At 62.8% G+C, this 40,996-nt stretch carries 32 protein-coding genes and 2 pseudogenes (1 of these 34 cut by a window edge); 23 read left to right on the top strand and 11 right to left on the bottom strand.

Going from position 1 to position 40,996, the window contains the following annotated elements:
- Positions 1-105 precede the first annotated feature (105 nt).
- The 4 genes from ABE456_RS08200 to ABE456_RS08185 all read right to left on the bottom strand — a co-directional run bounded on the left by ABE456_RS08200 (position 106) and on the right by ABE456_RS08185 (position 6,841).
- Positions 106-2,508: a TonB-dependent receptor gene (locus ABE456_RS08200; RefSeq protein WP_346643474.1), complete on the bottom strand. Its 2,403-nt coding sequence runs from the start codon at positions 2,506-2,508 to the stop codon at positions 106-108.
- Positions 2,509-2,727: 219 nt separating this feature from the next.
- Positions 2,728-3,693, bottom strand: coding sequence for a FecR domain-containing protein (locus tag ABE456_RS08195; RefSeq protein ID WP_346643473.1), 966 nt, complete (start codon positions 3,691-3,693; stop codon positions 2,728-2,730).
- Positions 3,693-4,199, bottom strand: a complete 507-nt coding sequence (locus tag ABE456_RS08190; protein WP_346643472.1) for a sigma-70 family RNA polymerase sigma factor — start codon at positions 4,197-4,199, stop codon at positions 3,693-3,695. The genes ABE456_RS08195 and ABE456_RS08190 overlap by 1 nt, the downstream gene beginning before the upstream one ends.
- A gap of 125 nt (positions 4,200-4,324) precedes the next feature.
- Positions 4,325-6,841, bottom strand: a complete 2,517-nt coding sequence (locus ABE456_RS08185) for an excinuclease ABC subunit UvrA (RefSeq protein ID WP_346643471.1) — start codon at positions 6,839-6,841, stop codon at positions 4,325-4,327.
- 161 nt (positions 6,842-7,002) lie between these two features.
- Here ABE456_RS08185 and ABE456_RS08180 point away from each other — a divergent pair, with 161 nt between their 5' ends.
- From ABE456_RS08180 to ABE456_RS08155, 6 genes and pseudogenes are all read left to right on the top strand, one after another.
- Positions 7,003-7,815 (top strand): RHS repeat-associated core domain-containing protein, encoded by an 813-nt coding sequence (locus tag ABE456_RS08180; RefSeq protein WP_346643470.1) that lies wholly within the window; start codon positions 7,003-7,005, stop codon positions 7,813-7,815.
- A 181-nt stretch (positions 7,816-7,996) separates the two neighbouring features.
- Positions 7,997-9,172, top strand: coding sequence for a M20 aminoacylase family protein (locus tag ABE456_RS08175; protein WP_346643469.1), 1,176 nt, complete (start codon positions 7,997-7,999; stop codon positions 9,170-9,172).
- Positions 9,173-9,253: 81 nt separating this feature from the next.
- Complete coding sequence (locus tag ABE456_RS08170) at positions 9,254-10,564, top strand: citrate-proton symporter (RefSeq protein ID WP_346643468.1); 1,311 nt, start codon at positions 9,254-9,256, stop codon at positions 10,562-10,564.
- A complete protein-coding gene (locus ABE456_RS08165) occupies positions 10,561-12,018 on the top strand; it encodes an amidase (protein ID WP_346643467.1) in 1,458 nt (485 codons plus the stop codon). The genes ABE456_RS08170 and ABE456_RS08165 overlap by 4 nt, the downstream gene beginning before the upstream one ends.
- 65 nt (positions 12,019-12,083) lie before the next feature.
- The gene (locus ABE456_RS08160; RefSeq protein WP_346643466.1) at positions 12,084-12,857 is read left to right on the top strand and encodes a helix-turn-helix domain-containing protein; all 774 of its coding nucleotides are present in this window, start codon (positions 12,084-12,086) and stop codon (positions 12,855-12,857) included.
- Between the two features lie 47 nt (positions 12,858-12,904).
- A pseudogene (locus tag ABE456_RS08155) lies at positions 12,905-13,166 on the top strand (energy transducer TonB); the annotation flags it as partial.
- Positions 13,167-13,202: 36 nt separating this feature from the next.
- Here ABE456_RS08155 and ABE456_RS08150 read toward each other — a convergent pair.
- On the bottom strand, positions 13,203-14,114 hold the full coding sequence (locus ABE456_RS08150; RefSeq protein ID WP_346643465.1) for a LysR substrate-binding domain-containing protein: 912 nt from the start codon (positions 14,112-14,114) through the stop codon (positions 13,203-13,205).
- Between the two features lie 51 nt (positions 14,115-14,165).
- On the bottom strand, positions 14,166-14,822 hold the full coding sequence (locus ABE456_RS08145) for an HAD family phosphatase (RefSeq protein WP_346643464.1): 657 nt from the start codon (positions 14,820-14,822) through the stop codon (positions 14,166-14,168).
- Between the two features lie 92 nt (positions 14,823-14,914).
- On the opposite strand from ABE456_RS08145, the gene lexA reads away from it, so the two are divergent.
- The 4 genes from lexA to ABE456_RS08125 are packed head-to-tail and all read left to right on the top strand — an operon-like array spanning position 14,915 to position 20,654.
- The gene (gene lexA, locus ABE456_RS08140; RefSeq protein WP_346643463.1) at positions 14,915-15,532 is read left to right on the top strand and encodes a transcriptional repressor LexA; all 618 of its coding nucleotides are present in this window, start codon (positions 14,915-14,917) and stop codon (positions 15,530-15,532) included.
- Entirely contained in the window at positions 15,532-16,152 is a 621-nt protein-coding gene (imuA, locus tag ABE456_RS08135) for a translesion DNA synthesis-associated protein ImuA (protein ID WP_346643462.1), read from the top strand. The genes lexA and imuA overlap by 1 nt, the downstream gene beginning before the upstream one ends.
- Positions 16,153-16,158: 6 nt before the next feature.
- On the top strand, positions 16,159-17,577 hold the full coding sequence (locus ABE456_RS08130) for a DNA polymerase Y family protein (RefSeq protein ID WP_346643461.1): 1,419 nt from the start codon (positions 16,159-16,161) through the stop codon (positions 17,575-17,577).
- Positions 17,574-20,654, top strand: a complete 3,081-nt coding sequence (locus ABE456_RS08125) for an error-prone DNA polymerase (RefSeq protein WP_346643460.1) — start codon at positions 17,574-17,576, stop codon at positions 20,652-20,654. The genes ABE456_RS08130 and ABE456_RS08125 overlap by 4 nt, the downstream gene beginning before the upstream one ends.
- Positions 20,655-20,751: 97 nt before the next feature.
- On the opposite strand, the gene ABE456_RS08120 is transcribed toward ABE456_RS08125, so the two are convergent.
- Positions 20,752-21,573: an aldo/keto reductase gene (locus tag ABE456_RS08120; RefSeq protein WP_346643459.1), complete on the bottom strand. Its 822-nt coding sequence runs from the start codon at positions 21,571-21,573 to the stop codon at positions 20,752-20,754.
- Positions 21,561-22,466 carry a LysR family transcriptional regulator gene (locus ABE456_RS08115; RefSeq protein WP_346643458.1) on the bottom strand — a complete coding sequence of 302 codons (906 nt, stop codon included), beginning with the start codon at positions 22,464-22,466 and terminating at the stop codon, positions 21,561-21,563. Before ABE456_RS08115 ends, ABE456_RS08120 begins: the two co-directional genes overlap by 13 nt.
- A gap of 140 nt (positions 22,467-22,606) precedes the next feature.
- Between ABE456_RS08115 and ABE456_RS08110 the strand changes: the two genes are divergently transcribed.
- The 9 genes and pseudogenes from ABE456_RS08110 to ABE456_RS08070 all read left to right on the top strand — a co-directional run bounded on the left by ABE456_RS08110 (position 22,607) and on the right by ABE456_RS08070 (position 31,051).
- Positions 22,607-23,305, top strand: a complete 699-nt coding sequence (locus ABE456_RS08110) for a CoA transferase subunit A (RefSeq protein WP_004374230.1) — start codon at positions 22,607-22,609, stop codon at positions 23,303-23,305.
- 35 nt (positions 23,306-23,340) lie between these two features.
- Entirely contained in the window at positions 23,341-23,997 is a 657-nt protein-coding gene (locus ABE456_RS08105; protein ID WP_004576290.1) for a CoA transferase subunit B, read from the top strand.
- 151 nt (positions 23,998-24,148) lie between these two features.
- Positions 24,149-25,568: pseudogene (locus ABE456_RS08100) on the top strand (TIGR00366 family protein).
- 141 nt (positions 25,569-25,709) lie between these two features.
- Positions 25,710-26,252: an XRE family transcriptional regulator gene (locus ABE456_RS08095; RefSeq protein ID WP_346643457.1), complete on the top strand. Its 543-nt coding sequence runs from the start codon at positions 25,710-25,712 to the stop codon at positions 26,250-26,252.
- Between the two features lie 259 nt (positions 26,253-26,511).
- Complete coding sequence (locus ABE456_RS08090; RefSeq protein WP_346643456.1) at positions 26,512-26,688, top strand: hypothetical protein; 177 nt, start codon at positions 26,512-26,514, stop codon at positions 26,686-26,688.
- Between the two features lie 265 nt (positions 26,689-26,953).
- A complete protein-coding gene (locus ABE456_RS08085; protein WP_346643455.1) occupies positions 26,954-27,511 on the top strand; it encodes a polysaccharide biosynthesis/export family protein in 558 nt (185 codons plus the stop codon).
- Positions 27,512-27,535: 24 nt separating this feature from the next.
- On the top strand, positions 27,536-28,651 hold the full coding sequence (locus ABE456_RS08080) for a hypothetical protein (RefSeq protein ID WP_346643454.1): 1,116 nt from the start codon (positions 27,536-27,538) through the stop codon (positions 28,649-28,651).
- Positions 28,652-28,670: 19 nt separating this feature from the next.
- The gene (locus ABE456_RS08075) at positions 28,671-30,233 is read left to right on the top strand and encodes a Wzz/FepE/Etk N-terminal domain-containing protein (protein ID WP_346643453.1); all 1,563 of its coding nucleotides are present in this window, start codon (positions 28,671-28,673) and stop codon (positions 30,231-30,233) included.
- Between the two features lie 11 nt (positions 30,234-30,244).
- On the top strand, positions 30,245-31,051 hold the full coding sequence (locus ABE456_RS08070) for a CpsD/CapB family tyrosine-protein kinase (RefSeq protein WP_346643452.1): 807 nt from the start codon (positions 30,245-30,247) through the stop codon (positions 31,049-31,051).
- Between the two features lie 123 nt (positions 31,052-31,174).
- Here ABE456_RS08070 and galE read toward each other — a convergent pair whose 3' ends face one another.
- From galE to ABE456_RS08055, 3 genes are all read right to left on the bottom strand, one after another.
- Positions 31,175-32,149 (bottom strand): UDP-glucose 4-epimerase GalE, encoded by a 975-nt coding sequence (gene galE / locus ABE456_RS08065; RefSeq protein ID WP_346643451.1) that lies wholly within the window; start codon positions 32,147-32,149, stop codon positions 31,175-31,177.
- Positions 32,150-32,246: 97 nt separating this feature from the next.
- On the bottom strand, positions 32,247-34,847 hold the full coding sequence (locus tag ABE456_RS08060) for a glycosyl hydrolase family 5 (RefSeq protein WP_346643450.1): 2,601 nt from the start codon (positions 34,845-34,847) through the stop codon (positions 32,247-32,249).
- Between the two features lie 5 nt (positions 34,848-34,852).
- Positions 34,853-36,379 carry an O-antigen ligase family protein gene (locus ABE456_RS08055; protein WP_346643449.1) on the bottom strand — a complete coding sequence of 509 codons (1,527 nt, stop codon included), beginning with the start codon at positions 36,377-36,379 and terminating at the stop codon, positions 34,853-34,855.
- A gap of 95 nt (positions 36,380-36,474) precedes the next feature.
- Here ABE456_RS08055 and ABE456_RS08050 point away from each other — a divergent pair, with 95 nt between their 5' ends.
- From ABE456_RS08050 to ABE456_RS08035, 4 genes are all read left to right on the top strand, one after another.
- Positions 36,475-37,851 carry an oligosaccharide flippase family protein gene (locus ABE456_RS08050; protein WP_346643448.1) on the top strand — a complete coding sequence of 459 codons (1,377 nt, stop codon included), beginning with the start codon at positions 36,475-36,477 and terminating at the stop codon, positions 37,849-37,851.
- Positions 37,852-38,087: 236 nt separating this feature from the next.
- Positions 38,088-39,554: a GMC family oxidoreductase gene (locus tag ABE456_RS08045; protein ID WP_346643447.1), complete on the top strand. Its 1,467-nt coding sequence runs from the start codon at positions 38,088-38,090 to the stop codon at positions 39,552-39,554.
- A gap of 107 nt (positions 39,555-39,661) precedes the next feature.
- On the top strand, positions 39,662-40,618 hold the full coding sequence (locus tag ABE456_RS08040; RefSeq protein ID WP_346643446.1) for a glycosyltransferase family 2 protein: 957 nt from the start codon (positions 39,662-39,664) through the stop codon (positions 40,616-40,618).
- Between the two features lie 8 nt (positions 40,619-40,626).
- On the top strand, positions 40,627-40,996 hold the 5' portion of the coding sequence (locus tag ABE456_RS08035) for a serine acetyltransferase (protein WP_346643445.1). The gene runs 155 nt beyond the window's last position; 370 of the gene's 525 nt are visible here — the first part of the coding sequence; the start codon lies at positions 40,627-40,629; the stop codon falls past the right edge of the window.

Genomic DNA, 40,996 nt, shown 5'->3' with positions numbered 1-40,996 from the left:
CTCCCACAGGGATCGCACTACACCTGAAGTCAGTGCTTTACCTGTGGGAGCGGGCAAGCCCGCGACGAGGCCAGTACAGGTTATGTATTGGGTCGGCACCCAGGCTCAGAAGTTGACGCTGGCCGACAACCGCAGTACCCGCGGTGTACCTTGGGTCAGGTAATTGTTCGAGGTCGATGCCGATGCCCAGTACGCCTTGTTCGCCACGTTCTCGACATTGGCCCGCAACGTCACCTGTTTGTCATCGACCTTGAAGCGGTAGCGCCCGCCCAGGTCGACCCGGGTCCAGGCCGGGATGCTCAGGCTGTTGGCCGCATTCACATACTGGCCTCCGGTGCGAAGCACCCTGGCACTGAGCGCAGCGCCTTGAATGCCGGGCACGTCCCAGTCGGCACCCAAATTGTACTGGAAGCGTGGTACGCCTGCGGCGCGGTTGCCGTCGTTGCTGCCATAGGCGGTGTGCTTCTGCTCGGTATGCATGAACACAGCACCGGTGAGCAAGCGCAGGCCGTCCACTGGCTCACCGAACAGGTTCAGCTCCACGCCTTTGTTGACCTGCTCGCCGTCCATGCTGAAGGTGTCCAGCGCTGCCCCAGGTGCGCGGTAGGTGACGCTGTTGGGCTGCTCGATGCGGTATACGCCCAAGGTGGCGCCGAAGCTGTTCCAGTCCAGCTTTACCCCGGCCTCTATCTGTTTGCTGCGCTTGGGCGGGAACACTTCGTTGGCGTTGCTGACGCTGGCCGGTGCAGTCGGGCCTTGAGCCAGGCCTTCGATGCGGTTGGCGTAGAACGACACATGCTCCCAGGGTTTGACCACCAATCCGTAAACCGGTGTGGTGATCGACTCATCGTAGGGCGTGTTGCGCACGCCCGAGGCAGTCGCCCAGCTGTCAACGCTGATCGACTGCCGGCGCACACCCACGGTCAGCAGCACACGGCCATCGAAAAAGCCCAGGGTGTCGGACAACGCTACGCTCTTGTTGCGGTTCTTGCCGACAATACGCGGGTCGTGCAGGTCGCTGCCGAAATAGGTATCGGTCGGGCGCGGCACCTTGACCGGGTTGTACAGATTGCTGGCATAGCGCTTGCTGGCGGCCAGCGCCTCGTAAGCCGAGCGCTGTTCGCCCCACATGCCCGACAGGCCGAAATTGAAACGGTGGCTGACCGGGCCGGTGCTGAAGCGGCCATTGAGCCCGGCGACTGCACTCTTGTTGTCCTCGTCGTGGGGCGAGTAGAGGAAGCCGCCACGCGCGGTGCCGTTCTCGTCGCTGACGTACAGCGAAGCGTATTCGCCGTTTTCGCGGGTGTGCTTGGCGCCGGCGCCGGCATACAGCATCCAGTCTTCGTTGAGGTCATACTCGGCATTGACCATGCCATAGGTGTCTTCGAGCTGCGACCAGGTCCAGTCCTGTGCGTAGTTGTCACGCGCCGACGGGGCATGGGGCACCTTGGTGCCGGTGGGGTAGATCACCGCACGGCCCTGGTTGATGCGCTCTTTCTGGTAACCCAGGTCGGTGGACAGGCGCAGGCGTTCGCCACGGTAGTCCAGGGCCACGGCAACCAGGGTTGAATGCTGGGCTTCGTCGTCGACGCCGGTGCCGCCGTCATGCTGGGCCAGGTTGATGCGTGCGCCGAAACGGTTGTCTTCACCAAAGCGCTTGCCCAGGTCCAGGTGGCCGCCGATGTTGTCCCCGGTGGCATAGTCGAGGGTGACATGCCGTGTAGGGGTGTCTTCGGCGCGCTTGGGCACCAGGTTGATCGCACCACCAATACCGCTGCCCTGGGGCGCGACACCATTTAGAAAGGCGCTGGAACCCTTGAACACTTCGACCCGCTCAAGGGCCTCGGTAGTCACGATCTGCCGCGGCAGCACCCCGTACAGCCCGTTGTAGCTGATGTCATCGGTGTTCAGCGGCAAGCCACGGATGGTGAACACCTGCGAGAAGTTGCCAAAGCCGGCCGACTGGCGCACCGAGGCGTCGTTGAGCAGCACGTCGCCCAGGGTACGGGCCTGCTGGTCAGCGATGGTCTTGGCGGTGTAGCTGGTAACGCTGAACGGCACGTTGCTGATGGCCTGGTCGCCAAGTACGCCCAGGCGGGCGCTGCGGGCTACCTGGCCGCCTGGCCAAGTGTCGCTGCTGGCTGCCAGGTCGCTGTTGATGGTGGTTGCACCCAGTTCCATGGCATTGCCCAGATCGACAGCCGGCGCCAGGGTGTAGCCGCCGCTGTCGGTGCTGATCAGGCTGAAACCGCTGCCCGCCAGCAGACGGGCGAAGCCTTCCGGCACGCTGTAGTTGCCTTCCAGGCCCTGGCTTTGCACGCCCTTGAGTAATGCCGGGTCAAAGGACAGTGGTACCCCGGCGCTGGCGGCGAAACGTGCCAGCACGTCGGCCAGCGGGCCGGCGGCCAAGTGATAGCTGCGCGGGGTAGCGTCGGCTGCCATCGCTATGGGAGCCAGGGCGGCCATGGCGATGGCAAGGCTAAGGGCCTTGAGGGGCAAGCGGGGCATTGTGCGAGGGTCCTGTAGGTGCAGAAAATGAAGGTTCTGCACTCATCACCGGACGACGCAGGAAAAGGTATCACTCGGGCTGAATATCGAGCCTGTGGGAGAGCGAGACGCGGTCTCTGTGGGAGCGGGCGTGCCCGCGAAGAATTCAACGCGGTGGCTGGCACCGGCTGCGCCGGTGTTCGCGGGCTCGCCCGCTCCCACAGGTTCTGTGTTCGGCTTTCACGCCAGGGGTTCTACGGTCACCCAGTAGCGGGTCAGCCCATGTATCGCCACCGGCAGGGTGTCGCCCAGCAACCGCAGGCTGGCATCGGTGTCGGCCAGCGGGAAGGCGCCCGACACCTTCAGCTCGCGCACCGCCGGGTGGCAGCGCAGTACGCCAGGCCGGTAGCGGCCCAGTTCGTGCAGCAGGTCGGCCAGGCGCATGTCGCGGGCCAGCAGCATGCCGTGCTCCCAGGCCAGGTCGCCAGTTTCCAGCGCCGAGGTGGGCAGTACCCGGTCGGCATCGAAAGCGCCGCGCTCGCCGGCCTTGAGCACCAGGCCGCTGGCGGCGTGCAGGGGGCGGGTATCGACTGCCCCTGCAAGCACGGCCACCCGGGTCTTTGGGCCATCGATACGCACACTGAAGCGCGTGCCCAGGGCAATTGCCTGGCCATGCAGGGTACGCACCAGCAGTGGCCGCGCCGGGCTGGCAGGGTCTTTGGCGCTGGTGACCAGGATTTCGCCCGCCAGCAGGTCGATGCGGCGCTGCTGGGCGTTGAAGGTGATGTCGATGGCCGTGTTGGTGTTCAGCAGTACCTGGCTGCCGTCGGCCAGCGTCAACGGGCGTTGTTCGCCAACCGCCGTGTGCGCATCGGCAGTCCATTGCTGCCACGGCGTTTCGCGCCAGGCCAGCCAGGCGGCAGGTGCAGCCAGTAGCCACAACCCCAGGCGATGCAGGGCCTGGCGGCGGCTGACTGCACCATTGCGGCTAAGGCGTCGCAAGGTTTCCCCGGTAACCGGCGTGGGCAGGCGGCGGAAGTCGCCAAGGATGGCCTCGGCACGCTGCCAGGCCTGGGCGTGCTGGGCGCTGCGCTGGCACCAGGCCTGCACCGCATGGTGGTCGTCTTCGGTGGCTGTGCCCGATTGCAGCTGCACCAGCCAGTCGGCTGCCTCGCCGAGAATCAGCGGGTCGATAGGCTGCGCCATCAGTCGATGCTCAGGCAGGCGAGGAAAGCCGCGCGCATGTCGCGCTTGATGGTGATCAGCGAAACCTGCAGTTGCTCGGCGATTTGCGCGTAGGTCAGGCCATCCAGTTGCGACAGCAGGAACACCTGGCGCACTCGGGCCGGCATGTCGCGCAGCATGGCGTCGATGCGGTAGAGGGTTTCGAGGATCAGCCAGCGCGTTTCCGGCGAGGGCACCTCGGGTTGCGGCAGGTGAGCGATGGCCTCCAGATAGGCCCGTTCCACGTCGTGGCGGCGCCAGCGATCGACCACCAAGCCCTTGGCAATGTGGGTGAGCAAGGCGCGGGGCTCACTGCCGAAGTAGCTGTTGCCCTGGCGGCTGAGCAAGCGCACGAAGGTGTCATGGGCCAGGTCGGCGGCATCGCAGGCGTTGCCCAGCTTGCGCCCCAGCCAGCCCTGCAGCCAGCTGTGGTGGTCGGTGTACAGCGTCTGGACTTGCAGGTTGAGGGTGGGGTCGGCGGGCGGCATGGACGGGCGCGAGGTTCCGGGCGAAGGGTGCAATTAAGAATTGATCGCATTCTATGCGCGGGCCTGTGGACCTTGCAATGCACATGCCTTGTGTTTTCCGAATTGGCCTCATCGCGGTATAGGCGCTACAAGGCCTTGGCCAGGAATTCCGCTGTGCGGCTTTGCCCACACCCAGCCACCACCTGTGGCGTACCACTGACCACCACCTTACCCCCGGCATCCCCAGCCCCCGGCCCGATGTCGATCACCCAGTCACTCTGTGCCACCACTCGCATGTCATGTTCAACCACCACAACACTGTGCCCGCCCTCGACCAGGCGGTTGAGCTGCACCAGCAGCCGGTCGATGTCCTGCGGGTGCAGGCCGTTGGTAGGTTCGTCCAGCACATACAGCGTCGCCCCGCGGGCCATGCGCTGCAGTTCGGTGGCCAGCTTGATGCGCTGCGCTTCGCCACCGGACAACTCGGTGGCCGGCTGGCCCAGGCGCAGGTAACCCAGGCCGATATCCTGCAGCACTTGCAGGCAACGCCGCGCCGGTGGCTGTTGGGCAAATACCGCCAAGGCCTGGTCGACGGTCAGCTGCAGCACTTGGGCGATGTTCATGCCTTGCCAGCTGACGGCCAGGGTTTCGAGGTTGTAGCGGGCGCCATGGCAGGTCGGGCAGGGCGCGTACACGCTGGGCATGAACAGCAACTCGACGCTGACGAAACCTTCGCCCTCGCAGTTGGCGCAGCGGCCCTTGGCGACGTTGAAGGAAAAACGCCCGGCATCGAAACCCTGCACCTTGGCTTGCTCGGTAGCGGCGAACAGCTTGCGCACGTGGTCGAACAAGCCAGTGTAGGTGGCCAGGTTGGAGCGGGGCGTGCGGCCAATCGGCTTCTGGTCGACCTGCACCAGGCGCTTGATGCTGCCAAGGCCGGCGCTCACCTGGCCGCCGCTGGCCTGTTCGGGTTCGTCTTCCAGGCTCTGCTCATTGGTTTCGTTGCGCTGCTCGGCATGGCCCAGGTGCGCACCCACCAGCTCCAGCAGGGCCTGGCTGACCAGGCTCGACTTGCCCGAGCCGGAAATACCGGTGACAGCGGTAAAACAGCCCAGCGGGAATTCGGCATTGAGGTTGTTCAGGTTGTTGCGGCTGACCCCTTCAAGCTTGAGCCAGTCGCGGGCCTGGCGGGGTACGCGACTGGCCTGGCCCAGCGTGCTGAACAGGTAGGCACGGGTACACGATTGTTCGACCTTGGCCAGGCCTGCTGGCGGCCCACTGTAAAGAATGGTGCCCCCGTGTTCACCGGCAGCTGGCCCCACATCCACCAGCCAGTCGGCGCGGCGCATGGTGTCCAGGTCGTGCTCTACCACATACACCGAGTTACCCGCGTGCTTCAGCCGCTGTAGCGCTTCGAACAGCGCTTCGCTGTCGGCCGGGTGCAGGCCGGCGGAAGGCTCGTCGAGCACGTAGATCACGCCAAACAGCTGCGAATTCAGCTGGGTGGCCAGGCGCAGGCGTTGCAGTTCACCGGAGGACAGCGTTGGCGTGCTGCGCTCCAGTGCCAGGTAACCAAGGCCGAGGTCGAGCAGGGTGTCGATGCGTTCGAGTAACTCGTTGGCGATGCGCTGGGCGGCCAGGCGCTTTTCCAGGGTCAGGTCGTCCTGCTGTTGCGCCAGGTACTCCGCTGCCGCTACCTTGCGGAACACCTCGGCCAGCGCCTGCAATGGCAGCTGCGACAACTCGGCGATATCCAGGCCGGCGAAGGTCACCGCCAGTGCCTCGCGCTTCAGGCGTTTGCCCTGGCACAGCGGGCAAGGGCTGGGGCGCATGTACTGGGCCACGCGTTTGCGCATCTGGGCGCTCTGCGAGTGCATGAAGGTATGCAGCACGTAGCGCCGGGCGCCCATGAACGTGCCCTGGTAGCTGGGCTCCTGCTTGCGCTTGAGTGCGGCGCGGGTTTGCGCCGGGGTCAGGCCGGCATACACAGGTGCCGTGGGTGTTTCCTCGGTGAACAGGATCCATTCGCGCTGCGCCTGGGGCAGGTCGCGCCAGGGAATGTCTACGTCATAACCCAGCGTCACCAGGATGTCGCGCTGGTTCTGCCCCTGCCAGGCCATCGGCCAGGCCGCCACCGCGCGCTCGCGGATGGTCAGCGAAGGGTCGGGGACCATGGTCGCTTCGGTCACTTCATAGACCCGCCCCATGCCATGGCACTCAGGGCAAGCCCCCTGAGGCGTGTTTGGCGAAAAGTCCTCGGCGTACAGCATCGCTTGCCCGACCGGGTAGTGGCCGGCACGCGAGTAGAGCATGCGGATCGAACTGGACAAGGTGGTCACGCTGCCCACCGAGGAACGTGCACTCGGCGTGCCGCGTTGCTGCTGTAGCGCCACCGCCGGTGGCAGGCCCTCGATAGTATCCACGTCCGGTACGCCCACCTGGTCGATCAGGCGCCGGGCATAGGGCGCCACCGACTCGAAATAGCGGCGCTGGGCTTCGGCGTACACCGTAGAGAAGGCCAGCGAGGACTTGCCCGAGCCGGACACGCCGGTGAATACCACCAAGGCATCCCGGGGGATATCAACGTCGATGTTCTTCAGGTTGTGTTCGCGGGCACCCCGTACACGGACGAAGCCGCCTGGGGTGGTTGGGCGTGAGGGCATGACGCAGTCCTTGGCTGTAGCTGAACAGTGCGCCCAAGGTAACAGTAATTGCTGCGCCCGTGCGTGGGCAATGTTTCCGGCCAGCAGTTTGGAGAGTTATTTGAAGCATGTTGATGGCGTTAGGGTGAATGGGCGAGCACAATTAACAGGAAATGGGATACATGCAAAATTCATTATTACTGGCCATTGATCAACACGCTTCAGCGTGCACGGATAACAACTTTCCGCAGCGTGCATATGCACCTTATGGTTATCACGTGAACCAGGGTCACCCTGTGCTGGCCTATGCCGGAGAGGCCGCTGCGGTACTTGCGCACTGTTATCTACTGGGTAACGGCAAGCGTGCGTATGACACCATGCGGATGCGCTTTCACAGCCCGGATATATTCAGCCCCTTCGGTCGGGGAGGGCTTAATGCCTATGCCTATTGCACAGGTGATCCAATTAACAATGTCGACCGCGACGGCCATTCGCCCACACGTGCAGTCGGGCAAGCAACCGGACTTGTCTGGGGAACGGTGGGCATGCTGTCGTCGCTGAACAAGGCATCCAAAGCCATTGTCAAACGTTCGATTGCCAAGGCTAATGGGATGCCAATACCTCGGGAGTTTGATAACCCAAGCCGTACCAACAATGCGATGATTTTTATCGGTGGTCTGGCCGGCACCATTATCAAGGCACCCGCTGCGGCGCTCGCTTTTTCAGCGCGCTTTGAGTCATTAGGAGTCGAACTGGTGGCTGGGGCCGGTATAGGGGCGGCGTCTCTCGCAGGAGTAGGCAAGCTAAGGCAACTGTTGACCGATATTAAATCGACCTATCATGAGGCCAGGTCGAATAGACTGCCGATAGGTAGGCTGGCAATAGAGTCCGCTAAGGAAGCAACCGGCTGGAATCGATTACGCGGCCAGGAGTCGGCCATCCTCGAGCCCTTGCCAGAAAAAGTATTATTAGTTCGTTTGCCACGCTGGAAGTAATGGCAAGCCTGGCAAAAGCTGCCAGTCTTGGTCGGCGCTTTCGGTTCCACTGTGTGAAACCAGATTCGATTGTGCTTCATCTCTCCTCGCGCTTATCTGTCAGCCAGCACGACCTGCCTAACCGTCGTGACCTCAAGGCGAACAACAAGAACGGGAAACCACCCGCGCGAGGAGACTGTAAATGTCCCGACATCAGCACATCCAGGCCTGGCTGAACAATGTGGCCAGCGACCTTCACGCGATCCGACACGATATCCATGCCCACCCGGAACTGGGCTTTGAAGAAAACCGCACCTCGGCACTGGTCGCCCAGTTGCTTCAGGCGTGGGGCTACGACGTGCACACCGGTATTGGCAAGACCGGTGTGGTCGGCGTGCTGCGCAACGGCAGCAGCCAACGCCGCCTGGGCCTACGCGCCGATATGGACGCGTTGCCCATCCATGAGGCCACTGGCGCCGCCTACAGCAGCCGACACCAGGGCTGCATGCACGCCTGTGGCCATGACGGGCACACCACCATGCTGCTGGGCGCCGCCCGTTACCTGGCGGCAACCCGCCAGTTCGACGGCACACTGACGCTGATTTTCCAACCGGCCGAGGAAGGCCAGGGCGGTGCCGAGGCGATGCTTGCCGATGGCCTGCTGGAGCGCTTCCCTTGTGACGCGCTGTTCGGCATGCACAACATGCCGGGGCTACCGGCGGGGCACCTGGGCTTTCGCGAAGGGCCAATGATGGCCTCGCAGGACCTGCTAACCGTCACGCTCGATGGTGTCGGTGGGCACGGCTCGATGCCACATTTGACCGTGGACCCGCTGGTGGCGGCGGCCAGTGTGGTGATGGCGCTGCAAACCGTGGTGGCGCGCAATATCGATGCGCAGGAGGCCGCCGTGGTCACTGTAGGTGCCTTGCAGGCCGGCGAAGCCGCCAACGTGATCCCGCAACAGGCGCTGCTGCGCTTGAGCCTGCGTGCGCTCAATGCCGAGGTGCGCGCGCAGACTTTGGAGCGGGTACGAGCGATCATCGTCAGCCAGGCCGAAAGCTTTGGCTGCCGCGCCACCATCGAACACCGCCCGGCCTACCCGGTGCTGGTCAACCATGCCATGGAAAACGCCTTCGCCACCCAGGTCGGGGTCGAATTGCTCGGTGCCGAGTCGGTAGACAGCAACACCCGCAAGCTGATGGGCAGTGAAGACTTCGCCTGGATGCTGCAACGCTGCCCCGGTGCCTACCTGTTCATTGGTAATGGCGTAACGCGGCCGATGGTGCACAACCCGGCTTACGACTTCAACGACGACATCCTGCTGACCGGCGCTGCCTACTGGGGCGCGCTGGCAGAACGCTGGCTCGCGCCCGCCTGACCTGCCTTTTTGACGACTGCCGCTGGAACCCGGGCGCGCCCGCGCCTGGGCGATCACCCAATCATCGTATGGAGTGTTTCTATGCAGACTTCGAGCACCGGCGTGTCGCGTACCCGGCAAGTGATCGCTGCCGTTATCGGCAACGCCCTGGAGTGGTATGACTTTATCGTGTACGGCTTTCTGGCCAGCATCATCGCCCGGCAGTTCTTCCCGTCCGACGACGAGTACGCCTCGCTGCTGATGGCCCTGGCCACCTTTGGCGTCGGCTTTTTCATGCGCCCGGTGGGTGGCGTGTTACTGGGTATGTATTCCGACCGCAAGGGCCGCAAGGCGGCGATGCAGATGATCATCCGCCTGATGACCGTGTCGATCGCCATGATCGCCTTTGCCCCAGACTACCTGGCCATTGGCATGGCTGCGCCGATGCTGATCGTGGTGGCGCGCATGCTGCAGGGTTTTGCCACTGGCGGCGAGTACGCCAGCGCCACGGCATTCTTGGTGGAGAGTGCGCCAGCTCATCGCAAGGGCCTGTATGGGTCGTGGCAGTTGGTGGGGCAGTGCCTGGCGGTATTCTCGGGCGCGGCGATGGTGGCGCTGGTTACCCACCTGTGTTCGCCCGAAGCGCTGGACAGCTGGGGCTGGCGTATCCCGTTCGTGCTGGGCCTGCTGATTGGCCCGGTGGGGCTATGGATTCGCAAGCACATGGAAGAACCCGAGGAATTCGTCGAGGCGCGCCGCCAGGCCAAGGGCCAGTCGCCCAGCCTGTGGCAGGTGCTGCGTGAGCACCGGCGTGGCCTGCTGGTGTCGATGGGCCTGGCCTGCGGCGCGACGGTGTCGTTCTACGTGGTGCTGGTGAACATGCCGACCTTCGCCCACAAGAACCTCGGGCTGCCGCTGGACCAGGTGTTGCTGGTGCAGATGCTTGCCGTGGGGCTGATGACTGTGGTTATCCCACTGTCCGGGGCATTGTCTGATCGCCTGGGGCGGCGCCCGGTGCTGATGGCCTTCACCTTGGCGTTCTTCGTGATGGTCTACCCGTTGTACGTGTGGGTGGCCGCCGCACCGTCCATCGAGCGCTTGCTGGTGATGCAACTGCTGCTGTGTACCGCCATCGGCGGCTTCTTCGGGCCGGCGCCGACGGCACTGGCCGAACAGTTCCCGGTCGAGGTGCGTTCCACCGGTGTGTCGGTAGCCTACAACGTGGCGGTGATGCTATTCGGCGGCTTTGCCCCGTTGATCGTCACCTGGCTGAGCAAGGTGCTTGGCACCCCGGTGGCGCCATCGTTCTACGTGCTGTTCGCCTGCCTGCTGACGCTGCTGGGCACCTACTGCCTGAAAGAAGCACCCCGGGCGGGCAAACCTGCCGCTTTCAACCTTGGAGTAAAACCGTGAAGCCGCTAGCCATCGACCCTATCGTTGCCCTCGATGCCGAGGCTTTGTCCCAGGCCATTCATGCACGCCAGGTTTCGTGCCGGGAGGTGATGCAGGCCTACCTGGCGCATATCGAACGTTTCAACCCACAGGTCAACGCGCTGGTTTCGCTGCGCCCGGCCGAGGCAGTGCTGGCCGAGGCGGACGAACGTGACCGCGAGCTGAGCCGTGGCCATTTGCACGGCTGGATGCACGGCATGCCGCAGGCGATCAAAGACCTGGCCGCCACCGCCGGGCTGCGCACCACCCTGGGCTCGCCTCTGTTCGCCGAGCAGCTGCCCGAACAGGACGCGATCAGCGTGGCGCGGGTGCGGGCGAGTGGGGCGCTGATCATTGGCAAGAGCAATGTGCCTGAATTCGGCCTTGGCTCGCAAACCTACAACAGCCTGTTCGGCACCACTACCAATGCCTACGACCCAGGGCGGGTGGCCGGCGGCAGCAGCGGCGGGGCGGCGGCGGCGCTGGCCATGCGCCTGCTGCCGGTGGCTGATGGCAGCGACATGATGGGTTCGCTGCGCAACCCGGCGGCGTTCAACAACGTGTTCGGTTTGCGCCCGTCGCAGGGCCGCGTGCCGCATGGGCCGGCGCCCGAGCTGTTCGTGCAGCAACTGGCCACCGAGGGGCCGATGGGGCGCAGCGTGGTCGATGTGGCACGGCTGTTGTCGACCCAGGCAGGCTTTGACGCGCGGGTGCCGCTGTCGCTGAGCGAGGGCCGGCGCGATTTTGCCGCCAGCTTGCAGCGTGATTTTCGCGGCGTGCGGGTTGGCTGGCTGGGTGACTACAACGGCTACCTGCCGATGGATGATGGGGTGCTGAGCCTGTGCGAAGCGGCGCTGGCGGACTTTGCCGAATTGGGCTGCCGGGTCGAGGCCTGCCAGCCAGCATTCGACCTGGCGCGGTTGTGGCAATGCTGGCTGACCCACCGCCACTTCCTGGTGCACGGCAACCTCAGCGCGGCCTATGCCGACCCAGGCAAGCGCGCACTGCTCAAGCCCGAAGCACAGTGGGAAGTGAAGGGTGGTTTGCAGCTTGGTGCGCCAGCGTTGTACCAGGCCTCGCTGGACCGCAGCGATTGGTACCGCGCCTTGGCCAAGCTGTTCGAACGTTACGATTACCTGCTGCTGCCATCGGCCCAGGTGTTCCCTTTCGATGCACAGCAGCCATGGCCAACGGTGGTTGGCGGGCGGGCAATGGACACCTACCACCGTTGGATGGAAGTGGTGATCGGGCCGACCCTGGCCGGTTTGCCGAGCATCAGCGTACCCGTCGGCTTCAACGCTGCCGGGTTGCCCATGGGCCTGCAGATCATAGGCCCGGCACAGGCCGACCATGCGGTGTTACAGCTGGCGTATGCCCATGAACAACTTACCCGTTGGGTGCAGCGGCGCCCACCAGAGTGCCTGCAGGCTCCATGAAACAGCTGGGCAGGCGCGGATCTTGCTGGCAATTTTGACCATCCAGCTACAGGGAGGTCACACACATGGGCATCACGGCAGACAGTGGCGGCGTACGTTCGGTGGAGCGCGCGCTGGCCATCGTCGACCTGCTGGGCGAACACCAGGCGCTAGGCCTGGAAGAACTGCATTACCTGACGGCGCTGCCCAAGGCCACGGTATCGCGCATGCTCGCCACCTTGCAGGAGCAGGGCTGGGTCTATCGCGGCCTGAGCGACCGGCGTTACCGCCTGTGCGCGCGGCGCCTGTTCGGTGACCGCCAGTTGCGTTTCAAGCGGCGCCTGGTGGAAAGCGCTGCCCCCATGCTGCTGGAGCTGAGCGAACGCACCGGGCTGGTGGCCGACCTGTCGTGTTTCGACGGTGAGCGGCTGGAGGTGATGGAGAGCGCCATCCCCCAGGTATTGCGCAAGCGTTATCCGCACACCTGCCAGATCGTCGGGCACCATGCCAGCCTGTTCCATTCGGCGATGGGGCGGGCCTGCCTGGGTGAGCTGGCGGAGGATGAAGTGCAGCGCCTGGCGGCTCACGAGCGGCTGCGCGACGACACGGTGCTGCGCGATATCGAGGAAGATGCGCACAAGGGCTTTGGCCAGCGTACCGAGGGGCACTGGGAGTACCCGGTGCGCTTGCCGCATCTGATCCGCGCGATTGCCTTGCCGGTGCATGCCGAAGGGCGCCTGGCCGGGAGCATTGCCTTGCACTGGCCACTGGACCAGGCACCGGTGGAGCGGGTGCTGAACCTGCACCTGAGCAGCCTGGCGAGCACGGTGGGCGAAGTGCAGCGGGCGCTGGCAGTTTGAGTCATCCTGTACCCGCGAAAGGGCCGGTGCAGGCCACAACAAAACCGAGTGGCGAAGACTTCCTTTATTCGCCCAAGTACAAGATGTCGTTGGGCGCAACCTCCCGGGCAGGTTACTGACGAGCGCCGTAGCGACAATTACTGGCTGGTCAACTTCAATACCGAGTACAAGATCACCCGCAATATCGCCGTGTCCGGGTTTGTGAAGAACGCCTTCGACAAGGAATACATCACCAACAACCGCAGCGATGACATCCTTGATGTAGGCGCGCCGCGCACGCTGGGCCTGGCGTTGCGCTACGACCTTTAAGCACGGCAGCCTGTGGTGGTCGCTGCCATCGCAGGCTCAGTTCTCCCTGCTGTACATGCGGCACTCCGCCAGCAATGCCAACAGGTTTGGCTCACGCTCCCGCGCTTTCAGGAACACCACGCCAATATGCTGCTGCAAGCGATACTGCGGCTTCAAGGCAATCAACCTGACCCGGTTTTCGTACACCGCCGCAATGCGCCCGGGCAGCAGGGCAAAGCCCACGCCTGAGCTGACCATGCTCAGCAAGGTGAAGATATCGTTCACTTGCATGGCCACCTTTGGCTCGAAACCGGCCTGCTGGAATACCCGGGCACCATCGCGGTGGGTAGCGAAGCCTTGGGTCAGGGTGATGAAGGTGGAGTCGGCGAGGTCGGCCAGGTCCACCTCGGCCTGCTCAGCGAAAGGCGAGTCGGTGGGGGCAGCGAGGAAGATATCGTCGGAGAACAGTGGCAGCTGCTCGCAAGCCGGGTCGCTGACGCTTTCGTCGAGCGACACGAGGATCGCTTCCAGCTCGTGATTCTTCAGGCGTTGTAGCAGGTCGACGTTGGAGCCCAGGGTCAGGTCGATGTTCAGTTCGCTGCGCCGCAACTTCAAGCCCATGACCAGCTTGGGCACGGTTTTCACCGTCAGCGAATAGAGCGCGCCCAGGCGGAAGCGCTCGGCGTAGAACCCGGCAGCTTCGCGGGTCTGGCGCACCATCTGCTCGGCATCCTGGATCAGTTGGCGGGCTTTCTTTTCCAGCACGTAGGCGCTTTCCAACGGGATCAGCTGGCGGCCCTCGTGCTTGAACAGCGGGCAACGCAGCGCGCTTTCCAGCGAATGGATGGCGCGGTGCACACTGACCGCGCTGGTGGATAGCTCGGCGGCGGCGCGGCCGAGGTTGCCGGTGCGCATGAAGGCGAGGAAGGTTTCCAGCTTTTTAAGGGTAAGTTCTTCGTCGATCAGCATGGGTAGAGAGCCTGTAGACTGTGTTTACGCTCCTACAACGACCGGTTCAGGTCATTGCATGGACTCGATCAAGGCCCATAGCGCAGGGGCGTTGAAGTCATCTATCACCAGCTTTGCCCCCGCCGCCAGCAACCGCTCTGGCGTCTGCGTGGTGGCCACGCCCACGGTGAAGATCCCCGCGCCACTGGCCGCCGCCACCCCCGGCAGCGAATCCTCGAAGGCCAGCGCCTGCCCGGCCTCGGCACCCAGCCGCTGAAGCCCGGTGAAGTAGGGCAGCGGGTCGGGCTTGGGCCGCGGCAGTTCCTCGGCCACCAGCACATGCTTGAAGCGGTGGCCCAGCCCCATGGCGCTCAGCATGTGCTCGGCATTCAGCCGTGGCGCGTTGGTCACCACGCACATGCCCATGACATGAGCCTCGGCATGTTCTAGCAGACGCAACAGCCCCGGCATTGGCTCAAGTGACGGTGACATGTCGCGGAACAGCGCCTCCTTGCGCTCGGCCAACGCCTGGCACTGTGCGGCACTGGCCCCCGTGAACAGCTCGGCGAACAGCTCGCCATTGGCGCGGCCACTGACCTGGGCATCGAACTGCGCCTGGCTCAGTTCGCGGCCATCGTGCTCACGCAGCAGTTGGCGAAAGGCCTGCAGGTGCATGGTGTCAGTGTCGGTCAGGGTTCCATCGAGGTCGAACAGCAGGGCAGTCAGCATTGGATATCCACATCAAGAAAACACAAGCCTGGGGATCATAGCGAATGCTGACGACAAAGGGGGCTGTTCAGCGCGCTCCGAATGGAGTACAAATGTGCTCCATGGACAATCTTACCCCCAAACGCCGCGCCATCTTCGAATTCATCCGTGAGCGCATCGCCGACCACGGCCAGCCGCCGAGCCTGGCCGATATCGCCACGCGCTTCGGTTTTGCCTCGCGCAGCGTCGCACGCAAGCACATCACTGCCTTGTGCCAGGCCGGCTACATCGATGTCACACCGAACCAGGCGCGGGGTATTCGCCTGGCCGAGCCCTTGCGCCGCCCCGAGATCCTCGAAGTACCGGTGCTGGGCCAAGTGGCGGCAGGCGCCCCCATCGGCCCGGACCTCGACATCCACGAGCAGCTGCTGCTCGACCCCAGCCTGTTCCGCCGTACCCCCGACTACCTGCTGAAGGTGCGTGGCGATTCGATGATCGATGACGGTATCTTCGACGGTGACCTGGTCGGGATCCTTCAACAGGCCGACGCCCGCGATGGCCAGATCGTGGTTGCGCGCCTGGACGGTGAAGTCACCATCAAGCGCCTGCAACGCCAGGGCAGCCATTACCGGCTGTTGCCACGCAACCCGGCCTATGCACCCATCGATGTGCTGCCTGAGCAGGAGTTTTTCATCGAAGGCGTTTTCTGCGGCTTGCTGAGGCGTGACTAATGGGTGCAGTGGTCGACCTCGACAGGCTGCTCGACCAGCGCCGGGTATGGCGTGGCCGGCAGGCCCAGGCGCGGCCCCTCGGGTTGCAGCCGACCGGCCATGCAGCCCTCGACGAACGCCTGCCGGAAGGCGGCTGGCCCGCGGCAGCACTTAGCGAGTTGCTGCTGGCCAGCCCCGGCTGTGGCGAATTGCAGTTGCTATGGCCAACCCTGGCCCGCCTGAGCAGTGAAGCCAGCCGAGTGGTGCTGGTGGCACCGCCCTTCATTCCATATGCACCGGCCTGGCAGGCGTCGGGGGTGGACCTGCGCTGGCTGGTGCAGGTGGACGCCGACCCTGCCGATGCCTTGTGGGCAGCCGAACAGTGCCTGCGTTCGGGCAGTTGCGCTGCGGTGCTGTGCTGGCCCGAACGTGCCGATGACCGCGCCCTGCGGCGCTTGCAGGTGGCCGCCGAAACCGGCCAGGCGCTGGCATTCGCCTGCCGGCCGCAACAGGCCGCGCACAACCCTTCACCTGCGGCGCTACGCATTGCCGTCGATACCAACCCGGCGCAATGGCGCGTGCTGAAAAGCCGTGGCGGGATGCCGCCGGCGCTGCCCATCGCCTGCCCGGGGCGGGGCTGATGCACCATGCTCTGGGCCTGCATACTGCTTCCGCAGCTGGCGCTGGACACCGTCCTGCGTGAGCGTGAAGCCCCTGATACGCCCTTGGTGCTGCTTGGCGGGCCGAGCCAGCGTCGTGTGTTGCAGGCGGTCACCCCGGCGGCGGCTGCGCTTGGCCTGCGGGCCGGGCAAACGCTGACAGCGGCGCGCGCGCTGGCCGATGGCTTTACCTGCGTCGAAGCCGCCCCCAAACGCATCGACCAGGTGCAGCAGCTGCTGGCGGCCTGGGCCTATCGCTTCAGCGCCCAGGTCAGCTTGCATTACCCACGGGCGTTGTTGCTGGAAGTGGGTTCCAGCCTGCAACTGTTCGGCCCATGGCCCCTGTTCGAAGCGCGCTTGCGCCAGGAGCTGGCTGAGCTGGGCCTGCGCCACCGCATTGTCCTGGCCAGCAACCCGGTGGCGGCACGCATGCTCGCCAATGGTCACGACGGCTTGGCCGTGAGCGATACCGACGCCACACGTGCAGCGCTGCAGGGCATGCCAATCGAGCGTATCGGCTTGCCGGCGCAGGCCGCCGAAGCCTTTGCCCGCATGGGCCTGCGCCAACTGGGCCAAGTACTGGCCTTGCCGCGCGATACCTTGGCCAGGCGCTTTCCTGCTCAGGTGCAGTTGCACCTCGACCAGTTGCTCGGCTTGCGCAACCTGGGGTTGGACTTCTACCAGCCACCGGACCGCTTCGAAACCCGGCTGGAACTGAACTTCGATGTCGAATCGCACCAGGCCCTGTTATTCCCGCTGCGGCGCATGCTCAACGACCTTGCCGCCTTTCTCGCCGGGCGCGACTGCGGCGTGCAACGTTTCAGCCTGCACCTGGAGCACGCCGAAGGGCTAGAAACCTTGCTCCAGGTAGGCTTGTTGGCCGCCGAGCGCGATGCCGCGATGTTGTTCGAACTGGCCCGTGGTCGCCTGGAACCACTGCGTATTCCTGCCCCCGTGCGCAGCCTGCGGCTGGTTGCCGAAGAGCTGCCGGCCTTCGTGCCGCAACACCAGCCGTTGTTCGACCCGCGTGCGCAACAGGCGCAGCCCTGGGAGCAACTGCGCGAGCGGCTGCGTGCCCGCCTGGGGGATGAAGCAGTCAAGGGCCTGAGTGCTGCGGCCGATCACCGCCCCGAGTACGCCTGGCAAACGGTAGAGCAGGGGGCCCAAGGCAACATGCCGGTAGCCCCCGGTAGCCGTCCTGGCTGGCTGCTTAACACGCCCATGGCGCTGGATGAAGCCGGCTACCAAGTGCAAGGCCACGCCGAACGCATCGAATCGGGTTGGTGGGATGGCGGCGACGTACGTCGCGATTACTACCGCATCGAAACCCGTGACGGCCTGCGCGGCTGGGCCTACCGCGACCTGAGCCAGGCCGGCCCGTTGTGGCTGCAGGGCTGGTTCGCATGAACACCCCGGGGTATGCCGAGCTGCACTGCCTGTCCAACTTCAGCTTCCAGCGCGGTGCGTCAAGTGCCGACGAGCTGTTCCGGCGCGCGCGTGAACAGGGTTATCAGGCTCTGGCGATCACCGATGAATGTACTTTGGCTGGCATCGTCCGCGCCTGGCAGGCCTCCAGGCAGCACCAACTGCGGTTGATCGTGGGCAGCGAGGTGCAACTGCAGGACGGCCCCAAACTGGTGCTGCTGGCGCAGAACCTGATCGGTTACCAGAACCTGTGCGCATTGATCACTCGGGCCCGGCGGCGGGCGCAGAAGGGCGATTACCAGCTGTTTCGCGACGACCTGCAGCAGCACCATCAGGGCCTGCTGGCCTTGTGGGTGGCCGATGACGCCAACGACATGGCCACGGGCGGGTGGCTGTACAGTATGTTCAGCGAACGCCTGTGGTTGGCCGTGCACCTGCACCGGGGCAGTGACGATGCCCTGCGCCTGGAGCGCTTGCGAGGCCTGGCAGCCAAGCTGGGTATCCGCGCAGTGGCCTGTGGCGACGTGCACATGCATGTGCGCGGTCGTCGAGCCTTGCAGGATTGCATGACCGCCATCCGCCAGCACTGCCAGGTGGCCGAGGCCGGGCGCTTTCTGTTTGCCAATGGCGAGCGGCATTTACGCAGCAAACCACAACTAAGCGAACTCTACCCCGATGACTTGCTGGCAGAGACCCTGGCCATTGCCGAGTGCTGCCGCTTCGAGCTGAGCGAGCTGAAGTATCAGTACCCACGCGAACTGGTACCTGAGGGCCATACCCCGGCAAGCTGGCTGCGTGCACTGTGCGAGCAGGGTTTGCCGTTGCGCTGGCCCGGCGGGCCGAGTAGCAAGGTGCGCGACGTGCTGGCCAAGGAACTGGCGCTGATCGAGGAGCTGGGCTACGAAAGCTACTTCCTGACGGTGCACGATATCGTCGCCTTCGCCCGCAGCCAGCGCATTCTGTGCCAGGGCCGTGGTTCGGCGGCCAACTCGGTGGTGTGTTTCGTGCTGGGCATTACCGAGCTCGACCCCATGGAGCATCGCTTGCTGTTCGAGCGCTTCCTGTCGCGCGAACGCAACGAACCGCCCGATATTGACGTGGACTTCGAGCACGACCGGCGCGAAGTAGTAATTCAGTATGTGTTCCGTCGCTATGGCCGGCACCGTGCTGCGCTGACCGCAGTGGTCAACACCTATCATGCCGCTGGTGCGGTGCGGGATGTGGCGCGGGTGCTGGGCTTGCCGGCGGACCAGGTGGATGCCCTGGCCAAATGCTGTGGGCGCTGGAGCGACCGCATACCCGATGACCAGCGCCTGGCCGAGGCCGGTTTCGAGGCGGGCAGCCCTTCGTTGCGGCGGGTACTGGTACTGGCCGATGAGCTGATTGGCTTCCCCCGGCACCTGTCACAGCACCCGGGCGGTTTCGTTATTTCTCAGCAACCACTGGACCAACTGGTGCCGGTGGAGAATGCAGCGATGGCGGAGCGCACGGTGATCCAGTGGGACAAGGACGACCTAGACATGGTCGGCCTACTCAAGGTCGACGTGCTGGCATTGGGCATGCTCAGTGCCTTGCGCCGTTGCTTCGACTTGCTGCAACACCACCGTGGCCGGCAGTTGACCCTGGCGACCATCCCGGGCGAAGACCCGGCTACCTATGCGATGATCAGCCGCGCCGAGACCATGGGCGTATTCCAGATCGAGTCACGTGCGCAGATGGCCATGCTGCCACGGCTGCGGCCCACCACGTTCTACGACCTGGTCATCGAGGTGGCCATCGTCCGCCCCGGGCCGATCCAGGGCGACATGGTGCACCCTTACCTGCGTCGGCGCCTGAAGCAGGAACCGGTGACTTACCCTTCGCCGCAGCTCAAGGAAGTCTTCGAGCGTACCTTGGGTGTGCCGCTGTTTCAGGAACAGGTGATGGAACTGGCCATGGTCGCAGCCGACTACACGCCAGGCGAGGCCGACCAGTTGCGCCGCAGCATGGCGGCCTGGAAGCGCCATGGTGGCCTGGAACCGCACCGCGAGCGGCTGGTGCAGGGCATGTTGCGTAATGGTTACGCACTGGCGTTTGCCGAACGCATCTTCGAGCAGATCAAGGGTTTTGGCAGCTATGGCTTCCCGGAATCGCACGCCGCCAGCTTTGCCTTGCTGTGCTATGCCAGCAGCTGGTTGAAGTGCCATGAGCCGGCGGTATTCACCTGCGCGCTGGTCAACAGCTGGCCCATGGGCTTCTACAGCCCCGACCAGTTGCTGCAAGAGGCCCGGCGCCAAGGTATCGAAGTACGGCCGGTAGACGTGTGCCACAGTGACTGGGACTGCACCCTTGAGCCTGCCGCTGAAGAGGCCTTGGCCATTCGCATGGGCTTGCGCCTGGTGCGCGGCTTGGCCGAGGCCGATGCCAGGCGCCTGGAGCAGGCGAGGGCGCAGCGCCCCTGGCGCAATGTCGAAGACCTGTGCCTGCGTGCCGGGCTCGACCCACGTGCCCGTGCCTGCCTGGCCGATGCCGGCGCACTGCGCGCCTTGGCCAGCGACCGGCATCAGGCGCGCTGGCAGGTGGCGGCGGTGCAGCCACAGTTGCCCTTGTTCGCAGACGTGGAAGCCCTGCCTGAAACACCCGTGGATTTGCTTGTGCCCAGCGTTGGGGAAGACCTGGTGGCGGATTACCAGACCTTGGGCACCACACTCGGGCCGCACCCGCTGACCTTGTTGCGATCACGCCTGAGGGCGTTGGGGTGCCGCAGTTCGAGCGAACTGCAAGGCGTCGAGCATGGCGACAACATCGCCGTGGCCGGGCTGGTGGTGGGCCGGCAACGGCCGCAGACCGCCAGCGGGGTGACCTTCGTTACCCTGGAGGATGAACACGGCATGGTCAACGTGGTGGTATGGCGCGAGCTTGCCGAGCGGCAAAGGCGAGCGCTGGTGGGGGCGCAGTTGCTCAAGGTCAGCGGGCGCCTGGAACAGGAGAATGGCGTGAGGCACCTGATTGCGCGGCGGCTGGAGGATGTGAGCGCGTTGTTGCAAGGGCTGGATGTGCGTAGCCGGGACTTCCATTAGGCTCGCTGGTTTTCGCCGTGGTTTCTACATTGTCCGCGAGATCGCGCGCTGCGCGGGCGGCGCGCGGTCTCCCAGTCACCAAAGCCGCCATGGCGTACTAGACCATCGCCAACCGCTGCTTGCGCGTCGGCGCCGGGAACGCGCGGTCGATCGCCCGCAGGTCTTCGCTGCTCAAGGTCAGCGCACCTGCGGCAGCATTCAGCCGCACATGCTCGGGTGCCACGGCCTTGGGGATGGCAATCAACCCGTCCTCCCGGGTCACCCAGGCCAGGCTGACCTGGGCCGGAGTAGCGCCGTGGCGTTCGGCAATCTCCACCAGCACCGGGTGCTGCAACAGGCGCCCGGCCTGGGCCAGCGGGCAGTAGGCCATGGTCGGCAGCGCGCGCTTTTCGCACCACGGCAGCAGGTCGAATTCGATGCCACGCTGGGCCGGGTTGTACAGCACCTGGTTGGTGGCGCAATCAGGGTTGTGCAGTTCACGCAGGTCGTCGACATCGAAGTTGGACACGCCCCAGCGCTTGATCTTGCCTTGCTCGCGCAAGCGCTCGAAGGCTTCGACGGTTTCTTCCAGCGGGTGCTGCCCACGCCAGTGCAGCAGGTACAGGTCGATGTAGTCGGTGCCCAGGCGTGTGAGGCTGCGCTCGCAGGCAGCCGCCATGCCGCGCCGGCCGGCATTGTGCGGGTAGACCTTGCTGACCAGGAACACCTGATCGCGGCGCCCGGCAATGGCCTGGCCAACCACCTGTTCCGCACCGCCTTCGGCATACATTTCGGCCGTATCGATCAACGTCATGCCAAGCTCGATGCCCTGTTGCAGGGCTGCTACCTCGGCAGTACGGCGGCTTGGTTCTTCACCCATGTACCAGGTGCCCTGGCCGATGGCCGGAACGCTCGAACCTGCCAGTTTCACGTAACGCATGTCACCTCCGGGATCCGTGTATTGGAAAGCAGTACCTCAAGCAGCGCGTGCGCTGCGGTGGAAAGCTTGTGTTCGCTCAGGGCAATCACGCCGATGCGCCGCTCGACGGTAGGCTCGACCAAGGTCACGCAGCGGGCGCCAAGCTCTTGCATCTGGTTGATACACAGTGCTGGCACGGCACTCACCCCCAGGCCACTGGCGACCATGCGGCCGATGGTCGCCAGCTGGTGGCTTTCGAAGGCCACTGCCAGCTTGCCGTGGTGGGCAGCCACATTCTGCTCCATCAACAGGCGTACCGCCGAAGGGCGCTGCAGGGCCACGAAGTCTTCAGCCATCAGCTGCGCCCAAGTGACCTGGGGCAACAGTGCCAAGGGTGAATCAGCGGGCACTACCGCAACGAAACGGTCCATGTACAACGGGTGGAAGTCCAGCCCATCGATGTTGTCTGGCTCGAAGCCGATGCCCAGTTCGACGCGGCGATGGCGCACCAGTTCCTGCACCTGTTCGTTGATCACGTCATGCACGGTAACGTTGACCTTCGGGTAGCGCTGGCGAAACACCTTGAGCGACTGCGGCAGCAAGTTGCCGGCAAAGGCCGGCATGGCCGCCACCGAAACCCGGCCCAATTGCAGGGTGAAACGCTGGCGCAGCATCTCTTCGGTGTCGTCCCAGTCGGCCAGCAGGCGCCGCGCCAGCGGCAGCAGCACTTCGCCCTCGGCGGTCAGGCTGACGCTGCGGGTGGTGCGGCTGAGCAGGGCGCCACCGAGGTTTTCTTCCAGGGCCTTGATGGTCAGGCTCAGCGCCGGTTGTGAAACATGCAGGTGCTCACCGGCCTGGGCGAAGCTCTGGTACTTGGCTACGGCGACAAAGGCGCGCAGTTGCTTGACGTTCATGACGGGCCTATTGTTTGTTTTGCAAAAGTTATCAATCGATGACGAAAACAAAATTAACAAATCAGTCGCTTGCGGTGAAGATGTCTGCACACGCTCACCGACAGCCTCGTCGGTTCAACAACTACAAAAGGCGGATCAGCATGGCCGGACTGGACAAGCGCGTTGCAACCTATGAACAGGCCCTTGAAGGCCTGACCGACAACATGACGGTACTGGCCGGTGGTTTTGGCCTGTGCGGCATCCCGGAAAACCTCATCAGCGAAATCAAGCGCCGCGGCGTCAAAGGCTTGACTGTGGTCTCCAACAACTGCGGCGTCGATGGCTTTGGCCTGGGCGTGCTGCTGGAAGACCGGCAGATCCGCAAGATGATCGCCTCCTACGTGGGTGAAAACGCCGAGTTCGAACGCCAGTTGCTCAGCGGCGAGCTGGAAGTGGAACTGACCCCCCAGGGCACCCTCGCCGAGAAGATGCGTGCTGGCGGTGCCGGCATCCCGGCCTTCTACACCGCTACCGGCTACGGCACCCCGGTTGCCGACGGCAAGGAAGTGCGTGAGTTCAAGGGCCGCAAGTACATCCTCGAAGAATCCATCACCGGTGACTTCGCCATCGTCAAGGGCTGGAAGGCCGACCACTACGGCAACGTGGTGTACCGCAACACTGCGCAAAACTTCAACCCGCTGGCGGCCACTGCCGGCAAGATCACCGTGGTCGAAGTGGAAGAGATCGTTGAACCTGGCGTACTGCTGCCCAGCGAAATCCACACACCGGGCATCTACGTTGACCGCGTCATCGTCGGCACCTTCGAAAAGCGTATCGAAAAGCGCACCGTCAAGGCCTGAGCGCCATCCACCAGAACAACAAAGAGATCCAGACCATGGCACTGACCCGCGAACAGATGGCGCAACGCGTCGCCCGTGAACTGAAGGATGGCTACTACGTCAACTTGGGCATCGGCATTCCAACCCTGGTGGCCAACTACGTACCCGCCGACATGGATGTGATGCTACAGTCGGAAAACGGCCTGCTCGGCATGGGCGAATTCCCCACCGAAAGCACCCTTGACGCCGACATGATCAACGCTGGCAAGCAAACCGTCACCGCCCGCCGCGGCGCCTCGATCTTCGATTCGGCGCAATCGTTCGCCATGATCCGTGGCGGCCATGTCGACCTGACCGTGCTGGGTGCGTTCGAGGTGGACGTGCAGGGCAACATCGCCTCGTGGATGATCCCTGGCAAGCTGGTCAAAGGCATGGGCGGCGCCATGGACCTGGTGGCCGGCGCCGACAACATCATCGTCACCATGACCCACGCCTCCAAGGACGGTGAGTCCAAGCTGCTGCCGCAGTGCAGCCTGCCGCTGACCGGTGCCGGTTGCATCCGCAAGGTGCTGACCGACCTGGCCTACCTGGAAATTGAAGACGGCGCCTTCATCCTGCGCGAAACCGCACCGGGGGTGAGCGTTGAAGAAATCATCGAGAAGACCGCCGGCAAGCTGATCGTGCCGGATGATGTCAAGGAAATGACCTTCTAACAGCATTATCGCAACCCCTGTGGGGGCGGGTTTACCCGCGAATGCGTCGGTACATTCACCGCCGCATTCGCGGGCGAACCCGCTCCCACAGGTTTTTTGTGTTTCTGGTAATACCGTTTCACCTCATAAAACCAATAAAAGGAATTGTACTGTGGCCGCTGAAATCCAAGACAGCCGTTCCGCGCGCTTTGCCTTGCGCTGTTCCAACTGGGCCGAACGCTGGTTTCCCGATTCGTGGGTGTTCGCTGCCTTGGCGGTGCTGCTGGTGTGCATTGGCGCCCTGGCCATGGGCGCCAAGCCGACCGACACTGCCAAAGCCTTTGGCGATGGCTTCTGGAGCCTGATCCCATTCACCATGCAGATGGCTTTCGTGGTCATTGGCGGCTATGTGGTGGCCAGCTCGCCGCCCGCCGCGCGGCTGATCGACCGCCTGGCGCGCATCCCTGGCAATGGCCGCTCGGCGGTGTGCTGGGTGGCGCTGATTTCGATGCTGGCGTCGTTGCTCAACTGGGGCCTGTCGCTGGTGTTCGGTGGCCTGCTGGTACGCGCCCTGGCCCGGCGCACCGAGCTGAAAATGGACTACCGCGCTGCCGGTGCGGCTGCTTACCTGGGCCTGGGCGCGGTATGGGCGTTGGGCCTGTCATCCTCGGCGGCGCAGTTGCAGGCCAACCCGGCCAGCCTGCCACCGTCGATCCTGTCGATCACCGGGGTGATCCCGTTCACCGAGACCATCTTCCTCTGGCAGTCCGGCGTGATGCTGGCGGCGCTGGTGATTGTCTCGCTGGTCATTGCCTACGCCACGGCGCCAGGCCCGAACAGTGCGCGCAGCGCTGAAGACTGCGGCGTCGACCCAAGTTTCACCGCGCCACCGACACCCCAGCGTACCCGCCCAGGTGAGTGGCTGGAGCACAGCCCGATCCTGATCCTGATGCTGGTAGCCCTGGCTGGCGGTTGGCTGTACCAGGAGTTCGCCACCAAACCGGCGATTACCGCTATCTCCGGGCTCAACACCTACAACCTGTTGTTCATCATGCTCGGTGCCTTGCTGCACTGGCGCCCGCGCAGTTTCCTTGACGCGGTGGCGCGTGCCGTGCCCACTACTACCGGCGTGCTGATCCAGTTCCCACTGTATGGTTCGATTGCCGCCATCCTCACCCAGGTGAAGGGCGTCGACGAACAGACGCTGGGCCCATCACATTTCGCTGTTCTTCACCCAGATCGCCACCCATGACACTTATGCAGTGCTGATGGGCGTGTATTCGGCGGTGCTGGGCTTCTTCATCCCGTCGGGCGGCGGCAAGTGGATCATCGAGGCCCCCTACGTGATGCTGGTGGCCAACGACCTGCAGTACCACCTGGGCTGGGCAGTGCAAATCTATAACGCCGCCGAAGCTTTGCCGAACCTGATCAACCCGTTCTACATGCTGCCGCTGCTAGGTGTACTGGGGCTCAAGGCTCGCGACCTGATCGGCTTTTCGTTCGTGCAGTTGCTGGTGCATGTGCCGTTGGTGCTGGTGTTGCTGTGGGCTTTGGGCACGACGCTGCAATATGTACCACCGGTGATGCCTTAACCTGAAGCCTTGCGCGGTCCATTGTAGGAGCGGCCTTGTGTCGCTCCTACAAGAACACAGCGCAAGCCGACCTGGGCCAGCATTTCCTTCACAGTCCAAGTATCATTGCCAGGCTGCCTTCGCTTGGGAAACCCGCGTCACATGTCTATCCGATTGAAACTGCTGCGTAAGAAACTGGGGATGACTCTGGAATTGCTGGCCGACAAGACCGGCATGACCAAAAGTTACCTGTCCAAGGTCGAGCGCGGCCTGAACACGCCTTCGATTGCCGCCGCACTCAAGCTGGCACGGGCGCTTAACGTCAATGTCGAAGAGTTGTTCGCCGAAGAGCAGACCGGCCAGAGCCGCTACAGCCTGGTGCGCCAAGGCGAGCGCCAAGCCCTGGTAGGTGACGGCGAAGGGCCGGGGTACGCAGCCCTCACCGGCCAGGTAGGGCAGCGTAGCCTGCTGCCGTTCCTGATACAGCCACCGTCAGAGTTCAGTGACCCTACCTTCAAGGAACACCTGGGCGAGGAATTCCTGTTCGTGCACGCAGGCCAGGTGGAAGTGGACTTCATGAACGAGCGGGTGTTGCTTGAGCAGGGTGATGCCCTGCATTTCAACGCCCAGACACCGCACCGGCTTCGTTCAGTAGGGCCGCTGCCAGCGCAGTTGCTGGTCGTGGTACACCACGCAGACGAATGAAGCGCAGGGGGGCTTGATGCCCCCATCACGGCTTTTGCCTTTCTCATGAGTGAAACGCTGCATCCTGCACCGGTAGCGTTGTCATGCACAAATTGCATGTCGATATTTTGACGATCAGGCCACTTGCCCATTGAATTTTATTATGGTGTCGGATCATTGACGTAATGTCATAGTGCCCATAAGCTCAAATAGACAGCAAATCAACCCCCGCAACACCACGCCAATAACTCATTGATTTTCTTCTTTAAAGGAAGGGCGTATGCGCACGACTCTGATTATCAAATCGATGTTCTTGCTGGTGCTGTTGAGTGGCGCGGCTCGCGCGGCAGATTCGTATATCAATCAGAACAGTATCATCCCTGTTTCAACTGCTGGGTGGTTCTTCGCATTTGCCGTTGTCGGCTTTGTGGCAGTGGCCAACCGCAGAAAGATCTGAGCCCTTGGCCTGGCACCTTGTGTTTGCCAGTAACGCCATTGACACAGTGCTTGGCTTGTCAATTTCCCAACCGTTGCTATATTCCCAGTAGCCAGTGAAGGTCCACGGTTACAGGCATCGCAGCCTAGGCTGCGCAGCGTCAAGGTAAGGGCCTCCAGGAAGGTCGAGGCCATCGCGGCGGGTGTAGGCTGCGAAGCGGAGCGAGAGTTGGTGTGCTGTTCTCATTCAGTGCTCTTTGTCGGGCCATTTGGCCGGAGGGACCCTCATGAAGCGTTCAATGTTTGCCGCGTTCTGCATGCTGACGCTGTGGTCCGGTGCCAGCAACGCCGACCAGAACGGTGCAGCCTACCTGCTCAGTCCTGGTGATGTGGTGATGGTTTCGGTATGGCAGGAAGACAGCCTGCGTCAAGAAGCCACCGTACTTCCCGATGGCAGTATCACCTTCCCCCTGGCCGGGCGCATTGATGTCGCCGGGCTGGATGTAACGGCAGTGGAAAAGCAAGTTGCTGCCAAACTCGAAAAATTCCTCCCCGACCCGAACGTCAGCGTTGTCGTCAAGAGCATCGCCGGCAACCTGGTCTATGTCCAAGGCAAAGTGATCAAGCCCGGGCCGGTGCAAATGGCAGGTCCCACTGCCGTGCTGCAGGCCCTGAGCATGTCGGGTGGCCTCGACAAGTTTGCTGACGTAAGCGAAATCAAGGTGGTCCGCGGCACCGGCGCTTCCCAAAAGATCCTGCCCGTGCGATATAAGGACCTGGTGACTGGGCGTGACATGTCCACCAACATTCAACTTCAGGCTGGCGATACGCTGGTCGTTCCTTGATCTTGCCTTTAATAAGAACACTTAATGCCTCTTCTTAGAACAACTAGCATTGCAACGGCAATTTTAGTCTTGCCGATTACCGACACGGTCCTGGCGGCAAATTGGCAGTCTACGGTGGTGGTACCGACATCCGTCGAATACGACAGCAACCCTTTGCTGCTGTCCTCGGATGAAAAGGGCATAACGCGCACGATCATCGCGCCGGACTACACCTTGATCGGTACCTTCGACCGTGACGAATTGAGGTTGGGGCTGGGCATGAATGTAATGCGCTCTTCCGACACGGACGTGGTCGATAACCGTGAAGACCCCGATGTAAGCCTGGGTTGGCAGCGCACCACCGAACGTGGGCGTTTCGGTTTGCTGGCGCGCTACAACGAGAGTTCGACGTTGTCGGGGACGGTGCTGGATACCGGTGTAGTCACCACCGACGGCACGCAAAAGCTGTACACGTTGACTGGCAACTGGAGCCGGGCAATTACCGAGCGCAGTACCCTGAGCAACGAAACCACGTACAACCGTGCCCGTTACGACATCAGCACGCTGACCGGGTATGACGAGCTGGCGAACGACTTTACCTGGACTTACGCCTTGAGCGAGCGGGCCGATGTGTATACCCGCTTCGGCGCCCGACGCTATGAGCCCGAGCAAGACCAGACCGCGACAGCCTCCAACAGCTACACCCCCGCAGTGGGGGTCAAATACCAACTCTCCGAGCGTCTGAGTGCCGATGCACATGTGGGTGTTACCGAGGTTTCCGGCGACGAAGGTGGCCGACGCGGGGAGGGTGGGGTTGCGCTTCTGTATACCGGCGTGCGTTCCGACGCCAGCTTCACCGCCGAGCGCAGTACGGTGGCCAGCGCCGAAGGCGGCTTCGCCGAGCTGGACCAGGTGCGTGGTGTGTGGAGCTACGCAATCGGCGAGTTGACCCGGGTAGGCGCCGACGCTGCCTGGCAAGACAGCAAAGGGCAGACTCCGAATACGCTGCAGACATACAGCGTATGGGCCAACCGCCAGTTTTCGCCTTACTGGGACCTGCGCCTGTCGCTGATGTACAAGGAACGGCAGCAGGATCACGAAGCCGATGCAACCGCTACGATCGTTGGTTTGACGTTGACGTACAGGTACCCCGACATCTGAACCGCAGGCAGGTGGCCCCATGAAGTCTGACTACGAGCTCTCCCTCAGAGATTACATCGCCATTATCAAGGACAGGGCCCTGGTGTTAGGGGTGAGTGCCGCAGTCATTCTTGCCGCGACGGTAGCCGTCGCATTGGTGGTGCCGCCGATCTACCAGTCGACCGGCACCATCCTGGTGGAGTCGCAGCAGATTTCCCCCGAGCTGGTGTCAACCAACAGCACCACTTTTGCCGATGAACGCATTGAGGTCATCCGCCAGCGAGTGATGACCCGCGAGAACCTGCTGCGCATCATCGACAAGTACAACCTGTTCGCCGACAAGCGCCTCAGCGAAAGCGACAAGATCGACCAGATGCGCAGTGCCATCGTGGTAGAGACCCTTTCCACATATGTGCGTGGGCGCGGTGAAGCGACTGTGGCGTTCAATGTCTCCTTCGAGCACAAGCAGGCAGAAGTGGCCAAGGAAGTCGCCGACGAACTGGTAACCTTGTTCCTCAACGAAAACCTCAAGCAGCGCACCGAGCGGGCTAACGAAACCACCGAGTTCCTGACCCAGGAAGCGAACAAGCTGGGGGCCGAACTGGCCAGCCTGGAAAACCAGCTGGCGGACTTCAAGCAAGCTCATGCCAATGCCTTGCCAGAGCACCAGACCCTGCGCATGAACATGCTGTCGCGCTCGGAGCTGGAGTTCCGTGAGGTCGATCGCGATTACAAGGCCGCCCAGGAAGAGCTGCGCTACCTGGAGCTGGAGCTGTCTGCGGCCAACGCCGGCCTGGCCACCAAGGCCGTCGACGGCAGCAAGCCGGCCAGTGCCGACCAGCCCATGGACCTGCCAAGCCTGAAAGCCGAATACGCCCGGCTACTGACCCGCTACAAGGAAGCCCATCCGGATGTGCTGGCGGTCAAGCGCAAGATCCAGGCACTTGAAGCCAGTGGTAATCGCACGGCGGTGGCCTCTACGGCCAACCTCGACGTCGCCCGCGTTCGCGCCAAGATGAGCGCCACGCAGGAACGCATCAGTTCGCTGGCAGAGCAGAAGCGCGAGTTGACCAAGAAGATGGAAGGCTACGAGGCTGAGATCCTTGAAGCTCCGCAGGTCGAACGTGGCCTGGTGACCTTGATGCGGGACCACGACAACGCACGCAAGAAGTACGAGGAAATCCGTGCCAAGGAAATGGGCGCGAAAATTACCGAAAGCCTGGAGCAGGAAAACAAGGCCGAGCGCTTTGTACTGCTGGAGCCGCCGTTGATGCCTGAGAAACCGATCAAGCCCAACCGCAAGAAAATCGCGGCGCTGGGCCTGGTGCTGGCACCGGCCGGTGGCGGTGCGCTGGTGATGCTGCTGGAAATGCTCAACCAGCGCGTGCGCGGCGTTGGTGCCCTGGAAAACCTGATTGGCAAGCGGGTGCTGGTGGCACTGCCATACATCGATACCCGAGCTGACGTGGCCAGGCGCAAGCGCTGGCGCAACTGGTTGATCCTGGCGGCACTGGCGCTGGCAGCTATCATGGTAGTGCTGGTGCACGTGTTCTACATGCCACTGGATGTGCTGCTGTACAAAGTCATGTCTCGGTTTGCATAGGGAAAGCAGTGATGGACAGGACCAAGCCGGCTGTTGGCAATAATCTTCATCAGGTTACCCCAGGTACCCCCCAGGCTTTGTCACCGGCCCCCGGTACGGCGCTGGCGGAAGTACCTGGTCAGTTCGACTACGTGAACACCAAGGTGGTGGCGCTGCGTGCAGATCACCTGGAGCGCCACCGCATCGTCGCCTATAACAAGAACTCCCACATGAACGGGCCGATCGACCTGTTGCGCACCCAGGTGCTCAGGATGATGGATGAGAACGGCTGGCGTACCTTGGCCATCACCTCGCCAACGCCTGAAGCAGGCAAGACGGTGCTGGCAATAAACCTGGCGATGAGTATCGCCCATCACACCACCAAGACCGCATTGCTGGTGGACTTCGACCTGCGCCGGCCCAAGGTTGGCAGCAGCCTGGGCCTGCCGATGGACAATGCGCTGAATGAGTTCCTGACGGACAAGGCCGAACTGCAAGACTGCCTGGTCAACCCGACCCTGCCACGCTTTGTGGTGCTACCGACGCGGGTGCCCGTGCCGTTGTCGACCGAGATGCTGTCGTCCCCCAAGGTGAACAACCTGATCAGTGAACTGCGCAACCGCTACGAGTCGCGTATCTGCATTTTCGACTTGCCGCCACTGCTCAGCTCGGACGATGCGATTACCGTGATACCCAAGTTCGATTGTGTATTGCTGGTGGTGGCCAACGGGATGAACAACAGGAAGGAGATCGAGGATTGCCTGCATCACCTGGCCACGGTAAACCTGGTCGGGACAGTGCTGAACAAGGCCGACGAGCAGCCGCGGACCTATTACTAAGGCTCAAAATTCTGGGGCTGCTTCGCAGCCCATCGCGACACAAGGCCGCTCCCACAGGAGAATGCATACCTCCTTGTGTTGCGGCCTTGTTTCGCGAAAGGGGCGCAAAGCGCCCCCAAAATCTCAGCCCTGGTGCTTAGCCCAGGGATACTTCAACTCCCACTGCCAGGCATGCCGCACAATCTGCTCCAACGAAGCAAACTCCGGTCGCCAGCCCAGCACCCGCATGGCCTTGCTCGCATCCGCCACCAGGCGGGGCGGGTCACCAGCACGGCGCGGGGCGTCAAGGGTGTGGATCTGCTGCCCGGTCACCGCTCGGGCAGTGTCGATCACCTGTTGCACCGAAAAGCCCAGGCCATTGCCCAGGTTGAACGCGGCACGCTCGCCACCCGCCAGTAAATAATCCACCGCCAGCGCATGGGCCGCCGCCAGGTCGGCCACATGCACATAGTCGCGTATGCAGGTGCCATCCGGCGTGTCGTAGTCGCGGCCAAATACCGTTACCGCCTCACGCCTGCCTGAAGCGGCCTGCAGGATCAGCGGAATCAAGTGGGTTTCCGGATCATGGCGCTCGCCCAGTTGGCCCTCCGGGTCGGCACCTGCCGCATTGAAGTAGCGCAGGCACACCGACTTCAAGCCGTAGGCCCTGTCGAAGTCCTCAAGGATCTGTTCGACCATCCATTTGCTCAGCCCATAAGGGTTGATCGGGCCTTTGGCATGCGCTTCATCGATAGGCACATAGTGCGGGTTACCGTAAACGGCAGCACTTGAAGAAAATACCAAGTGCCTGATACCGGCACTTACCATGGCCTGCAGGAGGGTGAGGGTTGCTGCGACGTTATTCTGGTAATACTTGCCCGGCACGCTGACGGACTCACCCACCTGGATGAACGAGGCAAAGTGGAACACGGCATCGAAGTGGCAAATGCCAAACAGCACATCCAGGGCGGCTTCGTCGGCAATGTCCAGCTTGGCCCACTGGATGCCGGGGCCAGGCGAAACCAGGTCTGCCACCACCACCTCGTGGCCAGCATCGAGCAGGTGCTTGACCATGTGCGAGCCTATGTAGCCAGCACCACCGACAACCAGGAACTTCATCCGCACCTCCTGTGATCTGCTGTTTTACAGACGCAGTGAACCGTCCCTGAAAAGTACAGGTGGCATGATCAGCTACAGATGACTTGAGCGTAGTGCCCTATTTCAAGAACAGCCAGTTGGACATGTACTTACCGTCAAATGTGATCAGGTAGTGGCCGTCCTTGTAGGCTGCCGGCAGCGCTTTCAACTGCGCCTGCGCATCCCGTGCGAACAGTTTCAGGCCGGCGGGCGCCTTGATGCTAAGCGTGCCTTCCAGGGGTTCGACGTTGAACGGTGTCTTGTACTCGCCCTTGGGCACCGCACGGGTGCCCAGCGACAGCAGCAGTTCGCGCGACTGGCCCAAGGGTTTGCCGTCCAGGCTCTGCACCACGACGCTGGCGTAGGGGGTTTGTGCCTGCACCTGGATGTCGCCCAGGCTGATCGAGCGGCCACCCAGCCAGCCGGTGGCGGCCTGGGTCAGTGGCGTGTCGATGGTGTAGATGCCCTTTTGCCAGTTGCGCTTGAGCTCACCGGTATCGGTCACCGCTTCGCTGGCATCGGCGGCCAGCAGTGATTGTCCTGGGTCGTGCAGCACCTGTGCGTCGGCGGGGATGGCGGCAGGTTGCAGCCAGGGCAACTCTGGCGTTTGTGGCAGGGCGATCTGCAATTGGCCTTTTTCCATGGCTGTGCGCAACAGCGGTGAGTTGCGCGGGGTGATCTCCTGGTTGTACAGGGTGGCTGGCGTGGGAGCGAATACGTAGCGGGTGGTGGCCGGCTTCACATCCGCGCGGCGATAGAGCAGGGCGGCAGCGGGCAGGGTGGCGAGCAGTGCCGGGTCGTTGTAAGCGTGCCAGTTATCCGCCGTGCGCCACCCTGGGTTGAAGGCCTGCTGGCTATAGGCATATTGCATCAGCGCGTCCCAGCCCTGGTGGCTGGCAGTGCCGGCCACGTACAGCGGCAGCGAATGGCGGTCGGGCAGCGGGAACGGCTCGGCGTTCCACTCGGTGACGGTCAGCGGTTTGCCGACCACCTGGGCGGCGGCGATCCAGTCGATCATGCCGTCGCTGGTTAGCGGGTTCTTTTCCAACTGGCCAATGGCACCGTAGCTGTGGGCATCGATGACATCGCCTGCGGTCAGTGCCGGCAGTGCGCTCAGGCCATTGCCGCCCCAGGTACTGGTGGTGGCGATCGGCACTTTCACGCCAAGGCCGCGCAGGTGCGCGATCATGTCGGCATTGAAGCGTTGCTCCAGGTCATTGAGGAGCAGCTTCGACGGGCCATGCTCCCAGGCACGCCAGGTGAGGTCGGCGGGCAGGTCATATTGCCTGGCGAAGGCTTTGGCCGCCTCCATGTAGCGCGCGCTGTGGTGCGGTACATCCTTGTTTGGCATCAGGGCATTGCCATAGTGCTGGGTGAGGTCGTTTTCGTTGGTGATCAGCACTGCGGCAATGGCCGGGTCGTCCTTGTAGGCCAGGCCGGTGTACGTGTTCACATGGGTCAGGTACTGCTCGGCAAAGCGCTTCATCGCCTGCTGGATGCTGTTATTCACATAGGCGTAACCCTTCAGGTCGACACGGTCGCCACCCTTGGCCAGCTCCTTGAAATCGTCAATATTGTCGTTGGCGGTGAGGGCACGCTGCACGTGCATGTCCAGCCAGATATAAATGCCTTCGTCCTTGAGCGCCTTGATCCACAGGTCGAGCTTGCGCAGTGACTCGGCGCTGAGCTGCTGGGTATCGCGCACCAGGGTGCCGTCGCCAAACACGTTCGGGCTGACCCACGGTGAATCGTGGTGATGCAGGCGAACCAGGTTAAAGCCCAGTGCCGAAAGGCGTTTGGCTTGTTGGAGGATTTCCTCGTCGGGGCTTTTGAACAGCGAATAAGCGGACAGGTTGGTGCCCCAGAAGCGCACAGGGGTGTTGTCTGCGAACATCAGCTGCTCGCCTACAGCCCTGACGAAACCACGTTTGCCGGCTGGCCTCTCTGCAGCATTGAGGAACGACAGGTCCACCGGCGCGGTGCGCCAGTCCAGCTGGTCGTCGGGCCAGCTGGCAGGGTCGGCAAGGCCGAAGCGCTCGGTGGGGGTGGGCCCCAGTTCGATGTCGCCGGTGATGTTCAGCACGGCTTTGACTTGCTGTCGGCCGGCGCTGATTGGGTCCTTGTAGAAGAACGCGCGCAGCTCGGATGGGTTGCCGCGCTCGAAATACACGTTGGCCAGCGGCGGCTCGAAGCGCATCTCGATGCGTCGGCCCTGGTCAGCCTTGCCCCACGACCAGCCACGGTTGCCGGCCAGCAGTTGCGGGGCCCCCATGTCACCGGCAATCTGTGCCGGGTCGAACTGGAATACCATGCCGCCGCCCATCACCCCGGCCTGGCGGCTGTGGGCGTCGAGGTCAAAGGCCCAGCTCAGGGTTTGCGCCTGCTCCTTGCGGATGTCCGCCGTCAGGTCGAAGTCCAGCGCCTTGTTGCGGCCCTGTAGCGTGTAGTGGTAGGGGCCGTCGACCTTGAAGGTGGTATCGAAGGCTGTCCAGCCCCAGTTGGCCGCCCAGAAGTCGAACTTGGCTGTCATCACCGGCCCACCGCCGCGCGTCACCGTGGGCAAGCCATTCTGTTCTTCGACGCTGACCTGCCATTGCGCTGACCAGCCGGCCAACGGCAGCAGGGCTAGGCCAGCAATGGCCGAAACCCGCACGAAACGCTGCAGGGTGAGCACGTTCATAGGCATTACCTGGGTTGAAGGCCGGGGTCGGCCAGTGCGATGGCCTGGCTGTTGTGGAGCCTGCGTACCATCTGGATGTAGGCCACGCCCAACCCGGCAATAGACCAGTACACCACCGGGATGAAGGTAATGCTGCTGACGGTGAAGATGATCACCAGAATACCGATCAGCGTCGCCAGCAACACCCGGCCAAGCTGGCGTCGCTCGTCGTCCATTTCGGCAAAGCTGAGCATGGCCTTGCGGATTCCCAGCAGCACCATGGCGAAAAACGCCACGAACAGGCCAAGCCCGACCAGCCCGACCCGCAGCGCCAGGTTGATATAGGTGTTGACGATGTCGATGATGCCTTCACCCTGGATCATCGATTGCATTTCCGGGGTATTGCGGAAGTCGAACGAGCCGAACAGTGGGTTGCGCTGGATGACGGCCCACGAATTGTCCATCAGCCGCTCGCGGTAAGTGATGTTCTCTTTTTCGAGGTTGCCAATGTACGGCAACAGGTCCAGCACTTTTTCGCCGCCGGGCACCACGGTCAGCAAGGGCAGAGCCAGCATGCCGGCAGCAGCAAGCAGCGCCAGGCGTTTGACGGCTTTTTTGCCCAAGGCAATGTACACCACAATGATGACCATGGCGCCGATCCACGGGCCACGTGACAACGGTGCGAACAACCCGGCGGCCAGCAGCAGGGCACCCATCACCCGGTGCAGAGGGCGGCGTACATAGCCCTGGACGAACAGGAACAGGCCGATGGCCACGCTCATCACATAGCCCAGGGCAATCGCCTGCCCGGTGGTGACGCTGGCACGCAACGAGCCGCCGCGGCTCAGGTAGCCGGACATGCTCCACGGTACACCCATGGTGTCGATCAGGGCGCTGTACAGTAGCCAATGGCGCACGTACTCGGCCACACCGATCAATGCCAGCACGAAGGACGTGAGTACAAACGCCAACAGGGTGTCCTTGAAATCGCTGATCTGGCGCAGCCCACGGCTGGCGACGTAATACGGCAGGAATACGTCGACGTACAGGTACAGCGTCTGGCGCAGGGTGTCGGTCAGGGTGGTTTCTCGCAGGTACAGCACGCTCATCAGCAGCAGGCTGGCCGCCAGCAGCTTGTCGGGCCAGGTGCGGCCAAAGCTCAGGGTGTCGCTTTGCCGGCGCAGTTGCAGTGCCGCCGGCAGCAGCACGCACAGGGTCAGCAGGCGGATGTGGTTGAGGTCGACCAGATAATTGACCACGCCAAACCCGGGCACTTGCACCGAGGCGGGCGGTATCAGGAACAGCAGCATGTAGAACAACGCCATGGGGTTGTGTTCACGGCGCCCGGCGATGTACAGGATGACTGCGCCCGCACCCAGGTACAGCCAGAAACTGTGCGAGAAAAACGCCAGCAGGGTAAGCAGGAACCACAAGTTGCGCCGGCGTTTGAAATCGCTCGGCGGAATCAGGTCGGTGGCGGGCCGTCGCGCCAGTACAAAGACCACGCTCGCCAAAAACACAATGACGATCAACGCACGAAAATGTTCAGGCATCGGCTATGTACACCTTTCCCTCGGTGGGCAACGGCTAGCAGCATGGCTAAATGAAACTATAGTGACTTTTAGCCAATCAGTCAGAGATTGAAGTCATGCCGTCGATTGATGTGTCAGCTGCTGCGAGCCTGCACAAGCGGGCCCTGCGGGCCGGGTCATGGAACCTGCTATCGCAGGTGGCCTCACAACTGATGCGCCTTGGCGGCAACCTGATCATGGCTCGTCTGCTGCTGCCAGAAATGTTCGGGGTGATGCTCATTACCACCACCGTTTCGGTACTCCTGCATTTGCTGTGTGATGTCGGCCTGCGCCAGAACATCATTCAGAGCCATCGGGGAGACGACCCGGACTTCCTCAATACCGCGTGGACCGTGCAGGTCATCCGCGGCTTCCTGCTGTTTGCCCTGACCCTGTTGCTGGCGCTGGGCGCCTGGTTTGCCCAATTGGCTGAACTGTGGCCGGCGCACACCACTTATGCTGCTCCGGTATTGCCGATGGTGCTGGCAGTGACCGGGCTTTCGGCGGTCATCTGGGGGTTCCAGTCCACCAAGATAGATGTGGCTGTGCGAACTTTCCAACAGGCGCGCGTGGTTCTGCTGGACCTTGTGTCACAAGTGGCCGGTTTGCTGGTGATGCTGGTAGTGGGTTGGCTGACCCAATCGATCTGGGCGCTGGTGTGCGCCGGGCTGGTTTCGGCGATGGCCTGGACCGTACTGAGCCATACCGCCCTGGAGGGGCCCAATAACCACCTGCGCTGGGACCGCACGGCGCTGACCGAACTGATTGTGTTTGGCCGTTGGATCCTCTTGTCGTCCATGGTCGGTGTGCTGGCCATGTACGGCGACCGTATCCTGTTTGGCGCCAGTATGTCGGCGCCACAGCTGGGTGTGTATTCGATTGCCGTACTGATCCTGGGCGCCGTGCAGACTGCACTGTTGAGAGTGGTCGGGGCCGTGGCGCTGCCCGCCTTCAGCGAAGCGGCCCGGGCCGGTGACAAAGAGCGCCTCAAGGCGCTGTATTACCGCTTCCGCCTGCTGTTCGACCTGGGCGTGCTGTTCATTGCTGGTGGCTTCCTGACCGCCAGCCCGCTACTGATCAGCTGGATGTACGACGACCGCTACCTGGAAGCCGGCCCCATGCTGGCGATTCTTTCACTGTCATTACTCACATTGCGCTATACATTGGCACATCAGGTGTGGCTTGCCCTGGGCCTGACCAAGTACCAGGCCATGGACAACATCATCCGCCTGGTCTCGCTGTGGGGGCTGCTGCCGCTGTTGCTGGCGATTGGCGGTGTAGACTTGGCAATCTGGGGGGTTGCCCTGCATACCTTGCCGACACTGGTGCTGATCGTGTACGTGAATGGCAAGCTGGATATCTTCAGCCTCAAACGTGAGCTGGTGGTGCTGCCGATGCTAGCGGTCGGGGCACTTTGCGGGGCACTGCTGACTGCCGTCTCTAACGGGTTGTAATGCGGCTGGCAGGGTAAAACTTTCAAGCGTACAGGTCACGGGATCATGGGGAAGCTCACATTTTGTTCCGCTCAGTTGGGCCGTAGAGGCTTTCTCCAGAGTTGTGTCTTGCTCGGCGTGGGTGGCGCGGTATTCGGTGCTACGGCGGCCGTCGCCAGCAAACCTGCCGAAAAGCCCGGTTTCGTGGTGATCAACGGCTGGGTGTTGCCGTCCCGTTACTTCCGGAACGAGCCAGCATGATCTACGACTACCAGCAGCAGAAGACGCTGCGCGACAACTATGATTTCTGCATCATTGGTGCTGGCCCGGCAGGCATTACGCTGGGCTTGCGCCTGGCCAGCGCTGGCTGGAGTGTCTTGCTGGCCGAAGGTGGCGGGCGAGAGTATTCAGCGCCCTCGCAAGCCTTGTATGCCTGCGCCTCCACCGGCCTGGAACTGTATGCCGAAGAAACACGCCTGCGTTACCTGGGCGGCACATCCAACCACTGGGCCGGCCGCTGCCGCCCGTTTACCCCGTCCGATTTCACCATCGCGCCCCCTGGCGGCCTGCCGGGCTGGCCCATTCCCTATTCAGAGATCGAGGGTTACCTGCCAGCGGCCATGGACATCGTCGACCTGCCACCGGGTTCGGATTTTCATGCGATGAATACCGGCCTCAATGGCGGCGATTTCGAGCCAGACCGCTTTCTGCTCAGCACACCGACACGCTTTGCGCAAAAGTACGCCACGGCACTGGAGCAGACCAAAGGGCTGGACGTGTTCATCAACTGCAACTGCGTGGACCTGGAGTTCGACAAGGCCACTGGTCACCTGGCCGCAGTGGTTCTGTCCGACTACCAACGCAATCGCCAACGCCTGGTGGCCAGGCACTTCATCCTGGCCACGGGTGCCATCGAGAACGCCCGGCAACTGCTCAACAGCCAGTCGCTGCGGGCAGCGGGTGTGGTGAGCAAGGACGGGCTGGTCGGCGGGTGTTTCATGGAGCACCTGAATATCGACCTGGGCACGTTCATCCTGAAGTCAGGGCAGGACCCGGAGCCGCGCCAGTACTACACCACCGATGCCTTCGTTGCCGAGTACAACGCGGGCAAGGGCAATGTCACGGCCGCCTTGCTGTCGGATGTTCAAACCTACGGGCGCACCGCCGAGGTCAAGTATTTTCTCGAGAACCTGGCCTGTGACATGGGGGTTGCCAGCAAGATCTCCTTTGTCGCCAAGTTCAGTTGCCCCGGTGACGGCGTGATCAGCACGATGATCGAGCAGTTTCCCAACTTGCACAGCCGTATTTCACTGCTGGACGAGCAGGACGCACTGGGCGTGGCCAAGGTCAATGTCAACTGGGCATTGAACGCCGATGACCGGCACACCATCAAGTGCATTGGCAGCGAGCTGGCCAAGCAGTTTGCCGACATGGACCTGGGCTTCGTCAAGCTCAACGAGTTCGTCTACGACACCTCGAAACCCTTGAAGATGGCGCCTCATGCCCACCATATGGGCACCACGCGCATGGCAGCTTCGCCACAATTCGGCGTTGTCGATGCCAACTGCAAGGTGTTCGGTACCGAAAACCTGTATGTCGCCGGCAGCAGTATCTTCGCCAAGGGCGGCGCCTCCAACCCGACCATGCCGCTATTGCAGTTTGCCGTGCGGCTGGCCGACCACCTCGATGCCAAGATGAGAGCGGCCAACGGCGCCGCTGCGTGATGTGTGTTGTACACGGGTTGAGTGCGCTGCGGTCAGCACCCACAAGAACGAGACCGAATGCGCCTCAAGGACAGTTCAGATTGCTTTGATCCTGGGGGACAACAACAATGGATAACAAACCGGTTGATGTCATGGTGGTCAACTTCAACACCGCGTCATTGCTGCAGCCCATGTTCGATGCGCTGCGCCTGGCAGACAGCGAAAGGCTGGCCAGTTACCTGGTAGTGGACAACGCGTCGGTCGATGATTCGGTTCAGCGCATGTCCGAGGTGTGCCCTGAAGCACTGCTGCTGAGCAACAAGAAAAACATCGGCTTTGGCCGCGCCAACAACCAGTTGCTGGCGCACCTTAAAGGCAAGTACGCCCTGTTGCTCAATACCGATGCCTTTGTGGCCGCCGACTCCCTGCAGAAAACCATCGACTATATGGACGCGCACCCGGACTGCGGTGTATTGGGTGTGCGCCTGGAAGGCCGTGATGGCGACCTGCAGCCCAGCTGCCGCTACTTCCCCACACCGCTGAACCTGTTTGTCGGGCGTACCGGGTTGGAGCGTTTATTCCCGGGCCTGAAGATGGTCGACGAAATGAGCTGGGACCATGCCTCGGTGCGCGAGTGCGACTGGCTGCCCGGCTGCTTCTACCTGGTACGCCGTGAGGTGCTCGACCAGGTGGGCCTGTTCGACCCCCGTTACTTCCTTTACTACGAGGAGGTCGACCACTGTAAACGGGTGAAGGATGCAGGCTGGAAAGTGGTGTTCTACCCGCACACCACGGTGGTGCACATTGGTGGCGAAAGCTCCAAGTCGGTGACCGAACTGGAGGCGGCCAGCCGGCAGATTTCGTCCTATCAGATCGAAAGCGAACTGCTGTATTTCCGCAAGCATCACGGGGTAGCGGGGCTCGCCCTGCACATGCTGCTGGTGACCCTGAGCGACATGGTGCTGGCACTCAAGGCGCTGTTGAAACGACGCGGCTGGGGCGCGATACAGGCCTGCTGGCGTCATTGCCGGGCGACCTGGTCACTGCTGTTCAAGACCCGGTACGCCAGCCAACCGACAAGGTAGGTGGAGCCATGTTCGAGAATATTCGTGCCGACCTGCGCGCCCACGGCGGGGACTGGGGCGCCCAGGGCTTCTGGGTATTGCTGGTGTATCGCTTTGGCCGTTGGCGCTATGGCGTGCGCCCGGCACTGCTGCGCAAGCTGTGCTCGCTTATCTACAAGGTCCTCTACAAGTTCGTGCAGATCATCACTGGCGTGGAGCTGCCGTGCGAGGCAGTGATCGGCCGCAACTTCGTTATCGACCATTTTGGCGGCATCGTCGTCAGTGGTTATGCCCGGTTCGGTGACGACTGCCGTATTCGAAATGGCGTGGTGGTGGGCCTGAAAAATGTAAGCGAGGTGGTTGCCCCGGTTTTCGGCAACAACGTGGATATCGGCACCG

The sequence above is a fragment of the Pseudomonas sp. TWI929 genome, from assembly GCF_039673335.1.
Lineage (GTDB): Bacteria > Pseudomonadota > Gammaproteobacteria > Pseudomonadales > Pseudomonadaceae > Aquipseudomonas.
The sequence above is the reverse complement of the archived record's forward strand: the minus strand, read 5'-3'. Positions and strand labels throughout refer to the sequence as shown.

Bases quoted from the DNA above. Each gene is read 5' to 3' on its own strand.
- ABE456_RS08200 (WP_346643474.1), bottom strand. From the start codon at position 2,508: ATGCCCCGCTTGCCCCTCAAGGCCCTTAGCCTTGCCATCGCCATGGCC.
- ABE456_RS08195 (WP_346643473.1), bottom strand. From the start codon at position 3,693: ATGGCGCAGCCTATCGACCCGCTGATTCTCGGCGAGGCAGCCGACTGG.
- ABE456_RS08190 (WP_346643472.1), bottom strand. From the start codon at position 4,199: ATGCCGCCCGCCGACCCCACCCTCAACCTGCAAGTCCAGACGCTGTAC.
- ABE456_RS08185 (WP_346643471.1), bottom strand. From the start codon at position 6,841: ATGCCCTCACGCCCAACCACCCCAGGCGGCTTCGTCCGTGTACGGGGT.
- ABE456_RS08180 (WP_346643470.1), top strand. From the start codon at position 7,003: ATGCAAAATTCATTATTACTGGCCATTGATCAACACGCTTCAGCGTGC.
- ABE456_RS08175 (WP_346643469.1), top strand. From the start codon at position 7,997: ATGTCCCGACATCAGCACATCCAGGCCTGGCTGAACAATGTGGCCAGC.
- ABE456_RS08170 (WP_346643468.1), top strand. From the start codon at position 9,254: ATGCAGACTTCGAGCACCGGCGTGTCGCGTACCCGGCAAGTGATCGCT.
- ABE456_RS08160 (WP_346643466.1), top strand. From the start codon at position 12,084: ATGGGCATCACGGCAGACAGTGGCGGCGTACGTTCGGTGGAGCGCGCG.
- ABE456_RS08150 (WP_346643465.1), bottom strand. From the start codon at position 14,114: ATGCTGATCGACGAAGAACTTACCCTTAAAAAGCTGGAAACCTTCCTC.
- ABE456_RS08145 (WP_346643464.1), bottom strand. From the start codon at position 14,822: ATGCTGACTGCCCTGCTGTTCGACCTCGATGGAACCCTGACCGACACT.
- lexA (WP_346643463.1), top strand. From the start codon at position 14,915: ATGTGCTCCATGGACAATCTTACCCCCAAACGCCGCGCCATCTTCGAA.
- imuA (WP_346643462.1), top strand. From the start codon at position 15,532: ATGGGTGCAGTGGTCGACCTCGACAGGCTGCTCGACCAGCGCCGGGTA.
- ABE456_RS08130 (WP_346643461.1), top strand. From the start codon at position 16,159: ATGCTCTGGGCCTGCATACTGCTTCCGCAGCTGGCGCTGGACACCGTC.
- ABE456_RS08125 (WP_346643460.1), top strand. From the start codon at position 17,574: ATGAACACCCCGGGGTATGCCGAGCTGCACTGCCTGTCCAACTTCAGC.
- ABE456_RS08120 (WP_346643459.1), bottom strand. From the start codon at position 21,573: ATGCGTTACGTGAAACTGGCAGGTTCGAGCGTTCCGGCCATCGGCCAG.
- ABE456_RS08115 (WP_346643458.1), bottom strand. From the start codon at position 22,466: ATGAACGTCAAGCAACTGCGCGCCTTTGTCGCCGTAGCCAAGTACCAG.
- ABE456_RS08110 (WP_004374230.1), top strand. From the start codon at position 22,607: ATGGCCGGACTGGACAAGCGCGTTGCAACCTATGAACAGGCCCTTGAA.
- ABE456_RS08105 (WP_004576290.1), top strand. From the start codon at position 23,341: ATGGCACTGACCCGCGAACAGATGGCGCAACGCGTCGCCCGTGAACTG.
- ABE456_RS08095 (WP_346643457.1), top strand. From the start codon at position 25,710: ATGTCTATCCGATTGAAACTGCTGCGTAAGAAACTGGGGATGACTCTG.
- ABE456_RS08090 (WP_346643456.1), top strand. From the start codon at position 26,512: ATGCGCACGACTCTGATTATCAAATCGATGTTCTTGCTGGTGCTGTTG.
- ABE456_RS08085 (WP_346643455.1), top strand. From the start codon at position 26,954: ATGAAGCGTTCAATGTTTGCCGCGTTCTGCATGCTGACGCTGTGGTCC.
- ABE456_RS08080 (WP_346643454.1), top strand. From the start codon at position 27,536: ATGCCTCTTCTTAGAACAACTAGCATTGCAACGGCAATTTTAGTCTTG.
- ABE456_RS08075 (WP_346643453.1), top strand. From the start codon at position 28,671: ATGAAGTCTGACTACGAGCTCTCCCTCAGAGATTACATCGCCATTATC.
- ABE456_RS08070 (WP_346643452.1), top strand. From the start codon at position 30,245: ATGGACAGGACCAAGCCGGCTGTTGGCAATAATCTTCATCAGGTTACC.
- galE (WP_346643451.1), bottom strand. From the start codon at position 32,149: ATGAAGTTCCTGGTTGTCGGTGGTGCTGGCTACATAGGCTCGCACATG.
- ABE456_RS08060 (WP_346643450.1), bottom strand. From the start codon at position 34,847: ATGAACGTGCTCACCCTGCAGCGTTTCGTGCGGGTTTCGGCCATTGCT.
- ABE456_RS08055 (WP_346643449.1), bottom strand. From the start codon at position 36,379: ATGCCTGAACATTTTCGTGCGTTGATCGTCATTGTGTTTTTGGCGAGC.
- ABE456_RS08050 (WP_346643448.1), top strand. From the start codon at position 36,475: ATGCCGTCGATTGATGTGTCAGCTGCTGCGAGCCTGCACAAGCGGGCC.
- ABE456_RS08045 (WP_346643447.1), top strand. From the start codon at position 38,088: ATGATCTACGACTACCAGCAGCAGAAGACGCTGCGCGACAACTATGAT.
- ABE456_RS08040 (WP_346643446.1), top strand. From the start codon at position 39,662: ATGGATAACAAACCGGTTGATGTCATGGTGGTCAACTTCAACACCGCG.